The organism is Microcoleus sp. S1D4, from assembly GCF_036700765.1.
In the GTDB taxonomy this organism is placed as follows: Bacteria; Cyanobacteriota; Cyanobacteriia; order Cyanobacteriales; family Microcoleaceae; genus Microcoleus.
The window spans coordinates 152,884-210,554 of sequence record NZ_JAUBPP010000008.1 but is presented as its reverse complement, the minus strand read 5'-3'; the positions used below and the strand labels follow the sequence as shown (position 1 = coordinate 210,554).

The following is a 57,671-nucleotide window of genomic DNA, read 5'->3' as shown; positions in this document are numbered from 1 at the left end:
AAATGCTCAAAATTAGGATTAAATTAAGTTCAATTCTCAAAACCGGGTTTTCTAGAAAACCCGGTTTTTACTTGCGTAATTATATCTAAGTAAGTTTCAATAAATTCCTAGACAGCAAGCACGTATTTTTAATCGATCTCGCTATCAAACGCCAAATATTAAATTTTAATAAAAATCATAAATTGTGATGTCATTTTAATATAAAATTAACAATATAAAGTTTTATTATTTACCAATAAGTAGATAGCCATGCAATTAAGTAAGGGTGAAAGATTTAATATCTCTCAAGAAGCGCCGGATTTGAAAAAAATGGCGATCGCCCTCGGTTGGCAGGTGACAGAGGCAGGACAAAGCTACGAGATTGATGTCTCTGCGTTTATGCTAGGTTCTGACGGTAAAATACCTAACGATCAATATTTTATTTTTTACAATAACCTGCAATCCTCTGACGGTTCGGTACTGCAATCGATTCCTGCAAACAACAACCCAGGTAAAGAAAATAAGACTATTTACGGCGTTATCTTAGAAAAAGTTAATCCTGAAATTGTGGAAATAACTTTTGTTGTCACTATTCACGAAGCACAGAAAGTTAATGCAAATTTTAGCAATATCATAAATTCTTTTGTCAAGATTGTTAATTTGGATACGGGAATCGAACTTGTTCGGTATGAATTAAAAGAGAATTTTACGCGAGAAACTGCTATAGAATTTGGTCGCTTGTATCGCAAGAATGGAGAGTGGAGATTTCAGGCGGTAGGAGAAGGATATCAAGCTGGATTAAAGAGTTTTGTTGACAAGTATTGTAGCTGAAATAGAAATAACATGGCTCCGCTTAAGCGAGGCTAGGGGCGATCGGCTTTAACCCAAGTTAATTGAATTATATGTCAGTAAATCTTCGTAAATCCGGCCACAAAAAGCACATATTTTAAATCTGGCCTGCTATCAGACGCAAGTTAATATTAAGTCTTATTAAAAATAAAACATTTTGACACCAATTTATATTAAAGTGAGTGATATCAATTTTTATCTTTTATAAATAAGCAGATGGCAATGCAATTAAGTAAGGGTGAAAGATTTAATATTTCTCAAGAAGCGCCGGATTTGAAAAAAATGGCGATCGCCCTCGGTTGGCAGTTGACAGAGGCAGGACAAAGCTACGAGATTGATGTCTCTGCATTTATGCTAGCTTCTGACGGTAAAGTGCCTAACGATAAATATTTTATATTTTACAATAATCTGCAATCCTGTGACGGTTCGCTACTGCAATCGATTCCTGCACAAAACAACCCAAGTCAAAAAAACAAGACTATTTACGGCTTGATATTAGAAAAAGTTAATCCTGAAATTGAGGAAATAACTTTTGCTGTCACCATTCACGAAGCAGATAAAATTAAGGCAGATTTTAGTAATATCACAAATGCTTTTATCAAAATTTGCAATGTGGATACGGGAACCGAACTTGTTCGGTATAAATTAAAAGAGAATTTTTCGCGAGAAACTGCTGTAGAATTCGGGCGTTTGCACAGAAAGAATGGAGAGTGGAGATTTCAGGCGGTAGGACAAGGATCTCAAGCTGGATTGCAGAGTTTTGTTGACAAGTATTGTAGCAAAAATAGCAATAATACTGCTCCAATTACTAACGAGTTGGCACCGGAAATGGCAGCAGATGATTTGCAGTTGCCGGCTTGGGAGTTGGAAGTGGAGTCAGAAGCGGCAGCTTCCGGGGAGACGGAAATCCCGCCGCGATCGCAAATTAACCATCAAGTTAATTCCCGAAACCGCAAAATACCGCTAGCTTTAGCGGCAAGTTTAGGCGTTTTGGTGCTGGGGACTGGTGCAGTCGCGCTCGCCTTTATGCGATCGGGAAATGAAACGCTGAAGCAATCAAAAATACTAACCGTTGAAACGCAGAATGCAGCGCAAGCAACCGATATCAACCTACTCAGAAGTTTCGATAAACGACTTAAAGAAACGATCGCGAATTTAGAAAAAATTCCTAACTTCCCCGGCTTGGGATATCCACAGGCGAGAATTGATTTGCTGACGTTAGGCCCGAATTTGGTTGCTGTCGAGCAAAATTTACAGGCTGCAGAAAGTCTAGAAAAAGCTCAAAATTTGGCGCTGGAAGCTGCTGTGCTCGTGCAAAAACCGCCTCATCCAATGGAAGTTTGGCATCAGTCGCAGGGTAAATGGCAACAGGCGATCGCACTTTTAGAAGCGATCGATTCACGTACACCTGTTTATAATTTAGCTCAAAATAAGTTATCTAATTACCGAAAAAATCTCGCTGTTATCAGTCAAAGACTGGCGATCACTCAAAAAGCCACCAACTTCAGCAACCAAGGTTCTTTAAAAATTCAAAAGGGAGATGTTCCTGGGGCGATCGCCAATTTTACTCAAGCTTTAGGGCTGAATGCCAACATACCCCAAGCTTATCTCGGATTGGGAATTGCGAGTTCACAACAGGGAAACAAGCAGCAGGCAATTTACAATTACGATCGAGCGCTGCAATTCAATCCTAACTTGGCAGAAGCTTATTTCGGTCGCGGTCAAGCATACTATGAATTGGGAGACAAGCAAAAGGCGATCGGGAATTACGAACAAGCTATTCGCGTCAATCCTGATTATGGTTTGGCTTATTTGGAACGAGGCGCTATTCGCTGTATGTTGGGAACTAAATCGCAAGCAGTATCAGATTTTCAACAAGCTGGAGAACTTTTCTCAAAGCAGGGAGACGGCAACAATTACCAATTAGCAAAAAGCATGATTAATGAGTGTCAAGAACCGACTGCACCGGCTGTAATCTGCGATTATCGAAGGAATATCGACTCTTTGGGCCGGCGCTGCGGTGGATCTGTCAATGTTCCGATTATAATTAGAAGAAAATCTGCGATCGCTCCTTCCAACTCTAACTCCACTCAGATTGACAGCAATAGCAGCAAGCCCAAAATCTCGCCAATAGATTCTGATAGCAGCAGCACCAGAACTCGCAGCAGGAGAAGAAGTAAAAGATAAACGTCTATTGCATTAGTTAATATAGCAACCGCCAAGACGCTTAGGACGCTGTTAATGGCTAAAACGATTGATTTTATTGCTTCTTCCTTCTTCCCTCTTCCTGGTGACGTTGGACGTTCGATGGGGGAGGACAACACTAATGACTAATGACTAATGACTAATGACTTCTTCCTTCTTCTATAGATGACAAAATGTGCTGGTAAGCATCGATGGTTTGTCGGGCGAGATGTTCCCAGTTATAATACTTTTCGGCATACTCCCTGCCATTTAATCCCCTGCGCTGGCACTCCTGTGGGTTCAGAAGTGCTGATTTAATTGAATTGGCGATCGCCCCTACATCCAAAGGAGCAACCCAGCCCGCCTCTGCTTGCTCAATGTCTTCGGAAATCTGTACGCGATCGGAAATAGCAACAGGTACACCAGCAGCCATCGCTTCTGCAACAGCAATGCCAAAGTTTTCGTAATAAGAAGGTAACACAAATAAGTCAGCCTTTCTCAACAGTGCAAGTTTGGCATCACCGCTAACAAAACCCGTGATTGTGGTAAATTTTCCTAAACTTGAATTTTGTATTTGTTGTTTAATTTTTGTTTCGTAATCAGCATCTTGGGGATTGGAACCTGCTAAAATAAAATTAAACTTTATGCCGTCCGCTAAAATACTTTCTAGAGCAGGAATCAGCAAATCTAATCCTTTTTTGGGTTCTATCCGTGACATAAATAATACGACTGGCGCTTGAATAATTCGCAATAAATCAGAATAAAAAGCTGCTTTCACCCCCAAGGGAATCAGCAAATCTTGTGGAAAACAATTTTGTGAAATAGCAATATTATTTGTCTTATTTGGTAACATAAAATCTTGTGACATAGCTATCTCGCTTGGCCCGGTCAAACCAAATCTTTCTGAGATTTTAGCTTCTCGCTTGCTAGTGAAATGAATCGCAGCAGCACCTGCTAAATTAGGACGTTCTAAAAGTGCAGCATAAATCTGTTTTAAGCACTTTTTTTTCTCTAAATCTGCGGGATCGAGCATACCGCAGGGACGAATAATATACGGTAACTGGCGATTTCTAGCAATTCTAGCAGCAAAAGTAGTTACTGGTGAGAAAAGAGCGTGAATGTGGGCGAGGTCAAATTGCCTTACATTTTGATTGAACCACTGCAATAACGAGAGTGAAAACTTATATCTACGAAACGGATAACAGCGGAAATAAATAATCTGATAACCGTTTTGCTTGATTGGTTGATTTAACGGCACATCTAAGGGAGATTGACCGATATCTCCATTAGAATCTGTGGTGATAATTGTGACATCAACGCCTTGGGAAGCTAGGGCGGCAGAAAGTTCCAATACCATTTGACTCGGGCCGCCGTAGACGAGGGAAATTGAGGGAATAATTTGGATGATTCGCATGGAGGATCGTTTTTTAAATCAATATACCAACCTCTCCAATGACAAATTTAATTATCTGGAAAAGGCTGGCCATGTAGCTGTTGAGCTTCCTCTCTCTTTGTTGCTTTTATCTGGGTATTGTGAGATATTTGCTTAGAAAATTCATACATTTCACTGGCTTTGGCTTCAGTGGCTTTGACAATTTCAAGAATTTCTAGGAGTAGGCTTTCATCGGGTAATTTTTTCATGGCAATGCATCTAATTTTTCAATTACTTGTTCGATCATAATTTTAACTTCTGGAGCCATATGTAGCAAGGCTCCTAAATAATCTCCGGCTTTTTGAACATCTTCGTCAGGAACACCAGCCAGCAATATATTGCTCACAATGTTCTCTGCTTGTAAACGAGTACCTGCTACGCAGAATTGAAAATTACTGATCGAAGAAAAGTATTGCATCAGTATTTCATTTTCAGGAAACAGAGACATTGCTGTTCTAAGTGCAAAAAGTCCCTGGGTTGCTTGGCGCTCGGTATCGTTCAGTACCTGGTAGAGTTCGTTAACCAAAGGTCGTATGTCGGAAGGAATAGACATTTACCACAGTTTTTATTTGACAATCATAATTATACTGCTAATTAGAAGGAAGAAGGAAGAAGGAAGAAGGAAGAAGGAAGAAGGCTTGAGTTATCGTTGCTATAGCAGGAATAATACATATACATCTAGCTTCAGCGCGACTCGATCTGTATTTTACGTTTAATTAGGTGGATTTGCTTAAAAGTTACGATCGCTAGGAAAATTCTTTGTAAAAATCTAATAACTGTTCAGCTAAGGCTTTATTTGTATAATGGCTCATCGCTCTATGATAACCCCGATCGCCCAAATCAGCAGCAAACTCCCGCCGCTCCATCAATTGCTGCAAACAATCTCGCAAAATCCCCGCATTTCCCTCCGGGAAGACTAACCCTGCAGATCCGATGACGTGGGGAATTTCCCCGCAGTCGGAACCGATAACGGGAATTTTACAAGCCATCGCTTCAATTAAAACATGGCCGAATTGTTCTTTCCAACCCACAGTAGTTAAAGTTTTGAATTTATAGCTCGTTTGCGATGGTAATACCAAACAGTTCATTAAGTTAATATAGGGGGGGATTCTTTCGTGAGAAACGCTTTCTACCCAGATTATGCGATCGCTAATTCCCCATTCTCTAGATTTTTCTGCGAGATGCGCCTGCAATTTTCCTTGTCCTACTAACAGCCACTTCCAAGAGTTTTTTTTCAACCCTGCCAAGGCTTCAGCCAAAGTCAACAATCCTTTTTCTTCAACAAATCTACCGACAAATCCTACCACAAAATCTGTCGGTTCAACGCCTAATTTTTTTAATAAATCAGCATTTTTAGCAGTCGGTAGAAATAAAGTTTCATCTACTCCGAGTTGCGGCATTACTTTCACCGCACCTTGATAGCCTCTATCGCGCAAAATTTTCGCTCCGTCTAGGTTCCCTGCAATAATTCCGTCGGTGTGATTGAGATTGTAATTTTCTAAGGCTGAAACGGGCCAGTTCAATTTATAAGGCAGATTCCACCAGGTAAATAATATATTTTTTGCTTGCAACTTTAGTAATTTATTTAGTAAGATTAGCTGAGCGCAGGCTAGGGACTTTGATCCTTGTTCGACTTGGATAATCTGCGGTCTAAATTCGTGTAATATTTTAATTAAATCGGGGCCAAACGTTAGTAATCCTTGATTGTTTTGGCTGTAATTGGAGACGGGAACTACTTTAAATGAACCTTGTTGATAGAATCCGGTTTTGATGATTTTATTTTGTACGCCTCCAGGTTTCCAGCGTCGCGGTACTATAACTGTTACTTCAATATCGGGTTCTAAGTTGTTGGCTAATATTTTGAATTTTTCGCGATTAATGTCAACTATATATGTGTGACTGGCGACCAGAATTCTCATTTTTTGGAAGAGGGAAGAAGGAAAAAGGAAGAGGGAAGAAGGAAGAAGGAAGAGAAAAGAATAGGTGTTGAAAATTTATGTTAGTTATTGATTGAGAAGGATCTTGCTACCTGCAGCCTCTGCGATTGCTTCAATTCACTGCGCTGCATTCGCAATGAGATCATTAAGCTTTTTTGTCTTGATGGGTGTAAATTTGTCCGTCGTTCCAGAGGGACTGAATTAATGTCTTGATGGCGCTAATCAAGCCGAGGAGATAAAAAGTAAGTCTCAGAAATATTTTAAGAGGCGATCGGCTTTTATGGCAAGGCGGATTTCCCAAAACTTGGCAGTCAAAGAGTTTGGCGAAAAATTGCAGGCATTGAAAGGCTGTTAAATTTTTCAATCCCATCAGGAAGTGGTTGTGATAAAATGTGATTTGATATTCGATCGATCGCGTACTGACATCATGACATCCGCCGCTCTCCTCCCCTAAGTGAACTAAACAAGCATTGGGATCGTACCAAATTTTCATGTTAGTCGATCGCAATCTCAAACAAAAATCCGACTCCTCTCGCACAGCACTCCCCGCAAACCGCTCATCAAAAGTCAAACCCCACTCAGCAAAAATCCGCCGGCGAAACGACATATTGCAGCCTCTAGCCGAGAGCACCTGCTGCGGTTGTACCGTATGCACCAAATCGATAAAATACCAAGCAACGGCTGCATCCATCGCTTCTGGAGGCAAATATTCGATCGCCAAACCGCTGATAGAATTATCCAGTTTCATTCTGTCAAAAACCCTGCCCGCCACACATCCCACATCAGGTTTTTGTAAATAATTGCCAGCGTGAGCCGCCAAAAAACCATCTGGCAATTGTACATCATCATCAATAAATAAAATAACTTCTCCAACAGCGCGCCGCACTGCATAATTTCGAGCACCTGGTAAACTCGCCCAATCTACCCGAAACCACCTAATTTTTCCCGCATTTGCCAATTCGTTCAAATAAACTTGAGTTTCCAATTCATGGGTGCGAGTTTGATCGATTACCAGCACTTCAAAATTATCGTAATTTTGCCGAATCGCATCAGCCAGTGTCTCTCGCAAAGGTTGCTCGCGATTGTAGGTAGGTATCACAACAGAAATCATCATGGCACTTGCCGCCAAAGTATTCAATTTGAAACTTGAGATTTGAGATTTGAAGAAGAAGGAAGAAGGAATATCAAAGCAGGAATATCAAAGCAGGATCAGAAATTAGTTTTAAACCAAGAGACTGAATCTCTATAATTTTCCTTCTTCCCTCTTCCTTCTTCCCTCTTCCTTCTTCCCTCTTCCTTCTTCCTTCTTCCCTCTTCCTTCTTCCTTCTTCCTTCAGATCAAAGAGATTGGTATTTCTGAACTGCCAACACCAAATTATCAGTCCAGAAATTAGCCAATTCGGCGCTGGCAGCTTCTACCATAACTCGGATCAGCGGTTCAGTGCCAGAAGCGCGAACCAAAATTCGTCCCTGTTCTCCCATTGCAGTTTTAGCACGGACGATCGCCCCTTGCAAAATTTCGCACTCGTGCCATTTTAGGCGTTTTTCCCGATCGTCCACCCGCACATTTACCAGCAACTGCGGATAAGTTTGGAAACTGCCGCTGACCAATTGCGCTAAAGATTCCCCGGATTGGCGCACCAGCGAAGCTATGTGCAAAGCTGTGAGCAAACCATCGCCACTAATACCAAAATGCGGACAAAGAATGTGTCCCGACTGTTCGCCGCCCAACATCGCACCGGTGCGCTGCATTTCAGCGTGAACGTGCTGATCTCCCACGTTCGTTCTAGTTAGTTTTCCTCCTAATTTTTCCCAAGCTCGCTCGAAGCCGAGGTTAGCCATTACAGTAGAAATAATTAAATTGGACGGTAACTGTTCGGAGGCGCGCAACTGCCGACCCCACAGATAAAGAATGTAATCGCCGTCAATCGATCGACCTTTGTTGTCAACACCCAAAACTCGATCGGCATCGCCATCAAAAGCAAATCCCACATCGGCATTGTGTTCCAAAACCGCCGCTTGCAAACTTTCGAGATGAGTAGAACCGCAGTTAACATTAATGCGATCGCCATCAGGAGAGTCGTGCAAACAGATAACATCCGCCCCCATTTTCTCAAATACCGCCGGTGCCAAACCAGCCGCCGCCCCCCAAGCCAAATCCAAAACCACCCGCATTCCCGACAAATTCATCTCTTGCAGCGAATCAGAGAGAGAAGCAGCATAATCTTTCACCAACTCCTGGCGGTGGTAGTGGTGTCCCAAAGCAAAACTAGCAACCGGAACCTTAGCCCCCCGGATTCCCGCTTCGATTTGTTCCTGCAACTGTTGCGACAGCTTAGAGCCGTTTGAGCCAAAAAACTTAATCCCGTTATCTTCAGGGGGATTGTGAGAAGCCGAAATCATCACACCGCCGACAGAATCCGAAATGCTTGCCAGATAAGCAACGCAGGGAGTCGGACACAAGCCCAAATTCCACACTTCTAAACCGGCCGCTGTCAAACCCGCAGATAGCGCCATTGCCAGCATATCGCTAGAATTCCTGCTGTCTTGCCCCAACATCACATGGCCCTGGTTGGGGGCATTTTGGCGGAGAACTTGCCCAGCCCAGAAGCCAATTTGCAGCGCTAGGGATGCAGTCAGCAATTCTCCCACTTTCCCGCGAATGCCGTCTGTGCCGAAGAGTTTTGTATTTGGCAGCGGGGCGCTATCTCCCAGCAGAATCGTATCGCGTTTGACTGGGCTTGCTGAATTAACAGCCGGAAACTCGCTGCCGCGATGGCGCGAAGGTGTCTGAACCATATTCACTCCTTTAGGAATATTCACACTCACACTTTGCAGTTCATGTTACAACTGAAAGTCTTTATTTTCAGCGTAAACTCGATTTATTTCGGGGATTTATCAGGTAACGTACCCTGTCAACCTACGCACAAAGTTTAACTTTTCGGGAAAAATTTGTATCGGACTCAAGGGCTAAATTTTACGATCGGCAGGCGCTTGCAGGATGGTTGAGACCGCTATTCGGGACGATCGCACTGCGCGATCGTTCGGATCTGGGCGGGATTTGATATTATGATGCTGATGCCGTTTGAGCTGGTCAGCCACTGCGGGCATAGAAAGTTAATGCTGTATTGCCGTATATTTTTTGTCGGCAAATTTCTAGGCCGGGAATCGGTTGTGTCGATCGATCGGGGCTGTGTTCGATCGCAATTTCGCCATCAGGTGCTAGCATTTCTTGGCTGGCGAGCTTGTTTAACAGAGGTTCGTACAAGTCGCTGGCGTAGGGCGGATCGAAGTAAACGCGATCGAACTGCTGTCCTCCCAGCGCCCCCAATTTTACCATCGCGTTTCCCCGCAGGATTTGGAATGTTTGGGAAGAGCCTGCTACTTTCTCCCAGTTTTCATGAATAATCGCACAAGCTTTCGCCGACTGTTCGATGCCAGTAACACTAGCCGCCCCCCGACACAAAGCTTCTGCGCCCATCGAGCCGCTGCCGGTACAAATGTCAAGCCATCTGCAACCTGCGATCGTCCCCTGCCAAATATTAAACAAAGCTTCTCTGACTCGCGAAGGCGTAGGACGAGTGGCTAGTCCCGGCAGAGTTTTGATTTGGCGGTTGCCGCAGATTCTCAAGCTCATTTAACACCCAATTTGTCACACTATTTTATAATTAATTTGATTCGCCAAACTAAGTTGGAATGCAAGGCTGCATCTCCGACTTAGCAGCATTTCTTTGAGTGCTTTGGCGAGTTCGCCCCGGCCCAAAATATCTGCATAAATTGGGGAATATCTCCCGAAAGCATTAAGAGTGCCAGCGTCTCGATCGCTAGCTGTACAATACTCGCGATCGCCCGAAACCGATTCTGCGATCGATCGCCAGCGGGGATGCCCTATAATATCAAATCCCGTAGCATCGGAATTATATAGTGCCGTCGCGCTGGCGATCGACTTCGCCAGCGCGACCTCACTATCAATGATTTAAATATGTGATTTCGATGCTATCGGAAACGATATAAAAGCTGGCTTGATGCTCCCTGGCCGTCGGTAATTATAAATGACGATCGCCATTTTGTCTGTCAAATATCATACATTTGGCAGATGCTCCTGTCGCTCAACCTATGATGTATCCAACTAAAAAATAAAATAATGGCTGGAAAAAAGCTAATGTCCCATCTCAAATTGGCTGAAACTCGCTCTAATCAAGGGTTTTTTGAAGTGATAAAGCTCTCTTGAGAGAGGGGATAATATCGACTATCGCTTGGCAAACAGCCAGCTTACTGTTATACTTCTGTCAAGCCAGCAGGGAATGTCTGAAAAATCGAAGCAAATTGGGATAGACAAGCCCGATGTTGAAACATACTTCGAGGATAACGCCTGCGGCTGGCATCCAAAAAACGATCGAATAGTTGATAAAAAAAATAGAATCGTTAAATTGGAGCAAAAATATGATGTTACATGGAATCAATCAGTAAATATGAGAATTGGCGCAACGTATCTGGGCAATAATCGCTGTGAATTTACGCTATGGGCACCCTTGTTACAAGATGTAGCAGTCCAAATCACAGCACCCGAACCACAACTAATCTCCATGCAAAAAAAACGGAGAGGATATTGGACTGTCACAGCCCAAGGGGTGTCTCCAGGTACGCTTTATACCTATCAACTAGATGGAAAGACAACGCTACCAGATCCAGCATCCTATAGTCAACCCGAAGGCGTTCACAACCCCTCAGAAGTAGTCGATCAAAGTGCATTTGTTTGGAACGATGCCGACTGGCAAGGGATTGCTCTGGCAGACTATATCATGTACGAGGTACACGTAGGCGCGTTTACCGAAGAAGGAACATTCGAGGCAATGATTGACCGTCTCGATGACTTGAAAGAATTGGGAGTTAACGCGATCGAAATTATGCCCGTGGCGCAGTTTCCGGGCGATCGCAATTGGGGCTACGATGGCGTATATCCCTTTGCCGTTCAATCCTCCTACGGCGGCGTTAACGGCTTGAAAACCCTAGTCGATGCTTGCCACCAAAAAGGCTTAGCCGTTGTCCTAGATGTCGTCTACAATCACCTAGGCCCCGAAGGCAACTATACCTCGAATTTTGCCCCCTACTTTACCGATAAATATCGTACCCCTTGGGGAAACGCCCTCAACTTTGATGATGCTGGTAGCTATGGCGTTCGCAATTTCTTTATCGAAAATGCCCTCTACTGGTTTCGGGATTGTCACATTGATGCGCTGAGGTTAGATGCCATTCACGCGATTTACGACTTCTCCGCCAAGCACTTTTTAGCCGAGTTAGCCGAAAAAACCGGAGAATTGTCCCAACAGCAAGGGCGATCGTTTTACTTAATTGCTGAAAGCGACCTCAACGACGTTCGGATTATCAATCCTCCCAGCAAAGGCGGCTACGATATCAATGCCCAATGGTGCGATGATTTTCACCACTGTTTGCACAGCCTCATTACCAAGGAAGACCTAGGTTATTACCAAGATTTTCGCGAGTTCAGAACCTTAGTGAAAGTCTTGCAAGAAGGATTTGCTTATGCAGGAGAGTATTCGGAATTTAGACAGCGCTACCACGGCAGTCCGGCGGGCAATTTCGACCCGGATCAATTCGTCGTTTGTTGCCAAAATCACGACCAAGTGGGCAACAGAATGTTAGGCGAACGGCTGGCACATTTGGTCTCGTTTGAAGCACTAAAATTGGCAGCAGCTACGGTATTGCTTTCTCCTTACATTCCTTTATTATTTATGGGGGAAGAGTACGCTGAAGAAGCACCATTTCTGTATTTTGTCAGCCACGGCGATCCAGATTTAGTCGAGTCGGTGCGCCAGGGAAGAAAGGCCGAGTTCAAAGAATTTCACCACACAGGAGAACCGCCGGACGTACAAGACAAGACAACATTTTTGCAATCAAAGCTTAATTGGAAAAAACGGCGCGAAGGCAAGCATAAAGTGTTGTTAGAGTTGTATCGAACTCTGATTAAACTTCGCCAAGAAATTCCTGCCTTGAAGTGTCGCGATCGCCAAAGCATAGATATTAACAGTTTTGACGGTGAAAAAATCATTACCCTCATCAGAAGTGTTGACGACAGCGAAGTCTTAGCAATCTTTAATTTCAGCGATACCACACAAAAAACTAAACTTGTACTACCAGAAGGAAACTGGCAAAAAGTCTTAGACTCATCCGATCCTCAGTGGATGGGGGACGGTTCGACTTTGCCCGAAAAACTTACAGGGCAAGCCGAGGTCAGCCTTCCGCATCAAAGCTTTATTCTGTATCAAGTTGAATAGTTTTCTCCTAAAAAGTCTGTAAACAAGAGGCATCTTGCCTACCATTGATATCATGTTCGATCGATGGCAATCAGCAAGGTTCGCGCGTGCGGACTGAAGTCCGCCCAAAAGCGGTTTTTGTGATGGTAATCGATCGTCTAGGATATGAAAGGCTTTTTGCTACAAGTCTAATGATTGTTCGATCGAGAATATTACAACTTAGGTTCTATGGATTTAAAACTTTGGCCCGGTAAACCCTATCCCTTGGGTTCAACATGGGACGGTCAAGGCACTAATTTTGCCCTATTTTCCGAAAACGCGACAGCAGTCGAATTGTGCTTGTTCGACGAAAAAGGGTGGGAAACCCGAGTCCCGCTGACTGAAGTCTACAACTTCATCTGGCACTGCTACATTCCCGGCATCAAACCAGGTCAGCAATACGGCTTTCGCGTCCGCGGCCCCTACGATCCCGCAGCCGGACACCGGTTCAACCCCGCCAAACTGCTGATCGACCCCTACGCCAAAGCGATCGCCGGAGATGTGGTGCACGGACGGGAACTCTTCGGCTACGACTGGGACGACGAAGCCGAAGACCTATCCTACAGCGCATTAGACGATTCTCATTTAATCCCCAAAGCCGTTGTCATCGATGAATCCTTCGACTGGGAAGGCGACACTCAGCCACAACTGGCTTGGCACAAAACCGTCATCTACGAGATGCACGTCAAAGGCTTTACCCAACTGCATCCCGACATTCCCGAACCCTTGCGGGGAACCTACGCCGGACTCGCCCATCCCGCCGCCATCGACCACCTGAAATCCTTGGGGATTACCGCCGTCGAACTCCTCCCCGTCCACCACTTCATCGGCTGTCCCGGCTTTCTGGATGCCAAGGGACTGCGGAACTACTGGGGCTACGACTCGATTAACTATCTCGCGCCTTACTCCAGCTACAGCGCCAGCGGCGACACCGGCGAACAGGTGAATGAATTTAAGGAAATGGTCAAAGCCCTGCACGCTGCTGGCATTGAGGTGATTCTCGATGTGGTTTACAACCACACCGGAGAGGGCAACCACATGGGCCCGACCATCTCGTTTCGCGGCATCGACAACGCCGTTTACTACCGCCTCGTGAAAGACAATCCCCGCTACTACATGGATTACAGCGGCTGCGGCAACTCCCTCAACGTCTTCCATCCCCAAGTATTGAAGCTGATTATGGACAGCTTGCGGTATTGGGTGTTGGAGATGCACGTCGATGGGTTCCGCTTCGATTTGGCGACGGCTTTAGCGCGGGAAACCGATCGCGTCGATACTTTTGCTGCTTTTTTCGATATTATCCACCAAGACCCAGTTTTGTGCGATGTCAAGTTAATCGCCGAACCTTGGGACATCGGCGAAGGCGGCTATCAAGTCGGAAAATTCCCCTTGCTGTGGTCGGAGTGGAACGGTCGCTACCGCGATACCATGCGCGACTTTTGGCGGGGAACCGATGAAACTCTCTCTCAGTTTGCCTACAGCTTTACCGGAAGTTCCGATTTGTACGAAAGTAATGGACGGCGACCCCACGCCAGCATCAACTTTATCACTGCCCACGACGGGTTTACCCTGCACGATTTGGTCACTTACAACCAAAAACATAACGAAGCTAACGGTGAAAACAGTTGCGACGGGGAAAACCACAATCAGTCTTGGAACTGCACGATGGTGGAATTCCCATATACCGAAGCGCTAGGAGAGGGAGAATATCCGCCTCCGCCAGACCCCTGTGCTGGGGACGGGGAAACTGAGGATCCCGAAGTGCAGGCGTTGCGAGAACGCCAAAAGCGGAATTTTTTAACTTCGTTACTGCTGTCCCAAGGGGTGCCGATGCTGGTGGCGGGAGACGAAATGGGGCGAAGTCAAGGAGGCAATAACAACGCTTACTGTCAGGACAATGAAATCTCTTGGGTGGATTGGGGATTGCAGTTCAAAAACGCCGATCAACTCGAATTTACCCGCGAGTTAACTCGCTTGCGGCGCGAACATCCGGTATTTCGCCGGCGTAAGTGGTTCCAAGGGCGCGCCATTCACGGTTCTCAAGTTAGCGATATTGCTTGGTTTAACCCGGATGGCGGGGAAATGACTGACGAACAGTGGCAAGTGGGATATGCTAAGGCGATCGGCATTTTCCTCAACGGCGAACAACTTGCTACGCCAAATGCTCGCGGCGAACGGATTATCGACGATAGTTTTCTGTTGTTTTTCAATGCTTATTGGGAGACGCTGGATTTTGTGATTCCCCCTCGCTTTCAAAGTTTGCAGTGGATTGCTGTGCTTGACACTGCTGAACCGAAATTTGTGGAATCTCAAGGGCGAATTTATGCAAAGGGGAAAGCTGTTCCGGTGACGGCGCGATCGGTGGTGATTTTAAAGTGTCTCAAATAAGATTGGCGATCGAACATAGCTGATTTATTAAAAACCCGGTTTCTTGAAGAAATCGGGTTTTTAATTGACTCTAAGTGGCTACTTTTGCTCTCACTTGACTCACAAAATTTGATAGCATTTGCAATCCCGTGCTTGAAGACTTTTCCGGGTGAAATTGTACGGCCATCAGATTGTCTTTAGCTATGGCCGCCGTCACCGTCTGACTTCCGTGCGTCACCACTGCAGCTTTGACTGTTGAGTCCACCGGATCGACATAATAGGAATGCACTAAATAAACCCAAGGTTGAGATGAAAGATTGTGCCACAGTGGCAAATTGGGTTGAGTAAATTCTAACTGATTCCATCCCATGTGCGGAATGGTTAACCCCGGTTCTGAGCGAAATCGGCGCACTTTTCCGGCAATAATTCCCAATCCTGGTTCTGTACCTTCTTCGGAACTGTCAAACAGCATTTGCAAGCCCAAACAAATGCCTAAAAAAGGCTTTCCAGAGGCGATCGCATTTGTTATCGGTTCTATCAAATTGCGCGATCGCAAATTCTGCATTGCCGGGTCAAAGGAACCAACTCCCGGCAAAACCACCGCATCAGCCTGCTCGATTGCAGCAGGAGAATCCGTAATTTTTGGCACTGCGCCCACATTTTCCAAGCCTTTACAGACCGAGTGCAGATTGCCCATGTCATAGTCTACTACTGCGATGACAGACATTGACTTACTTGCCTTATATGATCAATTTTTAGTATTATTGCACAAAACGTCAGTAGTTAGTAGTTAGTAGTTAGTAGTCAGTAGTCAGTAGTCAGTAGTCAGTAGTCAGTAGTCAGTAGTCAGTAGTCAGTAGTCAGTAGTCAGTAGTCATTAGTCATTAGTCATTAGTCATTAGTCATTAGTCATTAGTCAGTAGTCAGTAGTCAGTAGTCATTAGTCAGTAGTCATTAGTCATTAGTCATTAGTCAGTAGTCATTAGTTAACAGTTAACAGTTAACAGCCAACAGTCAACAGTTAACAGCCAACAGTTAACAGCCAACAGTCAACAGCCAACAGCCAACAGTCTGATGAATTTTCAATTCCTGATTCCCATATTCGAGAGTCGTAGGGACTGGTTCATCAGTATTTCTGCTGTAAAACCAGAGGATTTTTGATACTCGCCCCTACCCAGCGACAAGGTTTTCTGCACGTCAATTTACGGGAGATTATATGAATACCAAAATCCTGCTAACTTCATTTGACACTTGGCGATCGCATCAGCAATCAAATTCTTCTGACGATTTATTAGCTAACATTTCCCAAATTCAATCTTTGCCTGATTCCCTAACTTTTTTGAGGAAACTACCCGTAGATTCCCAGCTAGCAGCGAATTTGGCGATCGCCCAAATCAACCAACTCCAACCAGACATAATTATCTGCTGTGGCATGGCAGAAAGCAGGGAAAAATTAACCGTGGAATCCTGCGCTTGCTGCGATACGGACATTTTGAAAACAACAGTTAATCTTGAAGCGCTAGTCGCAGATTTAGCCGTCACAGAAATCAGTCACGAAGCCGGGAAATATGTTTGCGAAGACCTCTATTATGCGGTTTTAAAGCATATTCATGATTCTCAAATACCCACTCAATGTATTTTTGTCCACGTCCCGATTTTAACTCCCGACAACACCGACAAGATTGTTGCTGATTTTTTATCTATTGTGAATCGCTTAACAATTAACTATAGTATTTCCAGCTCTCATATGAGGTAATGTCGGGCATTGGCCAAACAGGGCATTGGCCAAACAGGCCAAACAGGCCAAACAGGCCAAACAGGCCAAACAGGGCATACCTCACAACGCGATCGAGCCGCTATATCTAGCAACTAACAACTAACAACTAACAACTAACAACTAAGAGGGCGGGCACGGGGCACCGCCCCTAGCAACTAACAACTGAGAGGGCGGGCACGCACCATCCACCGCCCCTACCAACTACCAACTAACAACTAACAATTAACAATTAACAACTAACAACTAACAATTGGCAATTGCCAATTGCCAATTGCCAAGTTTTTAGCCGCCGTAATTCCAACCAGTGCTTTCTAATAGCAACGGATCGCCTTCTCGGTGAACGCCGGCAGCCACCACTTCTCCGACATACACCGTATGATCGCCGTGTTTTACAGCACCGACAACATTGCACTCAATGTAACCCAGAGAGTCGGAGATAATCGGACAACCAGTTTCGGCCCCGGCATAAAATTCTACATCCTCAAATTTATTGCCAACGCGCCGCTGCTGCTTGAAGAATTTCTGGGCTAACTCTTTTTGTCCTGCTTCTAGGAAACTCAACGCAAAGACTCCGCTGGCTTCGATCATGGCGTGGGATTTTGAGTCTTGCTTGACGCAGTTGACGACTAAGGGAGGGGTAAAGGAAGATTGCATCACCCAGCTAGCGGTGAAACCGTTGAGTTCCTCCCCGTCTTTGACGCCGCAGATGTACAATCCGTGGGGGATTTTCCGCAAGATGGTCTTTTTAGCTTGTTCGTCTAGCACGGGCTTACCTGTCGATCTATAATTCTACACAGGCCAGTTTACCAAGTTGCGCCCACAAACCCAACTGTCTTAAGGGCGATCGGGCTACACTGATATTGTTCAGATTGCCTGTCTGGCTGTTTTCGATCGCAAATATGCTGCTTCGCGCCACCTTTATTTTGTTAGAATTAAATTTAGGTATTTGTATTGTTTGACAACCAAGTATATACGAATATTTTTAGCTGCGGGTTTGCATTTTTTGGTTCAATGTAGAACAATTGTTGTTTTTATGCTGGTAGTTGGTGTTTTTGCATTTAGCAGGAAAGCTAAATCCCGTGAGGGATTGCAGGAAGAAATGGCTTGATTTTGCCCTAGTCGTTTAGTCAGGGCGGGTTGATAGATATTCTGGAGGTAAGTTACAGATTGTTGGTGAAATTCCCCCCTAAGATATAATACTAACTTATATCGTTTCCGGTCAATTAAAAACGATAAAATTGGTTTTTAGTGCGGACTTTAGTCCGTAAAAAGGAGCGGACTGAAGTTCGCACTACGAACGTTTCTAGCCACAAAAAGAAGCGGAATAAAGTCCGCAATACGAACGTTTCTAGCCGCAATTATATCTTCACGAATCCCCAAAAATAAATATCTAAAATACCAAGATTTGTAGATACTATATTGACCTGTCAAGGGGTAGCGAGCAAATATTGATTGGGAATGTGTTATGCAACTCCGTGCTTCTTAAACCAATTTTGCAGCTTTTGCCAAGCATCCTTGGCATCTTTTTCTCGGTAAGTGGGGCGATAGTCGGCATTAAAACCGTGCGGCGCATCTGCATAAACTACGATTTCGGAACCGCTGCTGCCGGTTTTGAGCAGTTGCTGCATTTTTTCGACTGTATCCAGGGGAATTGAGTCATCGTTGCCACCGTAAAGACCCAATACGGGCACTGTCAAAGTTGCTGCAAGGTCGATCGGCTGTTTGGGAGTTAAAGCCGTAGAAGCTCCAACCAAACGCCCGTACCAAGCCACTCCTGCTTTGACTTTTGGGTTGTGGGCCGCGTACATCCAAACAATTCGGCCTCCCCAGCAAAATCCGGTAATTCCCAACTTATTAATATTGCCTTTTCCTGACTTTTGTGCCCACTCTACGGTAGCATCTAAATCGGACATAACTTGAGCGTCGGGAACTTTCGAGACAACTTTACTAATAATTTCTTGGATGTCGGTGATTTTAGAAACATCGCCTTGACGGGCAAACATTTCTGGGGCGATCGCCAAATAGCCTAATTTGGCAAAACGGCGGCAAATATCTTGAATGTGTGCGTGAACTCCGAAGATTTCTTGAATTACTAAAATTACTGGAAAATCGCTGCCAGTAGCGGGCATTGCTCTGTAGGCTGGAATGAACTCGTCTTTCACGGGAATTTTTACTTCACCTGCTATTAAGCCAGTTTTATCTGTGGTAATAGTTGCCAACGAAATAGGATGAACTGCTAAGGCAAATCCGGCGGTTAATGCGGTGACAGTCATAAATTCTCTGCGAGTTAAATCTTTCATGGGTAATGGGTAATGGGGAATTGGGAATTGGGAATTGGGAATTGGGAATTGGGAATTGGGAATTGGGAATTGGGAATTGTCAACCACTACTGACTACTGACTACTGACTACTGACTACTGACTACTGACGGAAAAGCCGATCGTGCTCTGGATGGTACAAGCGCGATCGCCCTTGGGCTTCTTTTCCCAACGCCGGACTGATAACATACATTGTCGTTCTGAACAAACTATTTTCGCGGGTAGCAACCGCCATTTTGTCAAGGGGAACCAGGACAATTTTTTCATCCGGCCAGCCCAAGCGATAACAAATCGCCACTGGTAAATCCGATGGGTAATGTTCCATCAATTTAGCTTGAGCTCGATCGACATGGCGCGCGCTCAAATACAGGCACAAACTCGCTTGATGGGCCGCTAAACTCGCCAATTCTTCGCGATCAGGTACTTCGGTACGGCCGCTAATTCGGGTCAAAATAATTGTCTGTACAATTCCGGGAACTGTCAACTCAATTTTAAGTTTCGCTGCGGCAAGTTGGAAAGCGCTAATTCCCGGAATTACCTCAAAAGCAATTCCCGCCTCGGCCAAAGCTTGCATTTGTTCGCCCACAGCGCCGTAGAGACAGGGATCGCCGGAATGGAGGCGGACGAGGCTTTTCCCGGCGCGCACTCGTTCCACCATCAAAGGTACAATCTCTTCGAGAGTCTTATCTGCAGTTTGGATAACTTCAGCATCTGCGCGCACTCCCTGCAAAATTTGCTGCGGGATTAGGGAATCAGCAAATAATATGACATCGGCGACAGCCAGTAATTTTTGAGCCTTAACAGTCAACAAATCCGGGTCTCCCGGGCCTGCACCTACAATGTACACCCCTGAAAGGGGGGCTTCAATTTCTGTCAAACTCATGGCTGCTAAAAAATTTGCTAAATTTACCGGCGCTTCCGGATGCACCGATTTTGGCTGGAAGTAAGGGATGGTAGATGCACCCTGGTTTTGAGCCCTAGAGACTAACCTCTCTGGGGTTTTTTATCGATCGCCCGGGGATTTGCGATCGATATTTGCCCGATCGCTATTGGGGGAGACAACATCGGGTAAAGGTCGATCGAGCAAATAAAGCCAAGCCAACCCGCCCAAACCTAACACAATCCCACTCAAACTTACCATCTGTGCAGCCCTGAGTGGCCCGAACATCAAACTATCAGTTCGCAACCCTTCAATCCAGACTCTACCCGAACTGTAAGCTGCCAGGTAAACCAAAAACAAAGCACCTGTTTTCAACCTAATTTTTCCCTGCAAATCGCGGAAGAACAAAGTCAGAAGCAACCCAAATACTGTCAAATTCCACAGAGATTCGTAGAGAAATGTGGGGTGGAAGTATTCAAAATTAGCGTAGCCGATCGGGCGGCTGTTTGGCGGAATATAAAGTTTCCAAGGTAAATCCGTAGGACTGCCAAAAGCTTCGGAGTTAAAGAAATTTCCCCAGCGTCCGATCGCCTGACCGAGAATTACCGAAGGCGCTACTAAATCTGCCAATTGCCAAAAAGAAACTCGCTGGATTTTCGCAAAAATTAAAGCTGCGATCGTGCCGCCCAAAATCGCCCCGTGAATAGCAATTCCGCCTTTCCAAATCGCAATAATGTCTTCGGGTCTTTGGGCATATTGCGGCCACTCAAAAGCCACGTAATAAATTCGAGCGCAGGGAATAGCGCCCAGAACCAGCCAAATTGCTAAATCGCCCAGCAATTCTGGGTTGACGCGGCGCTTTTCGGCCAAATATTGGGACAGACTGACCCCAATTAAGACGGCAGAAGCTATCAACAGCCCGTACCAACGGATAGCTACGGGGCCGAGTTGAAAGATAATCGGGCCGGGGGATGTAAATTGAAACGCTAAGGGCAGCGCAAGAATATTTAGCACCATAAAAGTTGCATTAATTGTGATGGAAAGCAGTCAGATTGCATACCCTAAAATAAACTCCAGAGTTTATTTTAGGGGGCTGCGGTCATTTACACGCAATTTTTGGGGGATTTGGTCAAAAATTAACTGGATTCTTGATTGTGCAGATTTCTGTCTGGAGTTTTCTTTGTGAGTCTACAATAACAGCCCCCTAACCCCCTTTTTTAAAGGGGGGAACCGGATTATTTTTAAAGTCGCCCTTGTTAAGGGATTTAGAGGGATCGAGACTTCACCTTTTTCAGAATTAACGGCAGCTTTGGTCGAGAAGTTTTAATATGGAGGATGGCTTTAAATTTTCTGATGACCTATGCCTTCTACTTCCGTTTCTCAGGTGTACTCTTCTGGTAATTCCAAGGGTGCGAATCAGTCTCGCAAGACTGCTGCTTTGGCTGTTGAGTCTGGTAAAATTCCGCCGTTGTTGGGCGCGAGTTTGGCTGAGTTAACGGAGTGGGTACAGCAAAACGGGCAACCCGCTTATCGCGGGAAGCAGTTGTACCAGTGGATTTATGAGAGAGGCGCGCGATCGATCTCTGAGATTTCTGTATTCTCTAAACAGTGGCGCGAGACTGTTGCTAAAGTCCCGATCGGGCGATCGACCATTCACTATCGATCGGTCGCACCAGACTCTACCGTAAAGTATCTTCTAAAATTAGCAGACGGTCAAATCATCGAAACCGTCGGCATTCCCACCGAAAAACGGCTGACAGTGTGCGTCTCAGCCCAAGTTGGCTGCGCGATGGGCTGCGACTTTTGCGCTACGGGAAAAGGCGGTTTCAAGCGCAATTTAGAAGTAAACGAAATTGTCGATCAAGTCTTGACAGTACAGCAAGATTTCGGCCGCCGAGTCAGCCACATCGTATTTATGGGAATGGGCGAACCCCTGCTGAATTTCGATAATGTTGTAGCTGCTGTCAAGTGTTTGAATCAAGATGTAGGAATTGGACAGCGAAACATCACCATTTCTACAGTAGGAATTCGCAATCGCATCAGCCAACTAGCCGAACATCAACTGCAAGTTACCCTCGCCGTCAGCCTCCACGCTTCCAATCAAAGATTGCGCGAAGAGTTAATTCCTAGCGCCCGCCCTTATCCTTTGGGTGAGTTAGTAGCAGAATGTCGGGAATATGTGCGATCGACTGGACGCAGATTAAGCTTTGAATACGTGCTCTTAGCAAACGTAAATGATTTACCAGAACACGCAGCCGAGTTAGCAACTCAGTTGCGCGGTTTTCAGTGTCACGTCAATTTGATTCCTTACAATCCGATTCAAGAAGCTGAATATCAGCGTCCGACTCCCAATCGAATCAATAATTTTGTTGCGGTTTTGAAGGAAAAGAAAATAGCAGTTAGCGTGCGGTATTCTCGCGGCTTAGAAGCCGATGCCGCCTGCGGACAATTGCGGGCATCTGAGGTTTAAATTTTAAGAGTGTATGAGTTATGAATGGTGAAAAAAACATATTCACCATTCATAATTCATGTTTGCCAAGGGTTAAATGCTAATCGGACGACAATTAAATCTATAATTTAACGCTGGGCATATGAAACATGACCAAATAGAAGATGATTTAAAAAACGAGCCTAGCCTTAAACTTTTAAGAACTGACAACGCACCTTTAATTATCAGTTTTTTGTATCGCGAGTTCAAGTCTTCAAATCGGATTACGGTTTCCCAATCAGAACTGGTAGAAAAACTTGAAAATTATTTGGATAAGCTGTGCGAAGATCAACCGGAACTATATCGTGGGAAAGCACAGACTTACCTGGATACTTGGTGTAACAGCGATCATCAGTTCTTGAAGAGATATTATCAGACGAAGGATGACGATCCGGTTTTTGAACTTACACCGGGTACTAATCGGGCGATTGGTTGGCTGGAAGATTTGAAGAGGAGAGAGTTTATTGGCACTGAATCACAGTTTTTAGAGATATTTTCACTTCTCAAAGAAATTGTCACCAAAAGTACAGAAGATCCAGCAGCGCGTTTAGACGAATTAGAAAAACAAAGAGCAGCTATTCAGAAAGAAATCGACACAATCAAACAAACTGGTGAGGTTGAGCGCTACAGCGAAGCTAAGCTCAAAGAGTGGTTTCTAAAAGCTAATAATGTGGCCGGCCGGCTGCTTGCTGATTTTGGAGAAGTAGAGCAAAATTTTAAAGCAATCACGGACAAAGTGAAAAAGGCACAGCTAAAAGAGGAGGGGGGAAAGGGGTTAGTTGTGGCACTGGTAATCGATGCGGATGAAGAAATTAGGAAATCCGATCAGGGGCGCAGCTTCTATGCCTTCCGAGATTTTCTGACAGATCCTTCTAAACAGGAAGAATTAGAACAACTGATTAATGGGGTATATGGCTTGCCAGAACTTCAAGATTTGGGTCAAAAACATCCCATACTCCGAAGAATTAAACGCAGTCTGATTCAAGCTAGCGACAAAATTATTAAATCTAATTATCGTCTGGCCGAACAGTTGCGGAAAATGCTGGAAGAAGAGCATATCGCCGAGAACAAACGAGTAATTGAACTGATTAAACAAATTAAAAAATCAGCACTTGCGGCGATCGATAATCCTCCAAAAACTGAGGAATTTATTTGGATAGAAGGCGACCCCGAAGTGCAATTGGTGATGGAAAGACCGTTGGGTAAACCAACAGAAGAGCGGAGTTTTAAAAGCTACAATTTGAGCGACGCAACTGTTGATCTACCGAGGGAACAAATTGATGCTTTGCGAAATTATTGTTATGTGGATGAGGAAGTATTGAAGCGGCAGATTGCAGCAACATTGGAGGGCAAAGATTGGGTAACGCTAGCTGAAGTAATTGAGAAGTATCCGGTGGAAAAGGGTTTGTCGGAAGTAGTTGCTTATTTGGCGATCGCCTCTCAAGACACAAAACACGCGATCGATGACTCAGTGAGCGATCGCATTACGGTAAGTTCCTTTGACAAGCAGAACATCCTGCACCTGACACTCCCACAAGTTATTTTTAAAAGATAAACACAGCAAATTCATGATGACAAACGAGATTATCGCATCCTACGCACCAGCACTCATCAAATTACTACAGGGTATCCTGTATGAAGATGAAAATAAGGATGATTGGGGTGAGCTATTGAAGAATGAAAAAAACGTCAGAGAATACTTTGGAAAAATTGGGCTGAGACTTTATTTAGATGAAGCGGAAGGATATGCTTTTTTACAGCAGCCAGATGGTGACGAGGGCGACGCAAAAGCAAAGAAACTGCCCAGGCTGGTTAAGAGAGTTCCCCTGAGCTACGAAGTTACGGTACTATGTGTTTTATTACGCGAGAAATTGCTAGAGTTTAATAACAGCACCTCTGATTCGGATCGCTGCATTGTGTCTAAACATCAAATTCACGATTTGATGCGTCCGTTTTTTCCAGAGCAAACTGATGACCCAAAGCTTTTGAAAAAATTTGACGAATCTATCAATCGAGTTGTCAAGTTGCACTTTTTGAAAGAGTTAAAGAATAAAGAAGGCGAATATGAGGTTCGCCGCATCCTCAAAGCTAAAATTCCCGCTGAAACATTGACGGATATCAAAAAAGGGTTAGAAGCTTATGACAAATCTAATGCTTGAATTTGAGAGTGACAATTCCAAAGCTGGATATCGCTTGCATCGGCTGGAAGTATTAAACTGGGGAACTTTTAAGCAGGGTACGATCGCACCCTGCGGTCAAACTTCCTTCCTTACGGGGGCAAATGGTTCGGGTAAATCTACTTTGGTTGACGCACTGCTGACACTATTAGTGCCGAATGGAAAGCGGAATTATAACTTGGCTTCAGGTTCAGGAAAGCGAGAGCGAGACGAAAAGACGTATGTACTCGGAGCCTACAGCACAATTAAAGCTGAAGATGACTACAAATCTAAACTGCAGTACCTGCGTACCAAAGATGATTATTCAGTTTTACTCGCTTATTTTTATAACGAAGGATACAAACAGAAAGTCACTCTGGCTCAGGTTTTGTATGTAAAAGAGGGAGTTGAAAAGTTGTTTCTGGTTGCCGCTGGCGAACTGAGCATCGCCGAACACTTCAATAACTTTCAAAGTTTTCCAGAGTTAAAAAAGCGGTTGGAATCTTTCCAAAAAGTTAAAATAGAACAATTTCACACATTTGCTGACTACAGCAAACGATTTCGTAAAATTTTTGGTGTGGAATCGGAAAAAGCTTTCGATTTATTCAATCAGACTGTTAGTATCAAAGAAATTGGCAAATTAAATGACTTTGTGCGCGGTCATATGCTGGAAAAAACTCATGTTGATAATTCCATAAAAGATCTGATTGAGTATTATGAAAATTTAACCTCTTCCCATGAAGCCATGCAGAAAGCCAAGAAACAGCTAGAGGTTTTGAAACCGCTAATCGCTGAGTCTGAAAGTTACGAAAATGTCAAAGATACTCTGGATGAGTTAAATAAAGTATGGCCAATTGTTCCTGCCTATTTTGCTCAGCGTAAAATAGGTTTGTTGCACAAAGCTATTGCAGAAAAACAACAGGAACATACTCAACTAAGCCATGATTTATCAGAAATAAGCCTAGTTGTAGAAGGCTTGCGACAGCAAGAGCGAGGCTTGATAGTCGCCATAGACAATGATGAAACCGGACGGAGAATTAAAGAATTAGAACAGGAAATTAAGGTTTTAGACAGTCAGATAGATAGCCATCGACAAGCCGCCGAAAGATACAATCAAATTGCTAGAAGTATAGGATTTTCTGATTACACGGATTTGGATACATTTAATAGTTCTATAATCCAAGCAAGGGAAACTCAATCAGGTTTTGTTGTTCAATTGGAAGAATTAACAGCCCAACGCGATGAGCAAAAAAAATATGAGCAGCAAGTTAAAGATACTTGGACTGAGTTAAAGAAAGAACTGGAATCTTTAAGACAGCGAAAAAATCAGATTCCTGCTGAAAACTTGCGAATCAGAGAAAAGATATTAACAGCTTTGGGAATTGCTGAGGCAGAAATTCCTTTTGTGGGCGAACTGCTGAAGGTAAAGGATGGAGAGCGCCAAGAATGGGAAGGGGCGATCGAAAAACTGCTGCACAATTTTGGACTGCAACTCTTAGTTCCTGAAAAATACTACCATCGATTCACTCGATATGTCGATCGCACTAACCTCCATGGCCGCGTCGTTTATCAGAAAGTTGACAATAAAAATTTAGATTTGGTCTCCAAAAACTTAGATGATAATTCCTTGTTTAACAAATTGGAGTTTAAATCTGATACTAAATATACTGCTTGGCTGGCTAATGAAGTATCAAAAAATTATGGTATCTGCATCTGTTGTCAAGATTTAGATCGGTTCGATCGGGAGAATTATGCTATTACCAAAAATGGCTTGATTAAGAATGGTAATAGACATGAAAAAGACGATCGCCCTTCCATCAATGACAACAAAAAAAGATATATTTTGGGGTGGGACAATTCTGATAAAATTAAGGCTTATGAAGCTGAATTGACTGAGCGTAAAGCAGAGCTTAGTCGAGTAGAAAAAGCTCTACAGGCTATTGATAAAAAACTCGAAGAGTGCAGAGTTAAAAAAAATCGGCTAGAACAGTTATTGGGATTCGATGATTTTTCTGCGATCGACTGGAAACCGCGCGCGATCGAGAAGCAAACTCTAGTAGAGCAAAAGCAGGAGTTAGAGGAGAATTGCGATCGTTTAGAGCAGTTGAAGACAAAGCTAGCTGTTGTGTGCGCTGACATTCAGACAAACGACGCAGCTAAAAGTGTCGCCGAAAGAAACATTGGTATTATCGATCGCGATATCGAGCATTACCAAAAACAGAGCGCTGAATGCGAACAACGATCGAGTTTATCGACATCCCAAGAGATTCAGACTTATACTCCTGATATTGAAGAGAGTTTCAGCCATCAAATTCCGAGCCTCGATAACATTGACACTTGGGAAACTAGAGTAAAGGAGTCTTACGAGACTCGAATAAGCGCCGCCAACAACAAGTTGAATTCTCTGCGAAACAGCATTGAAAAAAAGATGAGTAGTTACAAGGGGGACTATCCCGCAGAAACTGCAAATGTTGACGCATCAGTAGAATTTATCCCTGAGTTCAAGGGAATGCTAGAAAAAATCGAACGAGATAATTTACCCACACAGGAACAAAGGTTTAAAAAACTGCTTGATGAGAAAATTAATAGCGCTATTTATAATTTTAAAGATACTTTAGAAGAATGGGAAAGTGACATTAAAGACAATATTTACGATCTCAATCAATCCTTAAAAATGATTGAATATACCCCCTTGACTTATATACAAGTCCAATGGGATGCCAACGGAGAAAACCAAATTAAGGAATTTAAAAATCTCTTAAAAAAAGGTTTGTGCTATGCTGATGTAGGGGTTGAGCGAACTTCGGAAGCTGACGAAGCTAGCTTTAAAAAAATTAAAGAGCTGATCGATCGCCTCCAGTCAGATGAGCGGTGGACAGCAAGAGTCACCGATGTGCGTAATTGGCTCAATTTCTCAGTCAGCGTCAAGAATAAAGCCGACGATACGGAGAGGGAATATCACTCGGACTCTTCTGGAAAATCGGGCGGGCAAAAGGCTAAATTAGCTTACACTATTCTAGCGTCAGCTATTGCCTATCAATTTGGATTAGTACAGGATGAAACTAAATCTCAATCATTTCGTCTTGTGGTGATTGATGAAGCTTTTAGCAAGTCAGATGAAACAAATGCAAGGTATGCGATGGATTTATTTAAACAATTAAATCTTCAGCTTCTGGTAGTGACGCCCAAAGACAAAATTCAAGTTCTTGAGCATTATGCAGGAGCTGGTTACTATGTTGAAAACAGTATTGAAGAGAACGACTCCAAGGTTTATAATATGTCCGTAGACAAACAGCCTGTCGGACAAATTGCTTCAAATTAACTGCGTCTGTTGATGATTACCCCCGAAGAAATCAGAAAAAAAGCCGATCGACTATATATTCCCTTCCTGCAATCCTTGCTCCAGGGAGAACCTTTTTTCCCGCGAGATTTTCCCGCTGGTAAAATTCCCGACGACTACCTGAAGCTAAGAGATGCTGTACAGCAACTTCTGAAAGGCTCAAAAAAGTTCGTTGGCTACGGGTATCAAGTTGAGCTGATCCAGCGGAAAACTCGCAAATTTGATATCCAGTCTTTACCATCCCGAATTACATTTGAAACAGAGACAGATTATCTCAAATTCCTGAATAAGGAACCTGAACTTGCTGATTTTAAACAAGTGGTAGCAAGGATTAGAAATGAAATTCCTGATTTGAATATCTGGCTCAATCAAAATCCTCAAAAAGTAATCAATCACTTAGGAAAATGGGAGAATTTATTGCCTGTATGCTTGTATTTTCAGCACCATCCCAAACCTCAGCTTTATATTCGCGAACTACCGATAAATGTTCACACTAAGTTCATCGAACAAAATAAAGGTATTCTAAATGAATTGCTGTCAGCTATCCTGCCAGATGATGCTATTAATCAAGAAGAAAATGATTTTGAAAAGCGATTTGGTTTGCGATATGCTGAGCCATCGGTAACTATCAGAGCTTTGGATCAAAACCTACAGGTGAAGCATGGCATTAGCACCTCGGAGATGAGCATACTCATTTCTGATTTTGAACGTCGCAATCTTCAAGGATACCGCTTTATTATTACTGAGAATCTGATGAATTTTCGCACTTTGCCTGATTTAACCAACAGCTTTGCGCTGTGGGGAAAGGGGTTTAATGTAGCTATTTTAAAAGATGTTGAGTGGCTAAGGAATTGCCAAATAATTTACTGGGGCGATTTGGATGCCCAAGGGTTCCAGATTCTTTCGCAGTTAAGGTCTTATTTTGATAAAACAATTTCTGTTATGATGGATCGAGAAACTTTCGATACATTTCAGGAATCTGCTGTGCCGGGTAAATTGTGCAAGGTTGCTAACTTATTTTACCTGACACCGGAGGAGCATGATTTATTTGCTGATTTATGCAAGCAAACAATTCGTTTAGAACAGGAAAAGATACCGAAGGATTTTGTAATTTGCAGGTTGAATAATTTGACCTATCGGTAATATCGTTTCCGGTAGCATCGGAATCATATATTTGGATGAACTCGCGTGATCCCCGCTCGCATTACCTAATTCCGATGCTACCGGAGATGATATAAGCCCACATAAAAGAAACAGCTCTTTACAAGCGTTTAATCAGTATCCACCGCAACTCCAACGGCGGCGTTTCTTGCACCGAAAATAAATCGCGCCCGCTAGCCCAACTGACAAACCAAGGTGTCGGCGGCCACGCCGACTCAGGCAAATGTTTTTGTTCGTATTCAATCACAGATTCATCAGAAATAATTTCTAACGGCAAACCTTCGATTGCTGCTTGCAATTCTTGTTTAGTAATCAGATAAGACCAACACAATTCAGACATTTGTTTTGCCATCTCGTCGGGTTCGTAGCCATCTACTGCTAAGAAAGCACTGAATAAGATAAACCCGCCGCTTAAAACAGCATCGGACATTTTACCGAGGAATAAGCGGACTTGTTCGGGGTAGCGGAAGTGGGAGATAACTTCGGTAGCAATGGCTAATTTGTACCGATAGGTTTTCATCCTCAATAAAGGGTCTAAAACGTCGCCTTGAGTGACATTGATCGGCAAGTTTTCGGCGGTGGCTGCTGCTGATAGTCGATCGGCAAATATCGGTGTTAGCTCGATCGCATCCACGGCATGACCTAACCTTGCTAAAGGCAAACTATTGCGCCCTGGGCCCGCACCGACATCTAAAATAGGTGCTTTACTTGATTCCCCTAATTCGGTGGCAATGGCGATGACTTTGGCATCGGGATGGCTACCAAATAAAGGTTCGGGGCGAATATCCGGCCAGCTATGATATTTCTCGGCCATTGATTCGATTTGAATCTTGGTATTCAGAGTAATGCCGTCGGCTAAACCGGTTTGGGAATTGGCGGGAAAGTATGAAACTATTAGATTAGCGTGGGGAGAATTTTTGAATCCTTCTGCTAAGGCGTTGGCGATTAATATTCGCAAGTTTTCGGCTTGGGCAGCGTCGATGTTTTGTCCGAGAATGTTTAAGAAGTCTGACAGTAATTTAAGATAGTCGTCTAGCATCGATGGCAAGCAAGGCAGATAGAATTCTCCCTTGATGCCGATGTTCTTTTTGAGCCTGTCTTTCAGGATTAATTGCAAGCGATTGCAGTCGGTCAGCGGCGGCCTTTTTTGGGGCGAGTCGCTGACTGGTAATTCCGGGACAGATGCGGAACTGGTGAGGTTTTTAGTCACAATGTTGTTGATGGGATTCGGCAATAAGGGCGATCGCACCGAGCATAATCTTGTGCTCTTGCACCTGAATTCTCGCGTGCAGCGTTTCTGCGGTATCATCAGGCAATACCGGCACGGCAGCCTGCATTAAAATCGGCCCGCTGTCTACTTCTAAACGGGCGATATGCACCGTACATCCGGTGATTTTAACCTTGGCTGCGAGTGCTTGTTCGACAGCGCGAATTCCTGTGAAACTCGGCAGCAAACTGGGGTGAATGTTAATAACTTTGTCGGGAAAAGCATCGAGCAAAACTTTGGTAACGATACGCATCCAACCCGCCATTACTACCCATTCTACATCATGAGCTTGAAAAGTTTTAACAATTTTTGTATCTAATTCTTCGCGGCTTTTGCAATCGCGGTGATTGAGCAAAATCGAAGGAATGCCGTATTTTTTGGCTCTGGTCGCGGCTTTGGCGTCGGGGTTGTTGTAAATTAATACTGGAATTTGAACATTAAGCTGTTGGTTTTGGATTGCTTGGGCAATTACCTCGAAGTTGCTGCCACTTCCTGATGCTAGAATTCCTATTTTTAAGGACGCGGCAATCTTCGCCTTTCTCTCTATGAGTGCGGGAGGAATTGCGGGAGAAATCAAACAGTCTGTAGAATTAGTATTTGCTGCAATCATCAAAGTTTTACCGTGTTGTCAAAGAGGAACCAGCGGGGCATAGAAAGTTTTCCGGGTCGTTATTTTTAGGAACAATTGGTCTCGGTGGAGGTGAAGTAGAAGGCCAATTTGTTACGCAACTAAATGCAATGCTAGTTACAACATTTTCTGGATCGTCTTTCACTTTAACTAGAAATACTGCACCTGTATAACTTCTCAATCGAGGGGTTTTAGCTTGAACCGTCATGATTACATCTTGAGTGAAATCACTTTGAGATAAAAATTGATAGCGGTAATTTTCTTCTTCAAACTTCATTCCTATACCCAGTTCCTCAAACGTTCTAGCAAATTTGGCATTTTCGGCATAGAAAGCTTGTTGAGAATTAAGCGCAGACCGAATATCTTGCCCACTTTCATAGGCTTGTCGCGGAGTTTCTGGCTCAAACGTGTTAAGTATTTTTATTTTTGTATTTCGAGGCAAAGCTGTAGTGTTGGAAACTTTTTGGAGAAAAAGTGCACCCGTTGTAAAAGTAGTTGGTCTGGCTTCTTCCGGCTTTAAACCCATGAATTCTACGCGCATTTGACCGTTGCGAGTAAATTCAAAGATTGTCTGCCAAGTTTCGATTGCATTGGCGGTTACATCTATTGCCATCGGCCGGGTAGTAGAGTTAATTCTGTATTTTAATTCATAGGCAGTTAAAGGCTCGGTTGGAGGTGCAAAAGGAAATGACCAAGTGAGTATAAATAATTTGCCTTCTTGTGTAAAAATTACTGTTACCGGAACGGATAATAGATATTGTAACTGCCACTGTCCTACTAATTGTTCGGCTACAGTTTTGGCTGTGGGAGTTGTTTGGGCGGGGACTGGGGCTGGCGCTGCGACGATCGGTTGGGCGATCGTCGCACTTATAGCAAGCCTGCTCGCAGACAACAGGCAACAGCCACCAATCAGCAATCTGGAAATATTTAAGTATGTTTTTTGCATAAAAGTCAACCCCTGACCTGCACAATCATTGTACCGCTTGCTGGCAGCGCTATTTTACAATATCATCAAAAAACTCTTCTCTAAGAATCGAATAAATTTTCAGATCCCAATATCTGCCTTTCACAAATAGCTGTTGCCGCAAAATTCCTTCCAATTGCATCCCCACCTTTTCCATCACCCTCGCCGAAGCAATATTGTTAACTTCACATCGAGCCATAATTCGATTCAGCAACATCTCCCGAAAGCCGAATTCAATAACCGCATTGACAGCCTCGCTCATGTATCCTTCCCCCCAATATCTCCCAGAAAGTGCGTAGCCTATTTCGGCGCGGCTGTGGTTCATGCTCCACTCCACAAATCCGCAAGTTCCGATAAATTTTTCATCGACTTTGTGGACAATTCCCCAATCTACAAGCTCTCGTTTTTTGTACATTTTCATCAGTGATTTGATGAAATATTTAGTATCTTCTAGCGAGGTGTGAGTTGACCACATTGTATATTCTGAGACTTCCGAATGGCAAGCATATTCAAACATATCGCTGGCATCGTTTAAAGTGATTTTTCTCAGCAATAGTCTCTCTGTTTCTATAGTGGGTAAGTTAGATAATATATCGAGAAAATTCATTGTGACATTGACCTAGATTGTGATACCATTTAAAACTAAAAGCTACAATTTACAAGCAAATGGTTCCGATTAAATTTGGGCGTTTTAACTGGTTGGATAATGAGTCGATCGCAGCTTGGACTTTTCTGGCCCCGGCTTTGCTGTTTCTGGGTACTTTTTTGATTTGGCCGATCGCCTATTTATTTTACCTCAGCTTTACCAGCGGCAGCTTTACCCAGTCGGGAGTGCGTTTAATTGGTTTGAACAACTACTCGCGTCTAATCACTAACCCGGATTTTTGGCAAGTTATCCAAAACACCATCTATTTTACTACGGCCACAGTCATTCCCAGTTTAGTGATTCCATTGGGTTTAGCAGTGCTGCTAAATCGCTCCTTTGCTTGGCGGGGCGCTCTCCGCACCGCTTATTTTATCCCTTCGATTACCTCTTTAGTTGCCGTTGGCTTGGGTTGGCGGTGGTTGTTTCAAACCGAAGGCCCGGTGAATGATATCTTAATGGCGACCGGCTTAAATCCTATTCCTTGGTTGAGTAGCACAGTTTGGGCCATGCCAGTAATAATTCTACTCAGTGTTTGGAAACAATTAGGCTTTAATATGGTAGTATTTTTAGCAGGATTGCAAGCAATTCCCATAAATCGTTACGAAGCGGCAGAATTGGACGGAGCTAATGCTTGGCAACAATTTTGGCACATCACTTTACCAGGCTTGCGACCGACTTTAATATTTGCTACGGTGACTACAGCTATTTTTACCCTGCGGAGTTTCGAGCAAGTTTACGTCATCACCGGTGGCGGCCCTTTGAACTCTACTAATTTGCTAGTTTATTATATTTACGAGCAAGCTTTTTCACAATTCGATTTTGGCTATGCAGCGGCTGCGGCAACTTTCCTGATGGCTGTAGCTTTGATATTAGTTTATGTGCAACTAAAAGTTTGGAGCGAAGATGCTTGATATCACATCTGGTAGCATCCTTCCTGTATCGGAGGGGGCGGGTTTACCAGATTGTTGGTTTTATGCCGAGATGGTTGGTAAAACCCGCCACTACGCGCAAATTATACAATTAACCATGCCCATTACCCAATTACCAATTCCCCATTTTCTATTCCATGTGCTCTGCGGTTTTTTCAGCTTGTGCTGTGCCCAAAAGCTTACCGACAACGTGCAAAGACATATCAATTCCCGCAGCAATTCCCGCAGAAGTGATTATTTTGCCGTTATCTACAAAGCGCTGATTTTCAAGAATAGTTGTGTTTGGAGCTAATTCTCTCAATAAATCTAACGCCCGATGGTGTGTAGTTGCTGCCAATCCTTCCAACAAGCCAGCTTTTGCTAACAGCAACGAACCCGTACAAACAGAAAGCACTAATTCTGCTGTTTGCGAACAATCTTTGATCCAGTTAATAACTGCTGAATTATCGATCAACTTTCTCGTACCTTTTCCCCCAGGGACAATTAAAATATCCGGTGGCGGACAATTGGAAATAGTGCAGTCGGGATTTACGCTCAAACCGTTGCGGGCGTTGACAGCACCGGGATGTTGGGCTACGGTAGAGACTGCAAAAGGTCGCGAATCTTTATTTGATTCTGAATTTAATTCTGCTGTCACCGAAAACACTTCAAAAGGGCCTGCAAAGTCCAGCACCTCGACATCATCAAACATTAAAATAGCTACGTTTTTAGGTGGCATAAAACATACTTCTGATAGAGACGTAAAATCTCGGCGATTTGTTATCCTATAAACGGACTCATATCAAATCCGGTAGCATCGGAATGATTCAGATATATATTCTCTCCCTCTGTGTACTCTGCGTTCTCTGTGGTTCAATCATTCCGATGCAAGCGGAAACGGTATAATTTCAATTATTAAAGCTATGCCGAAAAATATTCGACACCGCGCCATAAAAATCTGTCTTTTGTGTCTTATTTGCTTTTTAGCAATTACTGTTAGACCAATTTCTACGCCCGCTCAATCTACGACTCAACTAGAGTTTCGGATTACTCAATTAGAAGGTCAAATTGCTGAACTCAGGGCACAAATATACAGCTTGCAGTCTCAAGGTTCTGGAGTGAGTCGCCCTCAGTCTCCGAACCGGCCTGGTTCGAGCCGGACAAATTCTAGGATGCTTTCGGGAGACCCGATGTTTGATAATTTAGCAACTTTGGCAATTGAAACTAAGCAGGATGTGCTCAAAATTAAAGAGCGGTTGTCTAAGTTAGAAGCATCCAGAAATCGCTAGTCATTGGTCATTGGTCATTGGTCATTAGTCATTAGTCATTAGTCATTAGTCATTGGTCATTAGTCATTGGTCAAAAGGAAGAGGGAAGACGCAAGAAGGACGAGGAAGAATGACGAGGGAAATAGTCAGAAGGAAAAGCGAAGTAGTAAAAAGGAAAAAGTCTCCCCTTTCCCACTCTCCCACTCTCCCACTCTCCCACTCTCCCCCTCTTCCCCTCTCCCACTCTCCCACTCCCCCACTCTCCCCGTCTCCGACTTTGAGCTACCCAAAAGCAGGGTCTGCTAAAATTCAGGTGGCAGAACTATTCAATGATATGGAAATAATAGGCTGCAACCAGGAAATTGATACCTAACAGCAACAGAAACCACGCTGCGCGAAAGGTGTAAGGGAATTTGCCCGTTTTCATCACGGAGTCGGATTTTAATTGGTTCTTTGCTATCTCTGCCATGATTCAAGCTCCTAATTCATAAGTCACTGTATTCACAAATAGCAGAGAGCGTGGCATATTTGCACAATCTAAGAGTGTTATTTTTTGTAACTAGGAGTTTATACCGAGTTAAATTGAGATTGATTTCAATCGATCGCTCCTGCGTGGTAGGAACTGCGGACGAGAGGCCCCGATCGCACGCGCTCAAACCCCATCTCTCTGGCGATCGACCCAAAACGGTCAAATTCGGCCGGAGTCCAGTATTTACGCACGGGGAGGTGTTCTAGAGATGGTCTCATGTATTGACCGAGGGTGAGCCGATCGCACTTGGCATCCCGCAAATCGGCCATCGCTTCGACAATCTCGGCGGAGGTTTCCCCGTGTCCCAACATCAAACCGGATTTGGTGGGAATAGTTGGGTCAAATTCCTTGACAATACGGAGAACGCCGATCGAGCGATCGTACTTAGCCCCCCTCCGCACCGGCCCTTGCAAGCGTCGCACCGTCTCAATATTGTGGTTGTAACAAGCCGGTTTTGCCTCCACCACCGTCCGAATCCGCTCTCGCTGCAACTCGTCGAGCTCGGAATTCTCCCCGTCGGGGACACCGCCCCTACCGATTCCTCCCCAAAAATCTGGCGTCAGTACCTCAACTTCAGTATCGGGGTTTAAGAGGCGGATTTGGGCGATCGTCCTTGCAAACCAACCCGCACCCCCATCCGGCAAATCGTCCCTCGCCACCGAAGTCAGCACCGCATAACGCAAACCCAACAATTGCACAGCCTCGGCCACCTTTTGCGGTTCCTCCGGGTCTAGGGGCATCGGAGAATGACCTTTATCTACTTGACAAAAAGCACAAGCGCGGGTGCAAGTTGGCCCCATCAACAAAAAAGTCGCCGTTTGTTGGGCGTAGCACTCGCCCCGGTTGGGACATCTGCCCTCCTCGCAAATCGTGTGAATTTGCCGCTGTTTAATAATTTTCTGCACTTGGGAAAGTTCGCTAGCTTTGCCAAGAGGCCGTCGCAGCCATTCCGGCATCGCTTCGATTTCATCCCGCATTTGGGCGGCAGTTGCTTTGACAGTAGGAGTTTGAGGAGTCTGGGGCGACATAAAATTTAAGGGCGATCGAGTTAATATATTCGATCGTATCCGAAATCAAAGTCCCTCAACTTGTAGCAGCCTCACCCCAAATCAAAATCAGGCGGCCATTGCAGCAAAACAATATTCCCCAGAATTCTGGGTAGAATTCGGTTAGGGATATACTAAAGGTTGCGAATCTCATCACTCATTACTGAAGGAGTCAGTCGTGGCTGGTCAAAAAATCTTGGTAATCGATGACAGTAAAGTCATCCGCGTCCGAGTCCGAGAAATGTTACCTCAAGGTAACTTTGAAGTTCTAGAAGCAAAAGACGGCGAAGAGGGACTCAAACTGATCCGCCAAGCCCGCCCGAATCTAATTATGTTAGATTTCCTACTGCCCAAAGTCAGCGGTTGGGAAGTGTATCAAAAAGTGCAAGCCCACCCCGAACTTTCCAAGATACCTTTGGTGATCATGTCGGGTCGCGAAGAAGAGGTGATGGAAAAAATTCCGAAACCCTTCGAGAAGCATTTTTTTGCATTCATCGCCAAACCCTTTGAGAAGAAGCAGCTAACCGAGGCGATCAAATCGGCGATGGTACTGGCCAAAAGGAAACCATTGCCCGAAGCCGCCGCAGCACCAAGCTCAGAAGCAGGCACTGCCGACATTCAGGCGATGACCCTGAAAATGGCAAAAATGCAAGCGGAAATTGATGCACTCAAAAAACAAATGTCTCAGGTGATTGCGATTATCAAGCAAAAATTGAAATAATTCTGCTGTTTGTTTGCAGGCACTTATGTAGAAAGAAAATGCTACACCGTGAAACTCGATCTTGAGTCTTAATGCAATTATTTGCAATTTTGTCGAGCGAGGGATCTCGCCTGCAGCCTGCAACGGGTTTCTCAAAATCCAAATGAGACAATGAACAAACAGTTAAAAATTAAATCAGGGAGGAAACAATTATTAATCTTTATTAGGACTTTTAAGTGCTGCTCCTCCCATGCTCAACAATCAACTCCTCAGTCTCATTTTTTTGGTTAATGACTAACGACTATTCCGATTTTTTGCCTCAACTGCGTGCCTCAACAGAGCAATTATTGAAAAGATTAGACTGCTTCGATCGAGCGCAGGTATTAGCGATCGGAGATTTGACCTTGGACGAGTTTCTTACCGGACAAGTAGAGCGAATTTCCCGCGAAGCACCTGTGTTGATTTTGCGCTACGAAAATACTCGGCAACTACCCGGAGGTGGCGCAAATGCTGTCTACAATTTGGCCAAACTGGGAGGCAAAGTCAAAGTTGCCGGTTTGGTAGGAAAAGACGACCAGGGAAAGGCTTTGTGCGGTATTTTTGAGGCGGCGGGAATAGATACGGGCGGGATTTTCATCGATTCGCAGCGTCCGACTGTCACCAAAACTCGAATTTCCGGGCACGCGCGACAGTCAGTGACTCAGCAAATTGTCCGAGTCGATCGCAAATCTGACGAGTTGCCGGATTTAGACTTGCAGTTGCAATTAGCAGACTACATCCGGCAGCAAATCCCGACAGTAGATGCTGTGGTTTGTTCCGACTACGGCGACGGAGTTTTGACCAATTTGGCGATCGAATCGGCAGTAGTTCCCGGCAAAACAATCGTAGACGCTCAAACAGATTTGCAGCGATATTCTGGAGCAATGCTGTTTACTCCGAACCTGCCCGAAGCCGAACAAGCAGTCGGATATGCTATCAAAAACCCTCAAACTTTAATGCAGGCAGGACGCGATTTATTGAACTTAACTCAAGCTCAAAAAATCCTGATTACTCGCGGCGAAGAAGGGATGAGTTTGTTTGAAAGGGTGAACGGCGAAACAATCAAAAATTCACCTTCTCCAACATCTATTTGCCAACAGGGAAAATTTAACATTCAAAGTTGGGATATTCCCCCTTTTAACAAAACTGATGTATTCGATGTAACCGGTGCGGGAGATACAGTTGTAGCAGCAATGACTTTAGCTTTATGCGTCGGTGCATCCGGTTGGGAAGCGGCAGTTTTGGGCAATTTAGCGGCTAGCATTGTCGTGCGTCAATTCGGTACGGCGACGACAACAGCAGACGAAATGAAAGAAGCTTTGAAAGCAATGGTTGACGAGTAGTCAGTTGGTAGTTGGCAGTTGGCAGTTGGCAGTTGGCAGTTGGCAGTTGGCAGTTGGCAGTTGGCAGTTGTTAGTTGTTAGTTGTTAGTTGTTAGTTGGCAACAGTCAACAGTCAACAGTCAACAGTCAACAGTCAACTGACTACTGACTACTGACTACTGACTACTGACTACTAACTACTTACTCTTCTTCAAAATTTGTCCCTTGTCATCAATTGTCAAACCAGTGTTGGGAAAATCGCTCTTTGTCAAACGGCGAATCAACCCCACACTCCTAAAATCTCGATCCACAGACGGAATACCTTGCTTGTCTAGTTCCACGGGGATAATCTTACCAGAAACAAAATCCCCTTGCCGAGTCATTTTCACATCCAAAATCAGAGATTGACCGAGTTCTGCCGCTGTGGACAAAGTGCGATAACCCATAAAATTGCCCAGGGAATAAGCAATCAATTTCCCTTTGTAAAGTTCCACTGCTCTGGTAACGTGCGGGCCGTGTCCTAAAATCAAATCCGCTCCCGCATCAATCATCGTTCGCGAAAACAAAACCATATTTCCCCGGTTTTCTCCGTGAAAAAATTCGTTTCTATTTTTTACATTCAGAGCTCCGGTTCCTTCAGCTCCCGCATGAACGGATATCACTACAATATCGGCTTTTTGCTTCGCTTTTTTGACAAGTTCTGCCCCTTCTTTAAGTTCCAGTAAGGAATTGTGAACTTCGCCGTAGTTGCTGAAACCGATAAAAGCAACATTTACGCCTTTGACATTTTGATAAACAATTTGGTTTCTTTTGCCAACTGCTTTCATGCCGTTGCTGTCGATGTTTTTAATCGTGTCCTTAAATCCCTGCTCGTTAAAATCGTAAGAGTGATTGTTGGCAATATTCAAAATATCAAAACCAACATCTTTGAAGATTTTGGCATAACTCGGAGGAGTCCGAAAGGCAAACAGCATTCGTCCGCCGACTCCTTTGGAACTGTAAGGGTAATCGGTCATCGTGCTTTCAAAATTGCCAAACAGAATGTCGGCTCCTTGAAGGTACGGTTTTACCGAATCAAATAAACGATCCTTATTTGCTGGCAGTTTGTTGTAGGGAAAATTGGTGCCGGGGATGATGTCGCCAACGGCTTTGATGCTGACTGTGGCGGGGAGATTGGCGGGTTTTTGTGCTGCGGGAGAGGGCGATTTTGGAGCGGGCTCTGGTTTGGCTGCGGGCGCTGGTGCTGGTGTCGATGCGCTGCCCGATAGCTGCACTTCACGCGCTTTTGGTACTGCTGGTTTTGAGGTGAGAGAATTAATCGGGGCGGTGCTGGAGGATTTGTGAAATTGAGCGCGCAAAACAAAGCCGGATATCGGCACGAGAATCAGACTCAGGACACCGACTGACAGCCAAGATTTTTTAGTTTTAGTGCGGGCTAACTTTGGGCGCGGTGATGGCTTTGGCTGGCCTTGGTTTGTGGGTTTGGGAGTTGGGATTTTCCGGGGTTGGGGCGGAAATTTTTCGGGTGTTGGAGCGGGCGCTGTGGTGACAACATGGTGAGTTTTTTCTCTGGTTGGCAAAGTCACAGGAATGGGGGCTGTGCGTAGGCCTACGGCGGCAGGAATTGGGGCTGCGGCTACGCTAACGGGTGAGGCTAGACTAATGGGTGCGAAAGTTAAGGCTTTTTTTAATTCTACTGTTTGAGTCCAAGCGGGCATTTGTTTACCGGCCTGTCGCCCGTAAACTGTTACTGAGTAAACGTTATTTGCTTGGAGTCTTTGCAATCCTTTGATTGCGACTCGCAGACAGGCTTCTTCTGCGGGTAATTGTTCTGCTTCCAGCAGCAGGTGCAGGGTGTCGTTGTCCCGGCTAGCTTTAGCTGTGACTCCGAAGCTGTGGAGTGCTTGGCCGATCAGAAATGCGATCGCCCTTGGGTCGCCTTCTTTTGCTAAATTTAAGATGTCTTGTTGGCTCACAAATGCCTCTACTCTCACACGAAAAATTTAGTTCTATCTTATATCAGATTTTGTGAAACAGGATTAAATGTCGATCGATTTAACTCGGGTTAAGTGCGTAGTAAAAAACATAGTAAAAATATGCGGTTTCGCTACCATAAATATACTCAAAAACCCGGTTTCTGGCGGCAGCAGCAAATCCTCCCCGTCCAAACCCCGATTTCGATGAGACAAAAAGCGATCGACTGACTGGCCAACGCAACAGTTAAACTCTTGCTTGTGGGACGCTATGGGTCAGAAATCGACGGCAAGCAACAATTGCCGGCGCATCGCAGCAGGTAACTGAGGCGATTGTTGCCTCTGTTAGGTGTAGCAATCGACTTTGTGGATGCCACCGCTTTACCTGCTGCAGCCGTTATTGAGACAATTGTGCGATCGAATTCTCGATCGCTACCATCTGGATTAAAGATTTTTTGTGAAAAGCCGTGGTATTTGTAAGTTAGTTGGACTCATAGCAGCTAGGATCGAGCTAACTCAAGGTTACACTAAAGCTCGTCACGCGGCGTTGCCTCTCAAAACCCTGATTGAGTCCTATGGCGCACTACCGCTCCACTTTATGTTTATTGACCTGTCTTGCCTGTCTGGGCGCTGCCTTCAGTCCAAGTGCGGACGGAAGACCACAAACTCTCAATGCTTCGTACCGGGCTGTTTCCCAAGAAATTGCTCAGGCGGACGATCGCCCGGATTCCAAGGCTCCAAAACCCTCTCCGGTGGCGGATAAAAACAAATCTAAGCCGTCCCAACCGCCAAAATCCAATTCCAAAATCCCGAAAGCAATCTCCAATCTAATCGTCATTTTGTCTCGCCAGCGGGGATTCTTAATATTGGGTTTGGCTGCAGTTGTCATCACGGCAGCGGCAGTATTTATCATGCTGAAATTAGTTGGCAACGACGAGTCAAATAATTCTAGGCGTCGAGGGGGAACAGTCGATCGCCGCAACCCAAGAAACTATCGAGCCACCAATCCGCGCGATCGGGGCAAATTGGTCTACCCTGTGGATTTTTCAACAGGCCACAGTCTCGACAACAACAGCGATCGATCTTTACCGTCTCTCCTGGAATCTGGAGCATCCGAATCGGAGAATGCTGGGCTAGAGGGCGATCGAATTAATGCCCGCGGCGCGCCCTCAGAAACTAACAGCAACGGCTACAGCGAAACAGGTTTCAACCTTCCCGAAACAACCAATCGAGGTGATTCGCTAGCGACGAATAAGAAAAAAAATATTTCCCTTGCACAAACAGATGATACAAATAACGTTGATATTATTGAAGCACTGATTGAAGATTTGCAGCACCGAAATCCAGCTTATAGGGGCAAAGCAATTTGGGAACTAGGCCAGCAGGGAGATTCGAGAGCTGTTGAACCGTTGCTAGATTTGCTAGCAAATTCCGACTCAAACCAGTACAGTTTAATTTTGGCAAGTGTCTCAGAAATTGGCATTCGCACGCTCAAACCCATGAATAATGCCTGGTCAATTTCGCTGCAAAATGAAAACCCAGAAGTGCGAAAAAATGCGATTCGCGACTTGACTAGAATTTACGAAATGGTGAATCAAATCAGTTATTTATTGCACCGCGCGACTAACGATCCAGATGCAGAAGTTCAGGAGACTGCTCGCTGGGCAATCAATCAGTTAAATCGCATCCATCCTCGTTCTGAAAGGGATGAATAGTCATCGGGAATTGGGCGAGCGCGAAGCGGAGGGATTGGGCAACAGTCAACAGTTAACAGTTAACAGTTAACAGTCAACAGTCAACACGACGAGCGATCCTATGCTAAAATAAATGACTGATGACCAATAACTAATAACCAATAACTAATAACCAATAACTAATAACCAATAACCAATGACTACTAATAACTCTTTAAAATTATTGTTTCTATCAACTTCTGTCGGCCAACTCGGTTCGGGGTTGGGCGGCGGAGTCGAACTTACAGTCCTCAATATTGCCAAAGAATTACACTGGCGCGGTCATAAAATAACAGTTGTAGCACCAGTCGGTTCAGTATTAGAATCAATTCCCGTAATCGAAATCGCGGGGGATTTGCAAGTAACTGCCCAAACACAAGATTACAATGCTTCTATCGTGATGCCCGCCGATGCTGTGCTGGCGAATATGTGGGAATACGCGCGCCAAGTTCAGGATGAATGGGATGTAATTGTTAATTTTGCCTACGATTGGTTGCCGTTTTATTTGACACCTTTTTTTAGGACTCCGATCGCCCATTTTATAAGTATGGGCTCTCTGGTGCGATCGCTCGATCGCATCGCCGAACAAACCGCCGCCCAATTTCCCGGTACGATCGGAGTTTACACCGCTTCCCAAGCCGAAACCTTTGCCTTTGCCGCAGAATGTCAGTTGTTGGGAAGCGGCATAGATTTATCGCTGTACGAATTTTGCAGCCAACCACAATCAAAATTAGCTTGGCTAGGCCGCATCGCCCCGGAGAAAGGCTTAGAAGATGCAGTGGCGGCTGCAAAAATTACAGGCATTTCCCTAAAAATTATGGGCAAAATGCAGGATGAGGATTATTGGCAAAAAATTTGTGCAGATTACCCGGATGCTCCGGTAGAATATTTAGGGTTTCTGACAACAACCCAAATGCAAGAGCAAGTCCGCCGGTGCCGAGCCTTGTTGATGACACCGCGCTGGGTAGAAGCTTTTGGAAATGTCGCGATCGAAGCTTTAGCGTGCGGTGTACCCGTGATTGCCTACGCGCGCGGGGGCCCCGCCGAAATTGTTCGAGACGGCCACACGGGCTTTTTAGTGGAGCCTGACAGCGTAAATGGCTTGGTAGGTGCGATCGCCCGTTTAGACCAAATTGACCGCAGCGCTTGCCGGCGACAAGCAGAGGTAGAATATTCTTTGGAAGCTTTGGGCGATCGATTTCAACACTGGTTCAACTCGATTGCAGCTAGTAGGGTGCGTCAGTAATAATAGCAAAACTGTGAGAAATATCCGCTGACTGAGCTCCTTGATAAATTGATTGAACGCTAGTTCAAATTTCATCTAAAATTGAGTTAAATAAACTCCTAATCGACCACAACAAAAGACCGAAAAAAAACTATGCCAACCGAACGTCTAGTGCTGCTATCCAGCAGAGAAATAGAAAAAATGCGTCAAGCCGGCAGCTTAGCAGCTCAACTTTTGTTGCATCTCGAACCAATGATTAAACCAGGAGCTAGCACCCTCCAAATTAACGACGAAGCCGAACGTTGGACTGTAGAACGCGGAGCAAAAAGTGCTCCCCTAGGTTACAAAGGATTTCCGAAATCTCTGTGCGCGAGCGTCAATGAAGTAGTCTGTCACGGCATCCCCAATGCCAAACAAATTCTCAGAGAAGGCGACATTATTAACATAGACGTAACCCCCTTAGTTGATGGCTATCACGGCGATACTTCTAAAACTTTTTTTGTGGGAACACCTTCACCAGTAGCTAAAAAATTAGTTGAAGTTACCGAAGAATGCTTGAGAAGAGGAATTGCTGAAGTCAAACCCGGTGCTCGTACGGGCGACATCGGTGCAGCAATTCAAGAATATGCTGAAGCACAGGGTTTTTCGGTAGTACGAAATTTTGCCGGACACGGCGTGCACCGCGTTTTTCACACCGAACCGGAAATTTTGCACTACGGGAAGCGGGGCACAGGAAAAAAACTTAGAAAAGGCATGGTTTTTACGATTGAACCAATGATTAATGAGGGAACTTGGGAAGTAGAAATATTGGGCGATGGTTGGACTGCAATCACTAAGGATAAAAAACTTTCGGCTCAATTTGAACACACCCTAGCCGTGACAGATTCCGGGGTAGAAATTCTAACTTTACCTTAGCAATCATTAACAAACAATCTCAAAAACTCACTCCTAAATCAATAATTAACCATATCCCGTAGGGGCGGGTTTCACCGACAATATCCTAACGATTATCAACAATCTAGATAAACCCGCCCCGCCACTTCATCGTCCTGTATTCATCTCTCTATTGTCTTCCTCTGTGTTCTCTGCGCCCTCTGTGGTTAAATCATTCCGATGCAACCACAACCGATAACCCACATCAACCTAAAAATTGCCTCAAATTCGACAATGTAGGTTTGTATTTATGGGTAGGTGGGGGCGGGTTTGCGAGATTGTCTGTTGCAGTCAGAAATCATCTATAAAACCCGTTCGGACGGAATTACGATCGATTCACCAAACAACAAACAACAAATAACAAACAACAAACAACAAACAACAAATAACCAATAACAAATGACTAACATAAAATTTCTGCAACCTGGAGATTTGCTCAAAGTAATTGCCCCTAGTGGCACTTTGCGAGAATCAACCAACTTTGAAAAGGGTGTAGAAATTTGGAAATCTCGCGGCTATCGAGTTGAATTAACACCGGGTTTTGACGATCGCTGGGGCTATTTGGCAGGTTCCGATGAAAACCGCGTCCGACAGTTGGCAGATACCCTCAATGACCCGGATTGTCGCGGTATTCTCTGTGTCCGTGGCGGTTTCGGCAGCACTCGACTTTTGGAAAAAGGAAAAGTGGGAGATTGGGAAAATTCCCAGTTTCCAACTCCTGACTCCCATTCGCCGAAATGGTTAATCGGCTTTTCCGACATTACGGCTTTGCTGTGGAATGACGACAAATTGGGGATTTGGGGCGTTCACGGGCCGATGCTGACAACTTTGGCGGATGAACCGGATTGGTCTGTCGATCGACTTTTTGACTGCATAGAAGGTCGCCCCTTACAATCTTTGCAAGGGAAAGGATGGGGTAGCGGAAAAGCTACCGGGCGGCTGTTTCCGGCGAATCTGACGGTTGCTTCTCATTTGCTCGGAACCCCGTATCAACCGGATTTGACCGGGGTTATTCTCGCATTTGAGGATGTTTCCGAGGCTCCTTACAGGGTCGATCGAATGCTGACTTTGTGGCGGATGGCGGGGGCTTTCGCTGGGGTGCGGGCCATTGCTTTGGGGCGTTTCAGTCGCTGCGAGATTGAGCCGAGTATTCCCAGTTTTAGCATTGAAGAGGTTTTGCGCGATCGGCTTTTAGACCTAAATATTCCGATTGTCTCGGATTTACCCTTTGGGCACGAGGGAGTTAACGCTGCTTTACCGATGGGAATTATGGCGAGTCTCGACGCTGAATCGGGATTGCTGATTTGTGGGGATACATCGCAACTTTAAAAGCTGCATCAACGTCTATAAGTTTGTAGGGTGCGTTGGGGGAAAAATTATTAGTCTGCGGTTAAAAAAATCAGCCCAGACGAACCCCAAAATAACGAAAGTTGAGACTAATGGTTGAGACGGTGGGCAGAAATTAGATTTAAAATGGATTGTGTATGCAAATGTCCGCGCCAAGAAGGCAAAAAAAATTTATAATTTTCCAGAGGTTGACATGAAAAAACACAACTTGTTAAACAGTATTGCTGCCGCTGTGCTAGTTACAGGATTGGCACTTACGGGGATTTCTTCTAGTGCGGTTGGCGAACAGATACGAAATAACGATCGCATAGATGGAGTAATTCGCCGCACTTCCCCAATTTACCGTTTCCGAAATATGTGGACACCGGGCTCTCCGACAGAAGAATTGCGCGGTCAAGAATACACGTTCACCGCGCGGGAAGGCGACAACATTCAAGTATTGTTAGATACAGATAGAAGTCGCGGTTTTACTCCCGTGATGGTACTATTTTACGGAAACAACAAACAAGTAGCTTTTACCCAAGACCGTTCTTTTAATTATCAAATTCCCCGCAGCGGCGATTACAAGTTGTTAGTATTAGCAAAAGATGCTGCTAGGGGCGGTAGTTATACCCTAGAAGTTGCGGGAATTGATGGCGACAGGCGGGCTAGCAATAGGTGGGATGACAGAAACGATAGGGACAGAAACAACCGCAACTACGACGGAGAACGGATTTTGCGAGATGATTTTGGCTTGCGGCCTCTTGATTGTCGCGTGAGACGTAGTATGGTGAGAGTAAGGTTTGAAGATGGTGACAGAAACGAGAGTTATTGCGCTGAACCGAGTCGCCGGTATCCGCAGGGAGACTATTATTACAATCCGCGCACTAGAGATTTAGAATCGGCGAGGGTGGATAATAGTAGATTCGACGACGATCGCGCTAATGATAATAACTGGTACGATGGCGATCGCGATCGATGTCGCGTATCGGTAGGCGGAGTGTGCGTTACTAGGTAAGCTGTTCGTTGTCATTGCGAAGACTATTTCTTGTCATTGCGATGACAGATAAATGGCATCTACCCATCAAACCCAAAGAAACCGGGTTTTTTTGCGAATCTGCCGACTGCGACGAAGAATTATCGCCAAAAACCCGGTTTATGAACCCCGCATCAGTCCGAATCCAGATACGCAGGTCAGAAATAGCTGGTGCGGGCCGATCGCCGAATTTTCGATCAAAAAGGACGATCGGACAATGGTAAGCTACCAAAGGCATTGAAATATCTAAGGTAGAGAAAAGTTAAAATGTCGGCATTAAATGAAGTTCCCTTGTTGTTGCGGGCAGCCCGCGGCGAAACCCTAGACCGCCCGCCCGTGTGGATGATGCGCCAAGCCGGTCGCTACATGAAGGCTTATCGAGATTTGCGAGAAAAGTATCCCTCGTTTCGCGAACGTTCCGAAATTCCCGAAGTCGCCATCGAAGTTTCCCTTCAGCCGTGGCGCGCGTTTCAACCCGACGGCGTAATTCTGTTTTCCGATATCGTCACCCCAATGCCGGGTTTGGGCATCGACATGGACATCGCCGAAGGCAAAGGCCCGATTATCCACTCACCCATTCGCACTCAGCAGCAAATCGACAACCTGCAACCGCTGAACCCGGAAGAAAGCTTGCCCTTTATCAAAACAATCCTGCAATCCCTGCGCGCGGAAGTCGGCAACAAATCCACCGTGCTCGGTTTTGTCGGCGCGCCCTGGACGCTGGCCGCCTATGCGGTTGAGGGTAAAGGTTCTAAGTATTATGCCATCATCAAAAACATGGCATTTTCCGATCCAACTTTACTGCATCAGTTGCTATCGAAATTCGCCGATGCGATCGCCGTTTATATGCGCTACCAAATCGACTGCGGCGCGCAAGTAGTGCAAATGTTCGACTCCTGGGCCGGCCAACTGTCTCCGCAGGACTACGAAACCTTCGCCCTACCATACCAAAAACAGGTTTTCGATCAAGTCAAAAAAACCCATCCCGACACCCCGCTAATTCTGTTAGTCAGCGGTAGTGGCGGCCTCCTCGAAAGCATGACAAAATCCGGCGCCGATATCATCAGCGTCGATTGGACAGTTGATATGGCTGACGCCCGCCGGCGTTTGGGCCCCAACATGAACGTTCAGGGAAATCTCGATCCGGGCGTGTTGTTTGGTTCTCAAGCGTTTATTCGCGATCGAATTCTTGATACAATTCGCAAAGCCGGTCATCGCGGACACATCCTCAATTTGGGACACGGCGTATTACCGGGAACTCCCGAAGACAACGTGCGTTTCTTCTTTGAAACCGCCAAACAAGCCGACAAATTGCTTGCAGTTGCTGCTTAAATTGCGATTTGATTGCGATTAACTGGTAACGAGTAAAACTCTCGTTTATAGCCAAGGCCTGATCCCCCTAAATCCCCCTTAAGAAGGGGGACTTTGAAAAGAATCTTCTCCCCCGCTTAAGAATGGGAACGCAAGAGAAGCCTCTTGTCCCCCCCTTCTTAAGGAAGGTTAGGGGAGATCAGGCCTCAGCATCAAGTGAAAACCCCTCATTCCTCTCCTCTTCCCCTCCGGCAAAATGAACCCCAAAAAAATTTTTGTGACGGGTGCAAGTGGCTGTATCGGTCACTACATGGCCGAAACCTTGATTCAAGAGACCAACCACGAACTTTACCTATTAGTTCGCAACCCAGACAAGCTAAAATTTGACTGGAAAGCCCGCCCCGGCATCCATATCATACAAGGCGACATGAAAGATATCGATCGCCATGCCGAACTCCTGCAAACAATAGACGTAGCAATTTTAGCCGCCACAGCTTGGGGAGGAACCCAAGAAGTTTTTGATGTCAACGTCACCAAAACTCTCCGCCTAATTCAACTACTTTCGCCCGAAAAGTGCCAGCAAGTAATTTACTTTTCAACAGCCAGCATTCTCGGTAGAGACAACAACTTACTCGCAGAAGCCGGCGAACTGGGAACAGATTATATTCGGTCAAAATACGATTGCATGACGCAATTATCCACATTGACAAATGTACCTCCGATTACCGCACTCTACCCAACCTTAGTATTGGGAGGAGACGCAGAAAAACCAGTTTCTCACCTGTCATCCGGTTTGCCACTTGTCGCCAAATGGATAGGTTTAATTCGCTGGTTTAAGGCAGACGGAAGCTTTCACTTCATCCACGGTGCAGATATTGCCAAAGTAGTTAATTATTTAGTTGAACATCCGCCAGCTTCCGAGGAACCGCGACATTTTGTGCTAGGAAATCCGGCGATTACAGCTAACGAAGTTGTCGAACAAGCTTGCCAGTATTTGCATAAAAACATATTTTTTCGGATTACTCTGTCACCTTGGCTGGCCGATTTCTTTATTTGGCTGTTCCGAATTCAGGTGGCAGCTTGGGACAGATTTTGCATCAGCTACCGCCATTTTACCTATAAAAATCTGGTCAATCCCGAAAGCATCGGAATGCCGAGTTACTGCGGCACAGTTGCCGATATGTTAAGAACTAGCGGGATTCCCGATCAAAATGTAAAGTAGGTCAGAAGTTATTAGTTATTTGTTATTAGTTATTTGTTATTGGTTATTGGTAACAACTGACAACTGACAACTGACAACTAACAACTGACAACTGACAACTGACAACTGCTTTCCGTACAACGTCATCATGAAGAGGGAAGAGGGAACGCCAATGTGTACCTTACCAGATATATGTAGGGTGCGCCGAGGCGCATTTTACGAATAATGTAAGTTTTTCAAGTTCTTTTTTGTCTGAATCCGATGCTTTTTAAATGCGATTATCGTCAATTAAGGGTTAAATACGATAAGATATCAGCATTTGCTAGCTTTAACAGGGAACTGCAACCTAAAAATTGCGATGTTTTATTGGTTTTAGGGGGTGTTACCCCTCGCCCGATATTCGATCGAGTGCAAGATCGTAATTTTAGCCTTAACATTAAGTCTTGAGAGCCGATCGAACTCTCACGCCCCGCCAGCCCGATCGCAAGTTGTTTACTGATGTGAGGTTTAACATAATATGCGAGTTCTCCTAGTTTATCCCCTGTTCCCGAAAACATTTTGGTCTTACGAGAAAATCCTAGAATTAGTCGATCGTAAAGTGCTGCTGCCACCGCTGGGTTTGGTAACTGTAGCAGCTATTTTACCCCAAGAATGGGAATTTAAGTTAGTCGATCGCAACATCAGACAAATCACCGAAGCAGAATGGGAATGGGCAGAGCTCGTTATTCTGTCCGCCATGATTGTCCAAAAAGAAGATTTGCTAGACATCATTCGCGAAGCAAAACGGCGCGGTAAATCCGTAGCTTGCGGCGGCCCTTACCCGACTTCCGTACCCGAAGAACCCCAAGCAGCGGGCATCGATTACCTGATTCTCGACGAAGGCGAAATCACCTTGCCGATGTTCGTCGAAGCAATAGGGCGCGGCGAAAAAAGTGGAATGTATCGATCGGACGGCGTAAAACCCGATGTTACCACAACCCCAGTTCCCCGCTTCGATTTGCTGGAATTAGATGCCTACGATTCGATGTCAATTCAATTTTCGCGAGGCTGTCCCTTCCAGTGCGAATTTTGCGACATCATCGTCCTCTACGGCCGCAAACCCCGCACCAAAGATCCCCAACAATTGATCGCAGAACTAGACTGTCTGTACAACCTAGGTTGGCGACGCGGCGTGTTCATGGTAGACGACAACTTTATCGGCAACAAACGCAACGTCAAACTGTTGCTAAAAGAATTAGAAGTTTGGCAAATAGAACACAAATTCCCCTTCAACTTCAACACAGAAGCATCCATCGACTTAGCCCAAGACCAAGAATTGATGGACATGATGGTGAAATGTCATTTCAATGCAGTATTCCTAGGAATTGAAACCCCCGACGAAGAAAGCTTGCAAATGACCAAAAAATTTCAAAACACCCGCAATTCCCTAATCGAATCAGTTGAACTAATTGCCAAATCCGGCTTGCGAGTAATGGCCGGATTCATCATCGGATTCGACGGCGAAAAACCAGGCGCAGGTCAGCGGATTGTAGACTTTGCCGAAGCAGCCGCAATTCCGAGCACAACCTTTGGAATGCTGCAAGCTTTACCGCACACAGCATTGTCTCACCGACTAGCAAAAGAAGGCAGATTGCGCGAAAAATCTGGCAACCTCAACCAGACTACTTTGATGAACTTCATTCCGACGCGGCCGCTAGAAGACATCGCGCGGGAATATGTTCAAGCATTTTCTGATGTCTACGATGCTGAAAAATATTTAGACCGCACCTACCGCCACTTTTTGATGTTAGGTGCACCTACAGCAGATATACCATCAAGAATCCCCAGTTGGATAGACTTGCGAGCATTGCTAACCGTAGTGTGGCGACAAGGAGTCAAACGCAAAACTCGGTGGAAATTCTGGCATCATTTATTCAGCATTATCAGAAACAATCCGGCGGTTTGGGATCATTACTTAACTGTGTGCGCTCACAACGAGCATTTCCTAGAATACCGTCAAATTGTGCGGGATGAAATCGAAGAACAATTAGCTGACTTTTTGGCTAATGAGTCTCAAACAGTATATCAAGAACCTGTTGCTGTTGAGGAAAAGGAAGTGCAAGCGGTTTAGGGTTGGAGACTTCAACCGAATACCCAGATATCCGACTTATTTAAGAAGTCGGATATCTGGGTATTCTCTTTTTTTTAGGTGGGCTTACGTATAAAATTTTTGCCTTTTTCATCACCACACCCGCTGAATGGGATAAGCATCAAAAGCCTCATCGCGACTAATCAAAACAAGCGAATGATTCATAGTCTGTGCTACCAGAATTCGATTGCGCTAAGCGCACGCTACGCTAACGAACGGATCTCGATGATGCAGGGGAAGATTTGTGTAAATCTCAGTATCTTCAAATGTAATTGGTAGAATTTGAGCGTTAATGTATTGCAATTCATTAGGCAGGTCTTCAAATGGCCGATTCAGTTGAAGCTTACCTACATTAATTTTAATGGAGATTTCCCACAGGCTGGCAATACTAAAATACAAACCTGTTTTAGTATCGATCGCTTCTTTTGCTTTACTACCTAGATTGGAATCGCCAAGCAAATACCACAGAAAGGCATGAGTATCTAAAAGGGATTGCATGTTACATATATTCCTTTAAATCTTCCAGCGGTGCATCGAAATCATCAGACATAACGATCTGACCAGCCCAACTACCATAACCATGAGGTTGTTCAAGTTGTTGTTGAGATGATTCAGTTTTTGCGTGTTTTTCAAGTAAATATTTTGCATAATGCAATATCTCTTGTTTGAGAGATTCTGGCATCTTGACAACAGTTTGAAAAATTTCTATATCGATAGTCATGATTGATGTGGAATTTTTACTATGTCATATTCACCAATTATACCGTAATTGCAGTCACAAGGTATTTAGAATGGTTATCTCGTTTAATCTCGTTTCCAGGAAGAGCCTGGAAATATCATATCCTGCGGCCCGGCCACCTTTTTTTTATGACTGAGGAGGCAAAATACTACTATTGGCGGCAGCAGTTATTTCGGCGGATAGAGGCGCGATCGCCCGAAACTATGAAAATCTAATAACAAGCTCAAAAATATCAAAATTCGCGATCGCCCCAACCCGCCATGCAAGGAACAAATCACATCAGAACAGCAGCTCTATTAGGGCTCCTCAGCGGCCTTCTAGTTTTAGGAAGCTATTATTTAATCGGCAACGAGCAAGGACTTTACATCGGTTTAGCATTAGCCGCCTTCACCAGTTTTAGCTCTTGGTACTATTCCGATACGGCAGCTTTGATGGCTTACCGCGCTCGCCCGATCGCCCGCAGCGAAGCTCCCGAAATCTACGATATAGTAGCATCGCTGAGCGCCAAAGCCGAAATTCCCGTGCCGAAAATCTTTGTAGTTCCCACCCAATCTCCCAACGCATTCGCCACGGGAAGAGACCCGGAACACGCCACAATAGCAGTTACTGAAGGCATCATCAAACTGCTTTCCCGCGAAGAATTGGAAGGCGTTTTAGCCCACGAACTGACGCACATCCGCAACCGCGACACCCTCACTCAAGCAGTTGCAGGGACGATCGCCGGCGCAATTACATTTATCGGGCGAATTCTGACTTTTGGAGCGCTTTACGGCCCGGTAACGCGGGACAGCAGACAAGGCCCGAATCCCTTTGGTTTGCTGTTTTTAATCATTTTAGCACCGCTATCAGCAACCGTAATTCAAATGGCGATTTCTCGAACCAGGGAATTTGCAGCCGACAGCGGTGCGGTGGAAATTACCAATAACCCGATCGGTTTAGCAAACGCGCTGCAGAAATTGGAGAAACTGGGTCATGAAATTCCCATGCACGGCAATCCGGCGATGTCGCCGCTGCTGATTGTGAATCCTTTTTCGACTAAAGGTTTGCAGTCACTTTTCCGCACTCACCCCTCTACAGAAGAACGGATTCAGCGGCTTTTGACACTCGCGCAGCAGCAGCAAAGTGCTCCTGTGATGGCTTACGTGCCTGGAATTTGAGCAGTTGAAAATGCAGCAAGAATATTTAGAAACCCGGTGTTTTGAAGCAGTCGGGTTTTTTTTGTTTGTAATGGTAACTCTGGTGCGATGGAAAGCGGTATAGCGGTTATCATAGTAGAAATAGAATAAGATTGTGAGCTGTCAACAAATGGCACAAATTACCACGACTGAATTACCCCAAACCGTCCAAACTCTATTGATAGAAGTGGAACGTACTAAAACCCCTCTCACTGTCATCCACGAAGGAAAAGCATTAGTAATTATTTATCCTGCGACTACCGAAACTCTACGGCGCAGCTTTGGCGCTATGAAAGGAAGCGGTGAAATATTAGGAGATTTAATTGCTCCTGTCGCCGAACCGTGGGAAGTTTTAGAATGAAACTTTTACTCGATACTCACATTTGGCTGTGGTATTTACTCGGCGACCAGCGCCTATCGCGATCGCTTCAAATGGCGATAGGGGATTCTAATACCGAACTTTGGCTGAGTCCAATTACTATTTTGGAGACACTCATGCTTGCAGAAAAAGGACGGATATCTTTACAGCCAGATCCCGTTACATGGGTTAATTTAGCTTTAAAAACCTTGGAAACTCGTGAAGCCCAAATGAATCACTCCATTGCAATTTTAAGTCGCGAAATTGCACTTCCTCATCAAGACCCCGCAGACAGATTCATTAGTGCCACAGCTATTTACTATGGCTTAACATTAGCCACAGTTGATGCCAACCTTACAGGAAATACGGCACTACAAACACTCAATTAGGCAATGAAGTGCATTAAATTTCAAGGTACTGACTTGATACGCTCTAGTGCAGTAAAATTAATAATTTCAAGCAGGTTTTTTAAGTTATTTAGTAATGCAAAAATTTATGTTTTCGTCTAATTGATTTAGATTCGCTTACAAGATGATTGCCGACTTTACTTTTACAGCCATGAGCGGAATCAACCACCTCATGTTCATATTGACAGAGATAAATAAATCATCGGTTAACTTTTTGTTGGAGCCAGTTATTTTGGAAAAAAACCTTATATTTAATGCTAAAAAGCTTCGTAAAACACAGTCGGTAGTACAATAAAATCCACAAACGTTATTGGATGCTGGGTATGGGTATTTTGGCGATTCGAGCGGACGAGAAAGTTAAGTAAATTTATTTTACATAAAAAACAATTAGCGTTGATTTGATGGATGGATGAATCATTGCGGCGCACTTAATTTGGTATTCCAAATTGTTTAATGCAGCGCCCGATCAAAGGATAAATGGAAACAATGTGGAGGAGGTTATGGCATTCACTGAAAAGAAATCGATGAAGACATCAGTACAGAGAGAATGCTGCGCGGGCACAGGCTCCGAAACCTACCTAAAATCACTGATTAATTTCGATTTTGCTATAGTCTGAGAAATCGGCATCAACGTTGCGACAATCGAGTTCCCCAGCCTTTTTTTTCTACTGCTGTCGATCGTGTAGGTTAATTAAAATTTCATTAATATCACTAATTAAGTATGGCGATCGCACTCAAACCCCATTGATTTTTCTTTTTGTCAAACTTTTTGACAACAGCAAGACTAACTGTGCGATCGTTTTGCAACTGACAAGCTAATTCATGAGGAACATAAACATCTTCTACAAACCCAAAACCATTTTGATTCAAACGAAACCGACCAGTTTTACAAGGCATAATATCAAAGAGTTTGCCCGATTCGCGTTTCTCAACCGCAACCACCGTTAGCCGATCGCCATTTCGATCGACAGTCACCGTCACGGGCGCGCCCACTAGCAGATTTAGACTGTTCAGCATTCCCCGATCGGGAGTAACAACTTCTTCAGATCCACTATGAGAATGCAATCCAAATCTGAGCATAATCTTGCCAGTTTTGGCTGTAAAGTTGCCGAGGTAGTTAGCATGAAATCGCGGGCAATTTTGCCAAATCACCTTTTCGGCATCAGCAGCTATATTTTTTAACACTTCCTCTGCGTTAGAGAGATTTCCTGTAGCAGCATACCAACTAGCAGTCAAGAGATTGCGAAGCGATTGGGGGACTTTCCATCCGTTATTGTTACGAATAGCAAAAGCTCGATCGGCAGCCCATTTAGCGACTTTCTCTTGGCCTCTATTTGCTGCGAGTCGGCTGAGATCCTCAAAAACGCTAACACCAAAATTTTCATCCCTGCAAGTCAAACACGCTTTTGCACAAAGTGCCAGCGCTAGTTGAGTATCGGAAGTTTCCACGACTTTCGCTAAAGCGTGCCACGCCCAATAATCGCTACGCTTCTGCTTCACAAAAGAAACCAGCAGTTTTTGAGATTCTGCCGATCGCCCCAAACGATTTAGCAATAAAGCCTTGCGATAATTTAGCCATTCCGGTTTTTGAACTTGGGCGCGATCGAGTGCAACATCTATCAATTTAATTGCAAAATCTTGTAATTCTCGTACATCAGAGTAATCTCGAACAGTCAATTCACAAGCAATCTTCCCCACTTCCCTTGCTGTTTTCTCAACCAATGACTCAAAAAAATTACCGTCATTAGCAGCAGAAGCCTGAAAATCTTCCGCTCTAAAACTGTCAATACCAGCCCATTTTATGAACTTCGGTAAAAACTTGATTTCCTTTTTTAATCTAACAATTTGGGATAGCAAACAACTAAACAGCAAATCTGGTCGAGTCAGCTTGAGTTTGTAATATTCTGCCAAGATTTCCCTAAGTTGGCTGACAGATATTTCTGGATCTATGGATTGAGATTGATTAGCCGTATCTATTAGTTTTTTTACTTTGTCATAGAGAACCCAACCCACACTGCTAGCCAAAAATTTGTCGTTTGGATGCTGTTTTAGCAGTTCGTACCCTCTCGAATAAGCTTCGTCTATGCGTCCAGATTTTCTCAAATTTTTGATTTCTTCCGTTAGATTTGACATTTTTATAACTCCAGTGCAAGGCGAACTAATTCGGCGATTTTTAGATTCGTGTAGGCGATCGGAAAAACTTGGGTCACAAAACCATCTCCATCGTAGAAAATTTGCATTTTGACATTGCCTACGTCTGATTTGAGATAGTAAAATTGGTGGTAATCGTGGTGTTCAATTCCCCAAATCGCTATTTTGTGTGAGTCTAATTTTGCTTTTATGATATCTCGAATAGTTTGCTGAAATTCATTTCCCGATCGCAGTTTTGATGTAATAAAATCGCGCACTAAATCTGCAAATTCAATCGGATCCGATTTTACTTTTTCAATTCGCGTTACCTGAAATTTTCCATTATAATGCAAGCGAAGAGAACAGGAAGCTTTACCATCTTCCGAACCAAATTCGTAGACTTCCTGATAACTATTATGCTTGTATGAATTTACTTGAATCCGATGGAATCTGAGAATTTCCACGAGATACAAGTAAAGATTTTTTAAAGATTTTTCGGGGATCGGAAAACCCGAAATATTTGTATTCCCTGCTGCGGAATCCGGATCGAATGCAATTAAATCCTTAAACACTACTGAATTGAGCTGGCATTTACTGTCGTTCCAAGTTGTTTTAAGAAATGGTGTAATCGAGGGGAAATTCAACAAAAAAAGTTTATTTTTAGTTACAAAAAACAAGGTATAAACCCATCGAAAATAAGCGGCATTTGTTTGTCCCTGGCCGGTATCCATATTCGCGATCGCCGTCTTAAACTGCTGTCCCTGGGCGCGATGCAGAGTCAGCGCGTAGCCAAACCTCAGACGGGCTGCGTTTAAGTGCGGATCGCTGCGTAGAAACTTTGCTAATTCGTTAGATTTATCCGATCCCTCTGATTCTATTACCTGTTTCTGTTGTTGTCTAAATCTGCTGATTGCTGAAACCTGCAGAGCGATAAGTGTGTCCTTATCAAGTTCTGGCTTTTCTGCATACAAATAATCTCTCAGACAGTAAAATTCGACCTCTTTCCCATTCTCAATTAACCGCACTCGAAGACGCATAAAAATCACCTTAATTGGCTGTTCGCGTCCTTTCAGCGGTTGGCTTAAGGGTGAAGTATTGGGATAAACTTCCAGGACTTCAGCAAAAGAGTTGTTTGATATATAAGTTGGCTCTTGCTGTTGTCTATCTAGTGCGACAGGGCTGTTGTGGATATGTACGATATCACCTGCAACAATGTCTTTACCTAAACCCAAATACTCTTGTCTAACCTGATTGTTGATGCGGTTAACCGATTCGTTGGTGAAAACTATAAATTTGGTGAACCGACAATCTTCCTGAAATACAGCCTTCGATACTTCCTGTTCGCGATCGCGATCGACTATTTGGATGCAATTCGAGTCATCGGCGATAGTTGCGAGCTGATTAAATCGGGCACAGTGTATACTTTGAGCAATTTGTTGACAATTTCTGACAAACAAATTTTGCTCTTGTCCTGGAAGTATAAAATCAAGATTGATT

55 protein-coding genes (2 of these 55 only partly in view) are annotated in these 57,671 nt (G+C 44.6%); 29 read left to right on the top strand and 26 right to left on the bottom strand.

The features are described from left to right. The 3 genes from QT998_RS11240 to QT998_RS11230 all read left to right on the top strand — a co-directional run. Window positions 1-16: the end of a DUF4359 domain-containing protein gene (locus QT998_RS11240; RefSeq protein ID WP_333089327.1), read on the top strand. 410 nt of this gene lie to the left of the window's left edge; 16 of the gene's 426 nt are visible here — the last part of the coding sequence; its start codon lies off the left edge, out of view; its stop codon occupies window positions 14-16. A gap of 233 nt (window positions 17-249) precedes the next feature. Further along, window positions 250-810, top strand: coding sequence for a TerD family protein (locus tag QT998_RS11235; protein ID WP_333089328.1), 561 nt, complete (start codon window positions 250-252; stop codon window positions 808-810). A gap of 240 nt (window positions 811-1,050) precedes the next feature. After that, entirely contained in the window at window positions 1,051-3,015 is a 1,965-nt protein-coding gene (locus tag QT998_RS11230) for a TerD family protein (RefSeq protein ID WP_333218001.1), read from the top strand. A 157-nt stretch (window positions 3,016-3,172) separates the two neighbouring features. Here the strand turns inward: QT998_RS11230 and hpsP are convergent, their stop codons facing one another. The 7 genes from hpsP to rsmD all read right to left on the bottom strand — a co-directional run bounded on the left by hpsP (window position 3,173) and on the right by rsmD (window position 10,018). Beyond that, window positions 3,173-4,426 (bottom strand): hormogonium polysaccharide biosynthesis glycosyltransferase HpsP, encoded by a 1,254-nt coding sequence (gene hpsP, locus QT998_RS11225; protein WP_333114661.1) that lies wholly within the window; start codon window positions 4,424-4,426, stop codon window positions 3,173-3,175. Window positions 4,427-4,473: 47 nt separating this feature from the next. Further along, on the bottom strand, window positions 4,474-4,653 hold the full coding sequence (locus QT998_RS11220; RefSeq protein WP_194008849.1) for a hypothetical protein: 180 nt from the start codon (window positions 4,651-4,653) through the stop codon (window positions 4,474-4,476). Beyond that, entirely contained in the window at window positions 4,650-4,997 is a 348-nt protein-coding gene (locus QT998_RS11215; RefSeq protein WP_333114660.1) for a hypothetical protein, read from the bottom strand. Before QT998_RS11215 ends, QT998_RS11220 begins: the two co-directional genes overlap by 4 nt. Window positions 4,998-5,190: 193 nt before the next feature. After that, on the bottom strand, window positions 5,191-6,363 hold the full coding sequence (gene hpsO, locus QT998_RS11210) for a hormogonium polysaccharide biosynthesis glycosyltransferase HpsO (protein ID WP_333114656.1): 1,173 nt from the start codon (window positions 6,361-6,363) through the stop codon (window positions 5,191-5,193). A gap of 163 nt (window positions 6,364-6,526) precedes the next feature. After that, the gene (hpsN, locus tag QT998_RS11205) at window positions 6,527-7,495 is read right to left on the bottom strand and encodes a hormogonium polysaccharide biosynthesis glycosyltransferase HpsN (RefSeq protein WP_333089335.1); all 969 of its coding nucleotides are present in this window, start codon (window positions 7,493-7,495) and stop codon (window positions 6,527-6,529) included. A 224-nt stretch (window positions 7,496-7,719) separates the two neighbouring features. Continuing rightward, the gene (gene glmM, locus QT998_RS11200; RefSeq protein WP_333089518.1) at window positions 7,720-9,180 is read right to left on the bottom strand and encodes a phosphoglucosamine mutase; all 1,461 of its coding nucleotides are present in this window, start codon (window positions 9,178-9,180) and stop codon (window positions 7,720-7,722) included. Between the two features lie 295 nt (window positions 9,181-9,475). Further along, on the bottom strand, window positions 9,476-10,018 hold the full coding sequence (rsmD, locus tag QT998_RS11195) for a 16S rRNA (guanine(966)-N(2))-methyltransferase RsmD (RefSeq protein WP_333089336.1): 543 nt from the start codon (window positions 10,016-10,018) through the stop codon (window positions 9,476-9,478). Between the two features lie 169 nt (window positions 10,019-10,187). Here rsmD and QT998_RS11190 point away from each other — a divergent pair, with 169 nt between their 5' ends. The 3 genes from QT998_RS11190 (at window position 10,188) to glgX (ending at window position 15,083) form a co-directional block, all read left to right on the top strand. After that, window positions 10,188-10,361 carry a hypothetical protein gene (locus tag QT998_RS11190; protein ID WP_333089338.1) on the top strand — a complete coding sequence of 58 codons (174 nt, stop codon included), beginning with the start codon at window positions 10,188-10,190 and terminating at the stop codon, window positions 10,359-10,361. Window positions 10,362-10,853: 492 nt separating this feature from the next. Then, window positions 10,854-12,677 (top strand): malto-oligosyltrehalose trehalohydrolase, encoded by a 1,824-nt coding sequence (gene treZ / locus QT998_RS11185; protein ID WP_333114685.1) that lies wholly within the window; start codon window positions 10,854-10,856, stop codon window positions 12,675-12,677. 207 nt (window positions 12,678-12,884) lie between these two features. Then, on the top strand, window positions 12,885-15,083 hold the full coding sequence (glgX, locus tag QT998_RS11180; RefSeq protein WP_333114654.1) for a glycogen debranching protein GlgX: 2,199 nt from the start codon (window positions 12,885-12,887) through the stop codon (window positions 15,081-15,083). A gap of 70 nt (window positions 15,084-15,153) precedes the next feature. Here the strand turns inward: glgX and hisH are convergent, their stop codons facing one another. Beyond that, window positions 15,154-15,789 (bottom strand): imidazole glycerol phosphate synthase subunit HisH, encoded by a 636-nt coding sequence (gene hisH / locus QT998_RS11175; protein WP_333114652.1) that lies wholly within the window; start codon window positions 15,787-15,789, stop codon window positions 15,154-15,156. 489 nt (window positions 15,790-16,278) lie between these two features. On the opposite strand from hisH, the gene QT998_RS11170 reads away from it, so the two are divergent. Next, complete coding sequence (locus QT998_RS11170; RefSeq protein ID WP_333089344.1) at window positions 16,279-16,818, top strand: pyroglutamyl-peptidase I family protein; 540 nt, start codon at window positions 16,279-16,281, stop codon at window positions 16,816-16,818. A 303-nt stretch (window positions 16,819-17,121) separates the two neighbouring features. On the opposite strand, the gene QT998_RS11165 is transcribed toward QT998_RS11170, so the two are convergent. From QT998_RS11165 to lgt, 5 genes are all read right to left on the bottom strand, one after another. Then, entirely contained in the window at window positions 17,122-17,604 is a 483-nt protein-coding gene (locus tag QT998_RS11165) for a flavin reductase family protein (protein WP_333114650.1), read from the bottom strand. A gap of 16 nt (window positions 17,605-17,620) precedes the next feature. Beyond that, window positions 17,621-17,755: a hypothetical protein gene (locus QT998_RS11160; protein ID WP_333114648.1), complete on the bottom strand. Its 135-nt coding sequence runs from the start codon at window positions 17,753-17,755 to the stop codon at window positions 17,621-17,623. 547 nt (window positions 17,756-18,302) lie between these two features. Beyond that, the gene (locus QT998_RS11155; RefSeq protein WP_333217999.1) at window positions 18,303-19,226 is read right to left on the bottom strand and encodes a dienelactone hydrolase family protein; all 924 of its coding nucleotides are present in this window, start codon (window positions 19,224-19,226) and stop codon (window positions 18,303-18,305) included. Between the two features lie 34 nt (window positions 19,227-19,260). After that, complete coding sequence (gene cobM / locus QT998_RS11150; protein ID WP_333089351.1) at window positions 19,261-20,040, bottom strand: precorrin-4 C(11)-methyltransferase; 780 nt, start codon at window positions 20,038-20,040, stop codon at window positions 19,261-19,263. A 120-nt stretch (window positions 20,041-20,160) separates the two neighbouring features. Beyond that, a complete protein-coding gene (gene lgt, locus QT998_RS11145; protein WP_333114646.1) occupies window positions 20,161-21,054 on the bottom strand; it encodes a prolipoprotein diacylglyceryl transferase in 894 nt (297 codons plus the stop codon). A gap of 343 nt (window positions 21,055-21,397) precedes the next feature. Here lgt and rlmN point away from each other — a divergent pair, with 343 nt between their 5' ends. The 5 genes from rlmN (at window position 21,398) to QT998_RS11120 (ending at window position 29,164) form a co-directional block, all read left to right on the top strand. Beyond that, the gene (gene rlmN / locus QT998_RS11140) at window positions 21,398-22,507 is read left to right on the top strand and encodes a 23S rRNA (adenine(2503)-C(2))-methyltransferase RlmN (protein WP_333089355.1); all 1,110 of its coding nucleotides are present in this window, start codon (window positions 21,398-21,400) and stop codon (window positions 22,505-22,507) included. Window positions 22,508-22,628: 121 nt separating this feature from the next. Further along, entirely contained in the window at window positions 22,629-24,080 is a 1,452-nt protein-coding gene (locus QT998_RS11135; protein WP_333114644.1) for a DUF3375 domain-containing protein, read from the top strand. 13 nt (window positions 24,081-24,093) lie between these two features. Continuing rightward, a complete protein-coding gene (locus QT998_RS11130) occupies window positions 24,094-24,684 on the top strand; it encodes a DUF4194 domain-containing protein (protein WP_333114643.1) in 591 nt (196 codons plus the stop codon). Further along, complete coding sequence (locus QT998_RS11125; protein ID WP_333114641.1) at window positions 24,665-28,003, top strand: ATP-binding protein; 3,339 nt, start codon at window positions 24,665-24,667, stop codon at window positions 28,001-28,003. Before QT998_RS11130 ends, QT998_RS11125 begins: the two co-directional genes overlap by 20 nt. Window positions 28,004-28,015: 12 nt before the next feature. Next, a complete protein-coding gene (locus QT998_RS11120; protein WP_333114683.1) occupies window positions 28,016-29,164 on the top strand; it encodes a Wadjet anti-phage system protein JetD domain-containing protein in 1,149 nt (382 codons plus the stop codon). Between the two features lie 118 nt (window positions 29,165-29,282). On the opposite strand, the gene QT998_RS11115 is transcribed toward QT998_RS11120, so the two are convergent. The 4 genes from QT998_RS11115 to QT998_RS11100 are packed head-to-tail and all read right to left on the bottom strand — an operon-like array spanning window position 29,283 to window position 32,648. Beyond that, complete coding sequence (locus QT998_RS11115) at window positions 29,283-30,431, bottom strand: class I SAM-dependent methyltransferase (protein ID WP_333089361.1); 1,149 nt, start codon at window positions 30,429-30,431, stop codon at window positions 29,283-29,285. Then, the gene (purN, locus tag QT998_RS11110; RefSeq protein ID WP_333114637.1) at window positions 30,385-31,059 is read right to left on the bottom strand and encodes a phosphoribosylglycinamide formyltransferase; all 675 of its coding nucleotides are present in this window, start codon (window positions 31,057-31,059) and stop codon (window positions 30,385-30,387) included. The genes QT998_RS11115 and purN overlap by 47 nt, the downstream gene beginning before the upstream one ends. Window positions 31,060-31,066: 7 nt before the next feature. Continuing rightward, entirely contained in the window at window positions 31,067-32,023 is a 957-nt protein-coding gene (locus tag QT998_RS11105) for a type IV pilin-like G/H family protein (RefSeq protein WP_333114635.1), read from the bottom strand. Window positions 32,024-32,072: 49 nt separating this feature from the next. Continuing rightward, a complete protein-coding gene (locus QT998_RS11100; RefSeq protein WP_333217997.1) occupies window positions 32,073-32,648 on the bottom strand; it encodes a GNAT family N-acetyltransferase in 576 nt (191 codons plus the stop codon). Between the two features lie 59 nt (window positions 32,649-32,707). Between QT998_RS11100 and QT998_RS11095 the strand changes: the two genes are divergently transcribed. Beyond that, the gene (locus tag QT998_RS11095; protein ID WP_333114632.1) at window positions 32,708-33,598 is read left to right on the top strand and encodes a carbohydrate ABC transporter permease; all 891 of its coding nucleotides are present in this window, start codon (window positions 32,708-32,710) and stop codon (window positions 33,596-33,598) included. Between the two features lie 148 nt (window positions 33,599-33,746). Here the strand turns inward: QT998_RS11095 and QT998_RS11090 are convergent, their stop codons facing one another. Next, complete coding sequence (locus QT998_RS11090) at window positions 33,747-34,334, bottom strand: DJ-1/PfpI family protein (protein ID WP_333114630.1); 588 nt, start codon at window positions 34,332-34,334, stop codon at window positions 33,747-33,749. 226 nt (window positions 34,335-34,560) lie between these two features. Here QT998_RS11090 and QT998_RS11085 point away from each other — a divergent pair, with 226 nt between their 5' ends. Beyond that, window positions 34,561-34,884, top strand: coding sequence for a hypothetical protein (locus tag QT998_RS11085; RefSeq protein WP_228057580.1), 324 nt, complete (start codon window positions 34,561-34,563; stop codon window positions 34,882-34,884). 301 nt (window positions 34,885-35,185) lie between these two features. Here the strand turns inward: QT998_RS11085 and psaX are convergent, their stop codons facing one another. After that, window positions 35,186-35,290, bottom strand: coding sequence for a photosystem I protein PsaX (gene psaX / locus QT998_RS11080; protein ID WP_255513042.1), 105 nt, complete (start codon window positions 35,288-35,290; stop codon window positions 35,186-35,188). 167 nt (window positions 35,291-35,457) lie between these two features. Further along, the gene (gene lipA, locus QT998_RS11075) at window positions 35,458-36,420 is read right to left on the bottom strand and encodes a lipoyl synthase (RefSeq protein ID WP_333114626.1); all 963 of its coding nucleotides are present in this window, start codon (window positions 36,418-36,420) and stop codon (window positions 35,458-35,460) included. Between the two features lie 196 nt (window positions 36,421-36,616). Here lipA and QT998_RS11070 point away from each other — a divergent pair, with 196 nt between their 5' ends. Together QT998_RS11070 and QT998_RS11065 are read left to right on the top strand one after the other, a co-directional pair. Further along, window positions 36,617-37,159 (top strand): response regulator, encoded by a 543-nt coding sequence (locus QT998_RS11070; RefSeq protein WP_333089372.1) that lies wholly within the window; start codon window positions 36,617-36,619, stop codon window positions 37,157-37,159. A gap of 269 nt (window positions 37,160-37,428) precedes the next feature. Further along, window positions 37,429-38,520 carry a bifunctional heptose 7-phosphate kinase/heptose 1-phosphate adenyltransferase gene (locus QT998_RS11065; RefSeq protein WP_333089373.1) on the top strand — a complete coding sequence of 364 codons (1,092 nt, stop codon included), beginning with the start codon at window positions 37,429-37,431 and terminating at the stop codon, window positions 38,518-38,520. Window positions 38,521-38,696: 176 nt separating this feature from the next. Here QT998_RS11065 and QT998_RS11060 read toward each other — a convergent pair whose 3' ends face one another. Beyond that, a complete protein-coding gene (locus QT998_RS11060; RefSeq protein WP_333114624.1) occupies window positions 38,697-40,475 on the bottom strand; it encodes a CapA family protein in 1,779 nt (592 codons plus the stop codon). Between the two features lie 330 nt (window positions 40,476-40,805). On the opposite strand from QT998_RS11060, the gene QT998_RS11055 reads away from it, so the two are divergent. Continuing rightward, the gene (locus QT998_RS11055) at window positions 40,806-40,952 is read left to right on the top strand and encodes a hypothetical protein (RefSeq protein WP_333089375.1); all 147 of its coding nucleotides are present in this window, start codon (window positions 40,806-40,808) and stop codon (window positions 40,950-40,952) included. Between the two features lie 226 nt (window positions 40,953-41,178). Here the strand turns inward: QT998_RS11055 and QT998_RS11050 are convergent, their stop codons facing one another. Continuing rightward, complete coding sequence (locus QT998_RS11050) at window positions 41,179-41,385, bottom strand: hypothetical protein (RefSeq protein ID WP_228042530.1); 207 nt, start codon at window positions 41,383-41,385, stop codon at window positions 41,179-41,181. On the opposite strand from QT998_RS11050, the gene QT998_RS11045 reads away from it, so the two are divergent. The 8 genes from QT998_RS11045 (at window position 41,384) to QT998_RS11010 (ending at window position 51,347) form a co-directional block, all read left to right on the top strand. Further along, window positions 41,384-42,187 (top strand): HEAT repeat domain-containing protein, encoded by an 804-nt coding sequence (locus QT998_RS11045; protein ID WP_333114622.1) that lies wholly within the window; start codon window positions 41,384-41,386, stop codon window positions 42,185-42,187. The two genes, QT998_RS11050 and QT998_RS11045, sit on opposite strands and share 2 nt — an antisense overlap. A gap of 175 nt (window positions 42,188-42,362) precedes the next feature. Next, window positions 42,363-43,451, top strand: a complete 1,089-nt coding sequence (locus tag QT998_RS11040; protein ID WP_333114620.1) for a glycosyltransferase family 4 protein — start codon at window positions 42,363-42,365, stop codon at window positions 43,449-43,451. Between the two features lie 132 nt (window positions 43,452-43,583). Continuing rightward, window positions 43,584-44,345, top strand: a complete 762-nt coding sequence (gene map, locus QT998_RS11035; protein ID WP_333089381.1) for a type I methionyl aminopeptidase — start codon at window positions 43,584-43,586, stop codon at window positions 44,343-44,345. A 417-nt stretch (window positions 44,346-44,762) separates the two neighbouring features. After that, entirely contained in the window at window positions 44,763-45,692 is a 930-nt protein-coding gene (locus tag QT998_RS11030; RefSeq protein WP_333089382.1) for a S66 peptidase family protein, read from the top strand. A gap of 211 nt (window positions 45,693-45,903) precedes the next feature. Further along, window positions 45,904-46,707 carry a hypothetical protein gene (locus QT998_RS11025; RefSeq protein WP_333089383.1) on the top strand — a complete coding sequence of 268 codons (804 nt, stop codon included), beginning with the start codon at window positions 45,904-45,906 and terminating at the stop codon, window positions 46,705-46,707. A gap of 285 nt (window positions 46,708-46,992) precedes the next feature. Then, window positions 46,993-48,057, top strand: a complete 1,065-nt coding sequence (gene hemE / locus QT998_RS11020; protein ID WP_333114619.1) for a uroporphyrinogen decarboxylase — start codon at window positions 46,993-46,995, stop codon at window positions 48,055-48,057. A gap of 235 nt (window positions 48,058-48,292) precedes the next feature. Then, window positions 48,293-49,258, top strand: a complete 966-nt coding sequence (locus QT998_RS11015; RefSeq protein WP_333114618.1) for an NAD-dependent epimerase/dehydratase family protein — start codon at window positions 48,293-48,295, stop codon at window positions 49,256-49,258. A gap of 496 nt (window positions 49,259-49,754) precedes the next feature. Beyond that, entirely contained in the window at window positions 49,755-51,347 is a 1,593-nt protein-coding gene (locus QT998_RS11010) for a B12-binding domain-containing radical SAM protein (protein WP_333089388.1), read from the top strand. A 210-nt stretch (window positions 51,348-51,557) separates the two neighbouring features. Here the strand turns inward: QT998_RS11010 and QT998_RS11005 are convergent, their stop codons facing one another. After that, complete coding sequence (locus tag QT998_RS11005) at window positions 51,558-51,863, bottom strand: type II toxin-antitoxin system VapC family toxin (protein WP_333114617.1); 306 nt, start codon at window positions 51,861-51,863, stop codon at window positions 51,558-51,560. Between the two features lies 1 nt (window position 51,864). After that, window positions 51,865-52,086, bottom strand: coding sequence for a type II toxin-antitoxin system VapB family antitoxin (vapB, locus tag QT998_RS11000; protein ID WP_333114615.1), 222 nt, complete (start codon window positions 52,084-52,086; stop codon window positions 51,865-51,867). Window positions 52,087-52,364: 278 nt separating this feature from the next. On the opposite strand from vapB, the gene QT998_RS10995 reads away from it, so the two are divergent. The 4 genes from QT998_RS10995 (at window position 52,365) to QT998_RS10980 (ending at window position 54,242) form a co-directional block, all read left to right on the top strand. Continuing rightward, window positions 52,365-53,261 (top strand): M48 family metalloprotease, encoded by an 897-nt coding sequence (locus QT998_RS10995; RefSeq protein ID WP_333089393.1) that lies wholly within the window; start codon window positions 52,365-52,367, stop codon window positions 53,259-53,261. 148 nt (window positions 53,262-53,409) lie between these two features. Beyond that, window positions 53,410-53,640, top strand: coding sequence for a type II toxin-antitoxin system Phd/YefM family antitoxin (locus tag QT998_RS10990; RefSeq protein WP_194066709.1), 231 nt, complete (start codon window positions 53,410-53,412; stop codon window positions 53,638-53,640). After that, window positions 53,637-54,026 (top strand): type II toxin-antitoxin system VapC family toxin, encoded by a 390-nt coding sequence (locus tag QT998_RS10985; RefSeq protein WP_333114613.1) that lies wholly within the window; start codon window positions 53,637-53,639, stop codon window positions 54,024-54,026. The genes QT998_RS10990 and QT998_RS10985 overlap by 4 nt, the downstream gene beginning before the upstream one ends. 129 nt (window positions 54,027-54,155) lie before the next feature. Further along, complete coding sequence (locus QT998_RS10980; RefSeq protein ID WP_333089521.1) at window positions 54,156-54,242, top strand: DUF4160 domain-containing protein; 87 nt, start codon at window positions 54,156-54,158, stop codon at window positions 54,240-54,242. A 513-nt stretch (window positions 54,243-54,755) separates the two neighbouring features. Here QT998_RS10980 and QT998_RS10975 read toward each other — a convergent pair. Together QT998_RS10975 and QT998_RS10970 are read right to left on the bottom strand one after the other, a co-directional pair. Then, window positions 54,756-56,177, bottom strand: coding sequence for a DUF7017 domain-containing protein (locus QT998_RS10975; protein WP_333114612.1), 1,422 nt, complete (start codon window positions 56,175-56,177; stop codon window positions 54,756-54,758). Between the two features lie 2 nt (window positions 56,178-56,179). After that, window positions 56,180-57,671, bottom strand: the 3' portion of a protein-coding gene (locus QT998_RS10970) for an NERD domain-containing protein (protein ID WP_333114610.1). It continues 1,175 nt past the right edge of the window; only the last 1,492 of its 2,667 coding nucleotides appear in the window; the start codon falls outside the window, past its right edge; it ends in the stop codon at window positions 56,180-56,182.

What these genes read in the sequence shown, in the direction of transcription:
- QT998_RS11235 (WP_333089328.1), top strand. Translation starts at nt 250, where the DNA reads ATGCAATTAAGTAAGGGTGAAAGATTTAATATCTCTCAAGAAGCGCCG.
- QT998_RS11230 (WP_333218001.1), top strand. Translation starts at nt 1,051, where the DNA reads ATGCAATTAAGTAAGGGTGAAAGATTTAATATTTCTCAAGAAGCGCCG.
- hpsP (WP_333114661.1), bottom strand. Translation starts at nt 4,426, where the DNA reads ATGCGAATCATCCAAATTATTCCCTCAATTTCCCTCGTCTACGGCGGC.
- QT998_RS11220 (WP_194008849.1), bottom strand. Translation starts at nt 4,653, where the DNA reads ATGAAAAAATTACCCGATGAAAGCCTACTCCTAGAAATTCTTGAAATT.
- QT998_RS11215 (WP_333114660.1), bottom strand. Translation starts at nt 4,997, where the DNA reads ATGTCTATTCCTTCCGACATACGACCTTTGGTTAACGAACTCTACCAG.
- hpsO (WP_333114656.1), bottom strand. Translation starts at nt 6,363, where the DNA reads ATGAGAATTCTGGTCGCCAGTCACACATATATAGTTGACATTAATCGC.
- hpsN (WP_333089335.1), bottom strand. Translation starts at nt 7,495, where the DNA reads ATGATGATTTCTGTTGTGATACCTACCTACAATCGCGAGCAACCTTTG.
- glmM (WP_333089518.1), bottom strand. Translation starts at nt 9,180, where the DNA reads ATGGTTCAGACACCTTCGCGCCATCGCGGCAGCGAGTTTCCGGCTGTT.
- rsmD (WP_333089336.1), bottom strand. Translation starts at nt 10,018, where the DNA reads ATGAGCTTGAGAATCTGCGGCAACCGCCAAATCAAAACTCTGCCGGGA.
- treZ (WP_333114685.1), top strand. Translation starts at nt 10,854, where the DNA reads ATGAGAATTGGCGCAACGTATCTGGGCAATAATCGCTGTGAATTTACG.
- glgX (WP_333114654.1), top strand. Translation starts at nt 12,885, where the DNA reads ATGGATTTAAAACTTTGGCCCGGTAAACCCTATCCCTTGGGTTCAACA.
- hisH (WP_333114652.1), bottom strand. Translation starts at nt 15,789, where the DNA reads ATGTCTGTCATCGCAGTAGTAGACTATGACATGGGCAATCTGCACTCG.
- QT998_RS11170 (WP_333089344.1), top strand. Translation starts at nt 16,279, where the DNA reads ATGAATACCAAAATCCTGCTAACTTCATTTGACACTTGGCGATCGCAT.
- cobM (WP_333089351.1), bottom strand. Translation starts at nt 20,040, where the DNA reads ATGAGTTTGACAGAAATTGAAGCCCCCCTTTCAGGGGTGTACATTGTA.
- lgt (WP_333114646.1), bottom strand. Translation starts at nt 21,054, where the DNA reads ATGGTGCTAAATATTCTTGCGCTGCCCTTAGCGTTTCAATTTACATCC.
- rlmN (WP_333089355.1), top strand. Translation starts at nt 21,398, where the DNA reads ATGCCTTCTACTTCCGTTTCTCAGGTGTACTCTTCTGGTAATTCCAAG.
- QT998_RS11135 (WP_333114644.1), top strand. Translation starts at nt 22,629, where the DNA reads ATGAAACATGACCAAATAGAAGATGATTTAAAAAACGAGCCTAGCCTT.
- QT998_RS11130 (WP_333114643.1), top strand. Translation starts at nt 24,094, where the DNA reads ATGATGACAAACGAGATTATCGCATCCTACGCACCAGCACTCATCAAA.
- QT998_RS11125 (WP_333114641.1), top strand. Translation starts at nt 24,665, where the DNA reads ATGACAAATCTAATGCTTGAATTTGAGAGTGACAATTCCAAAGCTGGA.
- QT998_RS11120 (WP_333114683.1), top strand. Translation starts at nt 28,016, where the DNA reads ATGATTACCCCCGAAGAAATCAGAAAAAAAGCCGATCGACTATATATT.
- purN (WP_333114637.1), bottom strand. Translation starts at nt 31,059, where the DNA reads ATGATTGCAGCAAATACTAATTCTACAGACTGTTTGATTTCTCCCGCA.
- QT998_RS11105 (WP_333114635.1), bottom strand. Translation starts at nt 32,023, where the DNA reads ATGCAAAAAACATACTTAAATATTTCCAGATTGCTGATTGGTGGCTGT.
- QT998_RS11100 (WP_333217997.1), bottom strand. Translation starts at nt 32,648, where the DNA reads ATGAATTTTCTCGATATATTATCTAACTTACCCACTATAGAAACAGAG.
- QT998_RS11095 (WP_333114632.1), top strand. Translation starts at nt 32,708, where the DNA reads ATGGTTCCGATTAAATTTGGGCGTTTTAACTGGTTGGATAATGAGTCG.
- QT998_RS11090 (WP_333114630.1), bottom strand. Translation starts at nt 34,334, where the DNA reads ATGCCACCTAAAAACGTAGCTATTTTAATGTTTGATGATGTCGAGGTG.
- psaX (WP_255513042.1), bottom strand. Translation starts at nt 35,290, where the DNA reads ATGAAAACGGGCAAATTCCCTTACACCTTTCGCGCAGCGTGGTTTCTG.
- lipA (WP_333114626.1), bottom strand. Translation starts at nt 36,420, where the DNA reads ATGTCGCCCCAGACTCCTCAAACTCCTACTGTCAAAGCAACTGCCGCC.
- QT998_RS11065 (WP_333089373.1), top strand. Translation starts at nt 37,429, where the DNA reads ATGACTAACGACTATTCCGATTTTTTGCCTCAACTGCGTGCCTCAACA.
- QT998_RS11045 (WP_333114622.1), top strand. Translation starts at nt 41,384, where the DNA reads ATGCTGAAATTAGTTGGCAACGACGAGTCAAATAATTCTAGGCGTCGA.
- QT998_RS11050 (WP_228042530.1), bottom strand. Translation starts at nt 41,385, where the DNA reads ATGATAAATACTGCCGCTGCCGTGATGACAACTGCAGCCAAACCCAAT.
- QT998_RS11040 (WP_333114620.1), top strand. Translation starts at nt 42,363, where the DNA reads ATGACTACTAATAACTCTTTAAAATTATTGTTTCTATCAACTTCTGTC.
- map (WP_333089381.1), top strand. Translation starts at nt 43,584, where the DNA reads ATGCCAACCGAACGTCTAGTGCTGCTATCCAGCAGAGAAATAGAAAAA.
- QT998_RS11030 (WP_333089382.1), top strand. Translation starts at nt 44,763, where the DNA reads ATGACTAACATAAAATTTCTGCAACCTGGAGATTTGCTCAAAGTAATT.
- QT998_RS11025 (WP_333089383.1), top strand. Translation starts at nt 45,904, where the DNA reads ATGAAAAAACACAACTTGTTAAACAGTATTGCTGCCGCTGTGCTAGTT.
- hemE (WP_333114619.1), top strand. Translation starts at nt 46,993, where the DNA reads ATGTCGGCATTAAATGAAGTTCCCTTGTTGTTGCGGGCAGCCCGCGGC.
- QT998_RS11015 (WP_333114618.1), top strand. Translation starts at nt 48,293, where the DNA reads ATGAACCCCAAAAAAATTTTTGTGACGGGTGCAAGTGGCTGTATCGGT.
- QT998_RS11010 (WP_333089388.1), top strand. Translation starts at nt 49,755, where the DNA reads ATGCGAGTTCTCCTAGTTTATCCCCTGTTCCCGAAAACATTTTGGTCT.
- QT998_RS11005 (WP_333114617.1), bottom strand. Translation starts at nt 51,863, where the DNA reads ATGCAATCCCTTTTAGATACTCATGCCTTTCTGTGGTATTTGCTTGGC.
- vapB (WP_333114615.1), bottom strand. Translation starts at nt 52,086, where the DNA reads ATGACTATCGATATAGAAATTTTTCAAACTGTTGTCAAGATGCCAGAA.
- QT998_RS10995 (WP_333089393.1), top strand. Translation starts at nt 52,365, where the DNA reads ATGCAAGGAACAAATCACATCAGAACAGCAGCTCTATTAGGGCTCCTC.
- QT998_RS10990 (WP_194066709.1), top strand. Translation starts at nt 53,410, where the DNA reads ATGGCACAAATTACCACGACTGAATTACCCCAAACCGTCCAAACTCTA.
- QT998_RS10985 (WP_333114613.1), top strand. Translation starts at nt 53,637, where the DNA reads ATGAAACTTTTACTCGATACTCACATTTGGCTGTGGTATTTACTCGGC.
- QT998_RS10975 (WP_333114612.1), bottom strand. Translation starts at nt 56,177, where the DNA reads ATGTCAAATCTAACGGAAGAAATCAAAAATTTGAGAAAATCTGGACGC.